A 57,671-nucleotide genomic window follows, 5' to 3' on the forward strand; every position below is an offset into this window, starting at 1 on the left:
CTTGCTGGCGGTGAAGCTGCACAACTTGCTTCCACGTATCGCGGAACTCTGTTACATATTGTTCGGCTTCATCCAAGCTCTCTATGTCATTTTTTGTGTTCGCTTCAATTAAACACTGGTTGATATAGTCATACATAGTCATCATAGACTTAGCAACTTGCACGTTTGTATCAAGGGTAATCATTAATTCTTGAATAATATTTTGTGCTTTTAACAAATTCGTATTTTTTAGCTCAATATTTTTTTCCTGTATGCCTGTTCGTGCAAGTTTGATAAATTTCAAACACCCGTTATACAGCATAAGCGTTAACTCTCCTGGAGAGGCAGTCTGAACAGCTCCCTGCTGATACGCTTGATATGGATTATTTGCTGCCATAAACGTTCACTCCTTCTTAACTAAAATATTGCGATAACTGCGCGTTTTGAGCATTTGCATTTTGAATGGCTTTCTCCATTGCTGTAAACTGACGATAATACCGGTCCTCTACTTGTGTGAGCCTGCTTTCAAAACTAGTAATTTGGCTGTTTACGCTTTTTAAATTCCGCCCAAGCAAAAATTGTTCACTTGTCCATGTTGAACGGCCAGCGCGCTGCTCAACTTTGGATACGGTTTGAGTAATCGTATCTCGTAAACGTCGTACAATCCCTTTTTCACTTGTGGTACTTCCACTTTTCATAAATAAATCCATAACAGACTGCGGGTCTTTTTCAATTGCTTCTTTTAATTTAGTCCCGTCACCTTCAATCACTAGCTTGCCTCGATCACTATAGTTTGCGCTAGTTGAAATACCGATGTCCGTTAGCTGTGAAAATGCTCCGCTCACTCCTGATACAGAGGCATACCAGTTAGAACGCATTTGATTCAGCCCGCTTGATAAAATTGTGTCTCCTTTTAACAAACCGCTTTTTGCTTTATCATCCCACTGCTCAGCTTGTTTGTCCGTTAGCTTTTCTCTTTCTTGATCCGTCAAAGGCTGATAGTTTCGGTCTCTTTCTTCGGTAATCTTTCCATTAATTTTCTCAATCAGCTCATTATATTTAGTCACAAAATCTTTGATTGTATCAAATACTTTTTGCGTATCATTGCTTACGTTAACGCGCACATCTCCTGTGAAATTATTTTGAAGGGTATAGGTAACGCCTCCCGTTGTAAATGTATTAGACTTACGAGTTGTTTCTAGACCGTTTAGCGTAAATTTTGCGTCTGTTCCTTTCGCATTACCGGCAAGTTGTAGAAACCCCGTTGTCAAAAATGCTCCTGAAAAAACCATATTGGATCCATCTGGACTGTCAACAGAAGATAAATTCCCCGTATCTTTACGAGTCATGACAACTTTATTCGTTCCTTCATCAAAAAAAGCTGAAATGCCTACTTTTGAATTACTGATTTGTGTGAGAAGGGTGTTTAATGAGGTGGCACCATCAAATTCAAATGGCGTACTTCCCCCATCTTGAATATTTCCTGTTGCTTTGCCTGTACTATCATAAGTTGTCATAGAAAAGTTCAGCACATTTTGCTGATACGAGAACGCTTCAATTGTACTGCCGCTTGTTAATGTGGTACCAAACGTCATTTCACCTGTGTCTTCGTTAATAAATACTTCATTAGAATTTATAGTTCCCGCCGCTGTTCCTATTCTTACGGTATACGCTTTACTTGTACCATCCGTGGTAACGGATATAGAGTTTAAAGTGCCTGTGTTCTGATTTACAGCAGAAACAGCACCTTTAGCTAATTTCACTGTACTAGTATCCGCACTTAATGTTATGGCGGCTTGTTCCACTGTTTTCTCAGTCCAAACACTTGAATCCATCGACCCGCGTTGAGACCACAAGCTTTTCGTCGGATCCATACTAGAATCAATACTGGTGCTAATAGTCTGAGCAGCAGTCGCCATTGTCACGTTTGAAAGGGTATAAGACGCATTTCCTGCTGAGGAAGTAGCTGCTGCTTTTACTTTTGTTTCATCTGCTGAAGATACCGTTTTGGACGAATAAGAAGACTGCAAGGTCATATTAAAAGCAAGATTATTAAAGTCTGATAACAGCAAATTCATAGAGCGATAATCGTCGCGCTGCCACTCTAACGTTTGCTTTTGTTTTTTCATCTTATCAATAGGCATTCGTTCAGCCTTCATTAAATCACTGACGATTTGATCAATATCCATCCCACTTGCTAATCCACTTACTCTTACCACTTACCATCACCACCGTTTTTTTATTCATCTATCCATCAACTGCTAGCCATAAAATATAAGTATATTTTTTCGAATCTCCCTATTCGTTCATAGGTTCACCACTTCTCTATTTTGTATCGGTAAAACGAACATTTTTTTCATAGGTCAAAGGGTGCAAGATAGAAAAAGCTCACTTATTTTTTTACAATAAGTGAGCTTTTTATTATTGGCCAAACAAGTTCAGTTTCTGGGATAAATTCCTTTGAATATCCTTAGGAATAAGGTATGGTGCTAGATTTATAATATCTCGTAACGAATCAATGGTTACAGAGGCAGATAAATTTATATATTCATCCGTTGTATCTGCTTGCTCAAACGAAATGGAATCTGGCAAATTATTGAGCAGAGTAATTTCATTCATTTCTTTATCGACCGTGACATCAGAAGACTCGTTAATATTTAAGCGATCCCATACAAGAGACCTCGGAATCGGCATTCTTCCTAAATGCACACTATTCACCTTCAAAACAAGCTTTCCATTCTCCGCATTTGGTGTTACATCAACTACAAACTGTGATTCCATAAAAGATACTACATGTTTATTAATATAAAATTTTATATGTTCCGGAAGCAACTCCGCTTCTGCTCCCTCAACCGTTTCATCATTTTCATAAAGGTAGCTGCGCAAATAATCGTTAACATCGCTCTCGCTCAATCGGTAGCCTAAAATAGGGGAGCCTCCGTTCAGTTCTAGCGACGTCGCACGAGCGGACTTTTCTTGTGCTAGTGAAGATAATGAAGCAGTCTGATCAAGCTTTTCAACATTTCTAACTGGACTAACGAAAAAATACAACCCAAATAAAAGGATAATAAATAGAAAAATAACAGCTATAAATTTTCTCAAACACACGCACCCTTTCAAACATTCTTCTTGGAACATAATACCGATTTATCTTTTATCATACAAGATAAATAAGATGTATGTCGAAAACTTGTATAAAATGTACGTATATACTCGACATCCCAAATGGCGAATAAGTCTATAGTGAATAAAACAAGTCTTTTTCGACTTAAAATGCGTCGATTTTAGTAACTTAAAGTCGATTTTTATAGGAATTTGATAATTGGCACACTTCTTGCTTATTATAAAGGTAAGGGGAGGAATTTCTATTTATATTTTCAGAATTTACTTTATTTTCTAATAGTCTTTCGATAATTTTAAAGGAGTGAATACGATGGGAAACAAAACAGAATCACACGGAAAGTTAAAGCAACGTCACGTTTCCATGATTTCCATTGCAGGTATTATCGGGGCCGGCTTGTTTGTAGGAAGCGGATCCGTTATTAACGCAACAGGCCCAGCAGCAGTAGTTTCATATGCAGCAGCCGGACTGTTAGTCGTTCTATTAATGCGTATGCTCGGTGAAATGGCTATGGTAAATCCAGATAAAGGTTCATTCGCGACATATGCTCAGCAAGGAATTGGCCCGTGGGCAGGTTATGCTGTTGGATGGCTTTACTGGTTTTTCTGGCTAATTGTAATTGCAATCGAAGCCACTGCAGGAGGAGCAATTGTTCATGAATGGCTCCCTTCCGTACCAATTTGGCTTTTAAGCTTAATCTTAACCTTTGCATTAACCTTAACAAACTTATTCTCTGTCAAATCATTTGGAGAATTTGAATATTGGTTTGCAATGATTAAAATTGTGGCAATCGTTGCTTTTATGGGAATCGGTTTAGCTATTATTTTCGGATTAATCCCAGGTACATCTTCACCTGGTTTAGCTAATTTAACGGGGCACGGAGGCTTTATGCCAAAAGGTACGAACTCTATCTTTTTAGGAGTTATTACCGTTATTTTCTCTTATTTTGGAGCTGAAATTGCGGCTATTGCAGCTAGTGAATCAGAAAATCCAGCAAAAGCTATTACAACTGCTATTCGCAGTGTCGTATGGCGAATTTTAATTTTCTATATTGGTTCAGTTGCTATTTTAGTAACTCTTTTACCTTGGAACTCAGCTGATTTACTAAAAAGTCCGTACGTAACAATGTTAGAAATGGTCAACATTCCAGCAGCTGCACAAATTATGAATTTAGTCGTATTAGTATCCGTTTTGTCTTGCTTAAACTCTGCTTTATATACGAACTCGCGAATGATTTTATCATTAGCTCAAAAAGGACAAGCTCCTCGTGCTTTAGCAAAGGTAAGCAAATCAGGCGTGCCGGCAAGAGCCGTATGGATTAGCACAGCTGCCGCATATGTATGTGCTATCTTTAGCTTCGTTTCGCCGGATAAACTCTTTTTATTCTTAGTTAACGCATCAGGAGCCATTGCTCTTATTGTGTACTTAGCTATCGCTATTTCGCATTTACGCCTGCGTAAGAAAATGATTCAAGCCAACCAGCCAATTAAAGGAATGAAAATGTGGTTGTTCCCGTATTTAACATACGTAACAATTGCTGTTATTACCGTGATCTTCTTATCAATGGCATTTATTGATTCGATGCGCTCACAGTTTTTCTTAACTCTTGGATTAACCGCTGTTGTTCTTCTTTCATACTCATTCATCAAAAAAACAAATAACAAGCGACCTGACGATCAATTTTCCGAGTCAGAAAATATTGCAAAATAAAAAAAGCCGCATCTGCGGCTTTTTTTATTGTGTTTTTGATTATTTCTCAACCGATATGTCACGATGAAGGTTTCGAAGCGGCTGAGGAGGGCAAATACGTCGCGTTGCGTAAGAAACAATAAAAATAGTTAACAACCCGCCTACCATCGCAAATGTACGAAATGGAAACATGACCACCCCGTCTTCTATCATCGGATACGGAAGCAGCGCTTTTAAATGAAGCAGCGGTTCCCCTCCACCGATTCGAAGAACAAGAGACACAATGAATCCAGCCAAAGATCCGTACCAGTTTGCTCCTTTAAAGAACAAAGCGCAAACCAATTGTGGAAAAAGAATACAATACACTAGGTCCCCTGATAAATACCATAAGGAGTAGACACTCTCAGAGTTTAAAGCAATTAAAGTTGCTCCAGTTCCAATAATAATGATAGAACGTTTAATAACTTTATCTAACTGCGCCTGTGTCGCATTTGGTTTTACAATCGGACGATACACGTTCCAAGCTGCCATTCCCGAAGCTGAAAGTAACGAAGCCGCTACTGCAGCCATGACGGCAGCAGCTAGTCCTCCAAGCGCAATCGCTCCTACTAAATCAGGCGTTAGATATTTAAATACGTATGTTAAAATCATAGACGCGCTCTCAGGGCTTGACGCTCCAAATGAAGACCAGTCCGCACTGTAACCAATCATTCCTATTAAAGTTGGAGGCAAGGCCGCTAGAGCGCAAAAAATGCCGGCTGTAATAGATAGCCACATTGCTGCTTTTTCATTTTTAGCAGATAACACGCGCTGAAAATAAATCTGCCATGGAATACCACCAAAAATAAGTAAAAATGTGCTATCCCACCATTGCCAATATGTATTTCCCCATTTTGGATCTTCCCAGCCTTTTAATGGAGGAAATAAATGAAGAGAACCAGTCATACCTTCTGAATAAGTAGAAAAAACGGCTCCCACCCCTCCCGTATTCGAAAATGCAAAAGGAAGCACCAGAAATAATCCTAAAAACATAATAGAAAGCTGTAAGATATCGGTATGTGCTACTGCCCACAAGCCGCCAATCACGGTGTATGCAATGGCAATAAGTGCGGAAAGAATGATGGAAATTGAAAAACTGAGGCCTAAAATCACACCGAATGTTGTTCCTAAAGCAGTTAAGATAGCTGCGCTCCAAAACAGCTCTCCTAATATAGCTGGAAAATAAAGAACCGTAGCCATTTTCTTACCGAAACGAGATTCTAGAGGATCGAGCATTGTCATAAACTCAAACCTTCTCATCTTTCTAGCAAAAAAGATACCGCCTAAAATTAAGCTGATTGAATAACACCATGGCGCTTGCGTCCAAGTCAGTCCTGAGGAATAAACAGTTTCGGCCGTTCCAGCAATATACCCTCCACCTACCCAAGTAGCGGTCATTGTGAACATTGAAATCCATAGCGGCATAGATCTTCCCGCAACAAGCATATCATCTGATTTTCCTTTTTTACTTGCAGCAGCTCGAGCACCAATAAAGTAAATAACACCATACATAATGAACATTAAAATGAGGCCTGGCCAATAGAGATCTGGATTATAGAGAGAATAGATAAATGCGACAACCATAAAGATGAAAAATCCTATAATAGTTGTCCATAAGGGGGTTAGTAGACGGTTGTTTCTGTTTGATTTCCCTGAAAAGTCAGAAGTCTCATTCGACTTTTCAGGCCTGGCTTGTTGTGTGTCTGAACGAAATGGCTTTTTAGCATTTTGCATCGTCTCACATCCTTTAAATTGATAAAGAAATCTAAAGACATAACTGTCCTCTATTCCTTTTTCCTACCAGCATACAATTAAACCTAAAAATAGATTTTTTTAGAATAAACTATAAATAGTTGGATTATAAATACCAATACGAAGGGGAGAAATTACGTTTATATAATTATATTAAAATAATTTAAATTGACTTATTTTATTATTCAGCTAAAAATTCATAATTATTTTCATCTTCTCTCTAAACTCCTTTCTTAATTTCCACATTCAAAATCCTTTGTTTCTCAAGGTTTGTATGCAAGCAGATATCGTACTATGGTTAATATATCTGAATGTTTAGGATATTGTCAAAAAAGTTTAAGGGTTTTCATATAAAAAAAGAATAATATTCTCATAGCTCATACATAAAAAAACCTTTTGTATCAAGGGACATAGCAATCAGTATTTTTTAATTACTTTTTGTTAAATTTTTTCTTAATATCCGAATAATCAGCTCTTAATAGAGAAGAAAATCAATTTAAATTCAGAACATTTAAAGTTTTTGGATTTGACTAAATTAAATGGCCGATGCTATAATTCAAATTGTTAAGAACGTTAAATATAAATTTAACAAATTCTATTATTTGGAGGTCGATGCTATTGGAACAAACACTTATGCTTGAGAAAATGCACATAAACGGCCAATGGGTTGAAGCACGCGGCGGCGAGAAAAGAGAAATTGTAAACCCCTTTAATCAAGAGGTTATCGCTGTCGTTACAGAAGGAAATCGTGCTGATGCCATAGAAGCCATTGAATCAGCTAGAAAAGCTTTTGATGCAGGTGAATGGTCTAAATTTACAGCGGCCGAAAGAGGTTCTTTGTTATTTAAAGTAGCGGAAGAAATTCGCAATGATCGCGAGGAACTAGCAAAGCTTGAAACCTTAAATACCGGAAAAACCCTCGTTGAAAGCCTAGCAGACATGGATGGAATTGCTGATGTCTTTCAATACTATGCTGGATTAGCAGATAAAGATGGCGGACAGATGATTGAGTCACCTAATCCCGATTCTGTTAGCCGCGTTGTCCGTGAGCCTGTAGGCGTGTGCAGCCAAATTACTCCTTGGAATTACCCGTTATTGCAAGCCTCTTGGAAATTGGCTCCCGCACTTGCTGCTGGGAACACAATTGTTATTAAACCAAGCGAAATCACCCCTTTAACAACTATTCATATGATGAAAATTTTTGAAAGAGTTGGCTTTCCAGCAGGCGTCATTAACATTGTGCTCGGTCCAGGTGCGACCGTTGGACAAGAAATGGCAGAGAGTCACTTAGTAGATTTAGTTTCCTTTACAGGTGGCGGAGTATCTGGACGTAAAGTCATGCAGGCTGCCGCAGGCAACTTTAAAAAAATTGCTCTTGAACTCGGAGGGAAAAATCCGAATATCGTCTTTGCTGACGCTGACTTTGACACTGCGGTTGACTATGCATTAAATGCGGTCTTCTTTCATGCTGGTCAAGTTTGTTCAGCTGGTGCGAGATTACTCGTTCAAGATGATATTCACGATAAATTTGTTTCAGCAGTTATTGAACAAGCCAAAAAAATTAAGCTAGGGGACGGCATGGACGAAGCCACTCAAATGGGACCCGTTATCTCAAAAGAACATCTAGCTAAAGTGGAACATTATATTGAGCTAGGGAAACAAGAAGGTGCTTCTCTTGTTTTAGGAGGCAAGCGTCCAACTCAGGATTCTTTACAAAAAGGATTATTTATCGAACCAACTATTTTTACAAACTGTCATGGAGACATGAAAGTTGTCCAAGAAGAGTCATTTGGTCCGATTATGACAATTGAGCGCTTCAGTACTGAAGAAGAAGCAGTCGCACTTGCTAATGATACGATCTATGGATTAGCTGGAGCTGTTTGGACAAGTGATATGAACCGAGCTGAACGTGTAGTGAAAGCACTCCGTATGGGAACAACTTGGATTAACGATTATCATCCCTACTTCCCGCAAGCTCCTTGGGGAGGTTATAAGCAATCTGGGATTGGAAGAGAGCTTAGCCATATCGGTCTAGAAGAGTATACGGAAATTAAACATATTTATACCAATACAAATCCACAGCCAATGCGCTGGTTTCAATAAAAATTAAGGGGGAATTTAAAGATGTTTATGCGATTTGAAAGAATGGAACGTTTAAAAAGTTTTGAGATGCCAACGGTTGTAAAACATGGAATTGGTGCTGTAAAACATACTGGAGAGGAAGTAAAAAACCTAGGTGTGTCTAAAGTTTTATTAGTAACAGATCCTGGTGTAAAAAAAGTAGGTTTAGCAGATCCCGTAATCGCTAGTTTAAAAGAAGCGGACGTAGACGTTATTCTATTTGACCAAGTAGAAGCCAACCCTTCTATTCACGTAGTAGCAGACGGCACAAAAATGTACAAGGAAAATGGATGCAACGGACTAGTAGCTGTTGGAGGCGGAAGTTCAATGGATACGGCAAAAGCTATTGGTGTAGAAGTAGCTCATAATGCTCCCGTCTTAGATTATGAAGCAGCTGAAGGAAAAAAACCTTTAACAAAACGTATCCCTCCTTTAACAACAATCCCTACAACTGCGGGTACAGGAAGCGAAGTCACACAATGGGCCGTCATTACGGATCCTGTTCGTGAGTTTAAGTTTAATACAGGTGGACCTTTAATTGCTGCTCACTTAACAATTATTGATCCAGAACTGCACGTATCTATGCCTTCACATATTACGGCCGGTACAGGAATTGACGCATTAGCTCATGCAATTGAGTGTTATACATGCCACTTTGCGCAACCAATGACAGACTCTGTTGCTTTATTGGCTATTGAGTACGTTGGAAAATACTTACGACGTGCAGTTGCAAATGGACAGGATATCGAAGCACGCTATGGAATGGCGCATGCAGCTATGCTTGCTGGCCTTTCATATGGAAGTGAATCTGCAGGAGCAGCTCACGCGATGGCTCAAACATTAGGAGGCATTTATCCAATTGCCCATGGCCCTTGCGTAGCAGCAATGCTAGGTCCTGTAATGGAGTATAACTGGATGGGTGAGCCTGAGAAATTTGCGCGCATAGCTCAAGCTCTAGGGGTCAATACACATGAACTAACACTTGAAGAAGCAGCTCAAGCAGCTGTTCGTGAAGTATATCAATTAGTTAAAGATGTACAAATCCCTTCTTTAGAAGAACAAGGTGTTCCAAAAGAAGCGGTTTCTCGCTTAGCGCAAGAAGCATTTAATGATCCTCAAACAGTTGGGAATCCTCGTGATTTAACTGTAAAAAGTTACGAATGGATTTATAACCGCTGTTTTGAAGCTACACCATTAACCGTATAAAAATGATAAAAGGCTGTTGATTTTTCAACAGCCTTTTTTATGTTACTCTTTCGCTAATTCTTCATTTAAAATATCGATGATTCTTCGGTCGTCAAAAACTTTCACTACTTTTTTCAAGAAATGATAATAATGTTTGGACTCTATAATCTGCGCTAAATTACGCTTTGCTTTTACTGCGATCTCCTCAGGTACATCTTCATCATTTAAAAGAATCTGCAGCTTGTTTTCCGCTTCTTCGATTGCCTCTAAATTAACTGAAATTTCTCTTTGCCACTTCTTACAGAAAAATGAAAAAAAGGACTTAGAAAAATCTTTTTCTGCTTCATATAAGTCTTTTCGAACGCCTTTTTTCCACACTTTGTGGACCATGTCAATATTTTGCAGTGAACGAATAGATGTACTCATCGTTGGTTTACTCATACCCAATTCTTCACTCATTTGATCTAATGTAACAGGTTCATCCATAAAATAAAGCATGCCATACAGCCTTCCTACTGAAGGTGTAACACCATATAAATCCATCGTATCAGCTAAAGCACTGACAACCACATCTTCGGCTTCTTTTAATAAATCATGATACTCTTGAACATCACTCATTTACTCTTCTCCTCTTTTGTTAAATTTATTTGAATTATACTTAATAAATTTAATGATACACGATAAAAAGGAAAAAAACAGAAATTCAGTTCAATTTTTTGATAAAAAAGAAGCCTTCTCTTAAAGAGAAAGGCTTAAGACATAGTGGGGAATACTATATGTTTATCTTTCCCGATTTAGATATTATTTATACGGTATATTTTTAATTATTTTCAACCTGATTGTTTTATTTCTTTTTCGGTAATTGTTTCAGCATATCAATAGCATGTAATGTAATTTGAGAAGCACTTTTATTTTCGTTACGTATTTCTTCATAAATCTCTTGTCTATGAATATCTACAGACTTTGGAGCTTGAATTCCTAACTTTACTTGATCACCATTAACTGCAAGGACGGTCACTTCAATTTCATCACCTATTTTGATTGTTTCATGTAACTTTCGTGTTAAAACAAGCATGGACTCACTCCTTATCTATTCCTCTTACTCAAATAACCTGTGCTTCGTTTCGTAAGCTGTATTCATTAAAATCACTTGCTTAGCAAGCTGTTGCTTTGTATTAATAATAACAGGAGCCTGCAAATTAGCCGTTATCTTTTCCACAGAATCTGACATCGTAAGCAATACGTAAACAGCTGCATCTTCCGCTTGTTGTAATTGAAGCTTTTCGATTTCCTGAGGTTCTAGTTGAAAATCATAATCTAAAAAAAACTGAAATGGATCCGTGATAATAAAAGCTAATTCTTTGGTTTGAGTAGACTGCAGAACTTGGAAAGCTTCGGCTTCCGGAAGTGGTAAAATAACAAATTCAGTTTCTTCCAAAAAACCTGGAATCCCTTGATTAAATGTCAGTGTTTGCTGATTATCTATTTCTATATCTCCATGATAGCTTGTGGAAATTTTCATCTCATCACACCTTTGTTAATTAATTTTTTCTTGTTATCTTTTTTCATTATAAAAAAGCTCCTTCTGTGTAGAAGGAGCTTTTTAACGCAAGAAATCTAGCAGCGTAGGCTGAATAATTTGAGCCCCTACTCCCAAAGCAGCACGATGCACGCTTTCTTGTACGGTTAAATCCGTAATGACTTTTTCAATATCTGCATCTTCATTATTTGAAAGCATCTTAGTAGCCGTAATTTCCTGTGAATCAAGGCGGTTTTCGATCAGCTCAAGCCGATTGCTCCTTGCTCCCAATTCAGATCGCTCCGCTAATAGCGTAGACAGCTGCGTGTCTACCTGTGTAGAAAGATCTTTTAGTGAGTTTACATCGTTTTGTTCAAAAGCTGTTTGAACATTGTTCATTAAGTCGAATGCACCTTGTCCAAAGATGTTTTCAGGATGAATATTGACTCTCAGCTGGATACCTTTTGATACCTCAACTGAAAAAGGATCTAGGTTAATAGTTGACTTGATTGTACCACTTGCGTCCTCACTAACAGGTGGCGCTCCTACATTTACACCGTTAAAGATATAGTTTCCTGCCACCTGCGTATTGCCGACTTGCATATAATCCAGCTTTAACTGTTCAATTTCACGTGCAATCGCTTGTCGGTCATCACTTTCATTCGTACCGTTTAACCCTTGCACGACCAGCTCTTTAGTGCGCTGAAGAATGGAATTGACTTGTTCAAGTCCTGATTCTGAACTATCAAACCAAGACTGAGCTTCTGTTAAATTACGTTTATATTGATTTACTTCAGAAAGATTAGACCGATACGCCATTCCTTTCGTAGCTACTACCGGGTCATCGGAAGGACGAGTAATTTTCTTTCCCGTTGATAATTGGTTTTGAAGGGTTTCCAGCTTATTATAGCTATTGCTAATCTGTTTTAACGAATTAGCCGCTAACATTCCTTGTGTGACACGCATCTTTACCTTCCTCCAGTTCCAAGACCGTTTACAATTTTATCAAGCATTTCATCAATCATCGTCACCATACGGGCACTAGCGTTATATGCATGCTGAAACTGAATCATATTGGTCATCTCTTCATCCAATGAAACTGCACTGGTAGACTGGCGCCTTTGCTCCACAGCTCCTTGGAGAGTTTCTGAATTACTTTTTAAGCGGTTGGCTTGTTGGGCATCTACTGACATTTGGCCAATGACAGATTGATAAAATCCATCTAATGAAACAGCTCCGTTTCCGGAATTAATAAGCACCTTTTGACGAAATTGAGACAACAGCTGAGCATTTTGTCCATCTCCTTTGCGGCCAGTTCCATCATCTTCAGAAGAGGCCGAAGAAGCAGCAGCGATATTGTTTGTGTTTTGTTTAATTTTATCAGCAATAACAATTCCAGTTGCAGCTCCTTCTTTTTGAGAAATCTCATTAAAAAAGGACACACCATTCTCACCATCTAGCGTGACACCTTGTTCGTGCTTATCATTAAACCAGTTCACAAATTCATATGCCATTTCATCTAAATCATCAATCATTGAAGCGTAAACACCAGTTCTATTACCACTATTATCTATATATCCAGAAGCCTCAATTAACCCTTTAAGTTTTCCTTGAGGAAATGACTCAGGGTTCCGTATCTCATCCCCTATATGAATGCCCGTCACATAGGAATCTTGATTTGTTGTCAAACTGATGGCATTTATTTGATGAGTTTTCCCATCTAAAAGAGTAATAGGTCCTTGAGACGTTTGAAGCTGAACCGTTACCACTCCTTCTGACGTTGCAGAAGCGTTCCCGCTGCTTTTTGTATACTCTAAAGAAACCGGCATAAATTTAGAAATCTCATCTAGCAGCCGATCTCTTTCATCATACAAATCATTAGGTAAATAGCCATTTGGTTCTACGTTTTGTATTTGTTGGTTCACATTATTTATTTGCTCTAGCAACGAATTTACTTGTGTTACGGCTACGTCACGCTCGTTTTGTAAATCACCTTGAATCGTTTTTAAAGAAGTAGATAAATAAGAGAAAGTATCGCCTACTGCTTCAGCTCGTTCAATCATAACAGACCTGGCTCCTGCTTCTGAAGGGTGTGAAGCTACATCTTGAATGGCCTCAAAGAATTGATTAAAAACAGCTGAAAGTCCATCTTCAGTAGGTTCATTCATAATTTCCTCCATTTTTTCAAGAGCACCAGCGCGTGCATCCCAATACCCCACTTTAATGGTTTCATCTCGATACTGGGTATCTAAAAATGTATCACGTATTCGCTCTACCGTGCTGGCTTCTACTCCCATTCCTATTTGACCCGCAGTCCCAGTCTGATTCATCCCTGGGGCCGGATAAGCTGGGAACGTTTCTAAACTTACTCGCTGACGCGTATAGCCCGGCGTATTTGCATTAGATACGTTATGGCCAATCGTGTAAAGAGCCGCTTGTTGGGCGTCCATTCCTCGTTTAGCCACCTGCAAACCATGAAATGTTGAACTCATTCTGCTTTCCTCCGTTCTTTATGCCTTCGAATTAAAAATAGAGTTGGACTGAAACGATCTATTATTTGTTTTTGTGTAATTGAACGAATCCTCTCGCTTCGATGGAACAAGAAGGTCTAGTTCGGTATGAATCAGCTGTAAAGACTGTGTGAGCAGCTGATTGTTTAAGTCATTTGCATACTTTATATCTTGAATGATATCTATTAGCTGTTTTTGAAAGGGTATCAAGATGGAGTGTTCAGAGAATGAGCCTGCTATTTCTTCAATGGAGCGAGCAGTATGTCCGCTTTTTTCCATTGCTTCTATACGTTTTGTTTCCAGTGCAGAAATAGCAGCTATATGAGATTGCTCTTTTTGCAAAGAAGCCGTCAATGCCTTTACATCTTGTTTAATAATAAAATTCGTTTTCTCTTTAACAATGACAGACAAACTTTTATGAAGCGTTACTTGTTTTTCTAGTATCGTTTGAATTTCTTGCACGTTCAATCAATGTCAGTCCTTTTATTTTTTATAGAAATCTACAATACTTTTAGCAATTTCTTTTCCGTTAATTTCGTATGTTCCGCTGTTAATTTGCTGTTTGAGCTTCTCCAATTTTTCAAGTCTTTCTGGAGATGGTTCATTTCCCTGAAGTTTCTTCGCCTCAGATGAAATATGAATCTGATCTTGTGGATTTTTTTTAGAGACCTGTTCTGTTTTTTCTGATTGTTTTTTGTACGGATTTATTCCAAATAAGTTCGATGGGTTAATCTTCATCTCTCTCACCTCTTTTTATATTTGTATCCGTTATCTCTATTCATTATATCGGAATTTCCACCTAAACCTTTAGCATCCGCAAGGAAGTTGAGACCATTTTCACAGTCCACCTTAAACATAGGTCTATAGATAGAGAGTCTGCAAACATTCAGCACACTTTTACTCTTTTTTCCTTTCGTTAGAACGATAGGTGGGACGCGTGGGCTCTTCATTTGAACGAATCATCTCACGATTATGCTTTTCTAACCCATGTTTAATTTCTTGAGAGCATGAATGGCAAAGTTTCCCTTCCCGAATCTGAGCGTTGCATTGCATGCATGGATAGCTTATATTTGGAAAGTTAGCTAACACTAAGCGACCTTGTCGAATAAATTGATGAATTAACAAATCTGAAACGCCCGTTTCTTTCATCACTTCGTAAGTCGTTGCTGTACGATTTGCTCTTTTCTTCAAGAATGAAGAAACACGTTGAAACAGAGCTTCTTCTTTGTCAAAACATGATTTACATATACTTATTGATCCAATTTTCACAAATAAATGACCGCATTCCCTGCAATTATCTAACGTTCCCATATTCGAAACTCCTCATTTGTTTTTTATTTTACTATCGGTCAAAGTTTTAAATTATACATCTTCATGCACGAATTAAAGTGAGCGAACGAACTGAACGTGCCCCAGCTTCCTGCAAACACTTTGCCGCTTGGCGCACGGTTGCTCCTGTTGTATAAATGTCATCAATCAAGAGAAATTCTTGATTCGTAACCATTGAGGAGTCGACTACTTTAAATTCCAGCCTTTCTGTCAGCCGACTTCGCCTATTTTTCTTTGATTGCTTTGTTCCTGAACAACGAACAAGAGGCATTTCTATGTTGTCACTGATCAGTTCAGCTAGTGCTAAAGATTGGTTAAACCCTCTTTCGTATAATCTCTCCTCCGTTAAAGGTACAGGAACTAGTATAGCTTTTGGGTTACATTCTTTTTTATAGAACTTATACCACTGCTCCTTGAATGCTTGGATAATTTCATAGTCTCCTTGAAATTTAAAACGCTCTATTATGCTTTGCATAAAATCACTGTACGTATAAAGAGAACGGTTAAAAAAAGAAGCATCATTCCATTTCTGACAGTCCTTACATGTGTCTAGCTCATAATGAGAAGGAGCCAGGTCTGCAAGAGAGCGGCCGCATCCCCTGCAAACGCTACTGGTGATGATGGGACATCTTTGCAAGCAAACAGTGCAAATCCTATCCGTTGAAGAAGATTTTAACAATGACCTCCAATCGAAAGAAGAGACAAGAGGTTCAAAACAAATCAGACATATTGTCATCGATCAATCAGCCCTTCCTTATAAGCTAGAGCATTCATATGTTCAATATGTCCTTTTGCTTTTCGCATAGACAGAGATTGTCCATAATGAAAAAAGACCACGTCTCCCGTTGGAAATTGAGCACTCCTCCCCACCCTTCCTGAAATCTGCACAAGAGCACTTTCAGTAAAAATCGTTTCTTCTGCTCCCAATACTGCAACATCTATGTTGGGAACCGTTACGCCTCGCTCCAATATGGTTGTCGTTACTAAAATAATGAGCTGCCCTTCTCTAAATTTCATTACTTTTTCTTTTCGCTGGGAATCTTCAGCATGGACACCGTCTACCTTTTCGGTCAGCTTTCGAATCATGTCTGTGATCGGAGCAATCCACTTAATTTGCGGGACGAAGACAAAGCATTGTTTCCCTTCATCTATTCTTTTTTTTACCCATTCCTCAACATTAGCAGGCAAGGTATCTGTTTTTATTTTTTTCTTCCAATTGCCACACCATTCAAACCGAGGAACAGGAATAAGCATTCGGTGATAGCGGGCTGGAATTTTAACTACTTGTTTTTTTCCTTGCTCAACGTCTTTTTTTAATGATTCACTTGGAGTCGCTGTTAAATAAATCTTTGACGCAACGTGTTTAGCTGCTTTTGCAACAGCATAGTGCAGCATAGGCTCTGTTGAATACGGGAATGCATCTACTTCGTCAATAATCAGCACATCGAATGCTTGATAATAATGCAAAAGTTGATGAGTGGTGGAAATAATAAGAGAGGATTCATGAAAACGGTCTTCGCTGCCTCCATACATAGCCAGCACAGATATATCCGGAAATGCCGATTGAATTCTTGGCTTTAACTCAATAACCACGTCTGTTCTTGGAGTAGCAATACAGACTTTCTTTCCGCTGTTCAACGCGGATTCAATACCTTTAAATAAAATTTCCGTTTTTCCTGCTCCGCAAACAGCCCAAATTAACAGCTCTCCATCCTTTTTTATAGCTTGAATGAGTTCATTTGAAGCACGTTCTTGAGCTTTAGACAGCGTGCCTTTCCAATTCATCACGCTGCTTTTTGGCAGAACATTACTTGCTGGCCCTTCCCAGTTTATAAAGGGTGTGCATTCACTTACTTTGCCCATTACAATACATGCTCGGCAATAGTAGCAGTTCTGGTGACATCTACTGCATGGAAATGAAGCGAAATAAAAAGGGCTATCACTTCCACACCGGTTGCATCTATATCGATTTTCTTTTTGGGTGATTGCTTTTTGATAGGAAATATATCCGTTTAGGTAATGTTCATGAATGAGGGGTAAAGGATAGGGAGTCTGATTGAGTAGCAGCTGCTTTCCGCTTAAAGAGCGCTGAAGATCTAAAGAGTAAGGGTATGAAGGATTTAAAGGTGGAGTTCTCCACATATCGATTTGAGAGAGAGGAAAAGCATCAGGACTAGGCACTTGAACGGGATCTAGCAGTTCTTGTTTAACAGTAAAAAGCATCTCTTCATTCCTTTCCATTTTTATCGTACACATCTATATACGCAAAAAAAGGTGTTTTTTCCTGCAAAAAAACCAAATCAAATGATTTGGTTTTCGATTACTTTTTATACCAGCCTATACCGATGGCGCCTTCACCTAAATGCGTGCCAATGACAGCCCCAAAATAAGAAAGGCTCCATTCAATATGAGGATATTCTTGTTCTAAGTCTCGTTGAATTTCTTTTGCTTCATTTTCACGATTAGAATGAATAACTACAGCTTTCATAGGTACGTTTTCTTTTGCATCTTCATCAAGAAGCTCGGTAATTCGTTTTAATGCTCGCTTACGCGTACGAATTTTTTCAAACGGAACGATTTTTTTAGATTCAAAATGGAGCACGGGCTTTACTTGAAGAAGACTGCCAATAATAGCCTGAGCAGCATTTAGGCGACCTCCGCGCTGTAAGTGAGATAAATCATCTACCATAAAATACGCACGCATTGATAGTTTCATCTCTTCAAAACGCGCAATGATTTCGTCAGGATGTTTATTTAATTGGACCATCTCGGCTCCTTCAATCGCATAAAAGCCCTGAACCATACAGCTGATTTCTGAATCAAATACGTGCACATCAAAGTCTTCTACCATGCTACCTGCCGTCAAAGCACCCTGATACGTTCCGCTAATTCCACTAGATAACGTAATAACGATAGCAGCATCGAACTGATCTCGTTTTAACTGTTCAAACAACTCTACAAATTCTCCAATAGCAGGCTGAGAAGTGGTTGGAAGATTTTTTGCTTCTTTAATTTTTTCAAAATATTGATTTGCAGTCATATCTACTTCTTCACGATATGTTTCTTCACCAAAAATAACGCTTAGCGGTACCATATGTATATGATAGTTTGATCGAATTTCCTCTGATATATAGGCGGTACTATCTGTAATAATTGCTGTTTTCATAAGATAGGGATCCATCCTTTGTTATATAAAATAATTTCACTCTATTCTACAACATTTAGGATCAAAATGCATGTAACGAGAGGTTTACCTATTAGTAAAAGCTCCTTCACGTATACATATTAATTAACAAACCTTGAATTCCCCCTACCTGCTTGAGTAAATTTAAACTGTCTTTTTCTTTTTGAAGGATATCATTTGTCAAGTCAACTAGTTTCGTATCCACTTCTTTCACTAGCTTATATACTTTAGTGGTTCCTCTGTGGTTAAATCCTCTTTCTTCATGCAGTTCAAAACCATTTTTAACGACTTCGTTCATAAACTGCTTCACAAGCGTCTTGTATTTCCGCAAAGAATCAATAGTTTGACTTTTTACTAACTGCTTTCCCTGTTCTTCAATTTTATTTATCACTTGAGTTAAATGTTCATAGGTCAGTTCTTTTTGTTTCTTTACCATTACTCCTGTAAATGAAGCCGAACTACTTACTTCTTTTTCTCTAATGAGATTCACGGAAGAAGAAAGACCGTTAATTCGCTGTAACTCCACTATGTATCTCTCCTTTCTCTGTTAGTATACACTTCATTCAGTTTAGACTTTTAGATGTGCTTGCTTGATTAGCTGAAAAGTTTCGAGAGGCATCTGATGCGTGGATATGATGATTATCCTTTAGCTAAGAGTAATACGTATGTGCTGTTCATAAGAAGACAGCTTGTTTTTGCGGGGCGAAGAGGTAACTTTAGGCGTCTCTTTTAACACTTCATTCCAAGCGTTAGAAAGCTTCTTCATCATTTGTTGAACTTCACATAAAATAAACGTATCTTTTTTTAAATTAGCCATAATTAATCTCTCAGACATATAGTTGTAAAGGGTATCTAACTGCTCTGCAATAATACCTGCTTGATATGTTAAGCCAATTCCTAGACGATATAAAATATCGTTGCACTGTTTAATTTTTTCATTCGCTGTAAAATAATCGCTGTGTTGAATTGCTCTAACAGCTTCATCAATATTTTGAATAAATTTTTCATACATCATAGCTGTTAGCTCTTGAGGAGATTTATGATAGATTAATTCTTCCGTTATAAAATTCAGCTTCATCACCTTCTTGCCTTCTTTAAATCCATTTTCTATGTGTTGCGCTATAACTCTTAAATTTTTAAAGTATACCAGTTGAGGTTTGAATAAATTCTTTTACGACCTCATATGTATCTGAATGTATTGAAGACCTTCCTTTACAAGAGCTTGCATCAAATGGATGGACATTGTTTTGAGGTATGGATGCTTTTGTCGAAAGTTGAAGGACGAGTAAATGCACAGAGGTATCACCCTTCGCCTTCCTAGAAGATATCTTCTTCCCTTAACTTATCGGTTGGTTTCCTCTCTCATTACACATGACTTTTTACCCACAATTTCAAAAAAAGTTATAAAAAGAAAAAAAAAGTCCGATATACCTAGTGGTATATCAGACTTTTGAACTTATCTTACTTCTACCCAACCGTTTTTGATTGCCACAACAACAGCTTGCGTGCGATCATTTACATTCATTTTTTGCAAAATATTACTCACATGGTTTTTAACGGTTTTTTCACTAATATATAATGCTTCTCCGATTCCTCGGTTACTTTTACCATCAGCCAACAATTGTAGCACTTCACACTCACGACGTGTTAACAAATGCAGTGGACGGCGAATCTCAATTGGTTCGTGCGGATAAGAAGACGACTGTCCTTGAGCTGCTAGTCGACGGTACTCTTTTACTAAACTATGTGTTACTTTAGGGTGTAAATATGAACCACCTTCTGCAACTACTTTCACCGCTTCAATTAACGCATCCGCATCCATTTCTTTTAGCAGATAGCCTCGTGCCCCTGTTTGCAAGGCATGAGTTACATATGTCTCATCATCATGAATAGATAAGATAATAACTTTAGCATCCGGATTTACTTCTACAAGCTTTTTCGTAGCTTCTACACCATTCACAGCCGGCATGTTAATATCCATGATTACAACATCAGGTTGATGTTCTTCTACAAGGTCAATAACTTCGCTACCGTCGTCACCTTCTGCAACTACTTCAAAATCTTTTTCGAAATCTAAAATTCTTTTTACTCCTTCACGGAATAATTGGTGATCGTCGATTATGATAATTCTTGTCTGCATGTTTGATTCCTCCCCAAATCGAACAACAAATGTTTTACTCTATATTGACCCCTATTTATATACATATCTCTGCCTTTTTAAGCGGCTATAATCGGTACTTTAATCATAACAAGCGTGCCTTGGTTAATTTTCGAATGAACAGAAATAGTCCCATCTAACAAATCAACACGCTCTTTCATTCCTATTAAGCCGAACGAATTCTCTTTTTTCTCTTCTTGATTAAAACCACAGCCGTCATCTTTGACCAGCAAAATAGCGTGTTCATTGTTGAACTCTATCTTCACCTGGATTTCCGTCGCGTCTGCATGTTTTAATGCGTTCGTTACAGCTTCTTGCACTAGACGAAACAGTGCTACTTCTAATTTTGAAGCAGTTCGCTTCTCTTGTCCAATGGAAATAAACGTAATCCGAGGCTTGCCTTCGTTATAATCTTCGATTGTATCAAGATATTTACGCAGCGTCGGAATTAGACCTAAGTCGTCAAGTGCCATCGGTCTTAAATCATATATAATTCGACGTACTTCGTATAGGGCAGAACGAACCATTTTTCGTAAATCTCGAATTTCCTCCATTGCTTCTTTTGCACTACGTTCCCGGTAAATTCGGTCAATTAATTCTGATCTCATCATAACATTTGCAAGCATTTGAGCTGGGCCGTCATGAATCTCTCTTGACAAACGTTTCCGTTCCTCTTCCTGAGCTTCAATAATCCGAAAGCCAAAATACTCTTTTTGAATAGCATCTTCTACTATTTCCCCTACTTGTTTTAAGTCACTTGTTAAATAATTTAACACAACGGAAATTTGACCTACTAAGTGATCTGCACGTTTAATCGTTTCTTCCAATGTAAGCAAGCGTCTTTCTAGTTCATCTCGACGATTACGCAGCTGATATTCGCTTTGCTGATTCATCAGCAGCTTGGTTTGTAATTCGTGTGCTTTTTCATAAGCGTCTTTTACTTCAGGCTCTGAATAAATTTGAAAATGTCGGCTCACATCAGACAAACGCTTTCGAGCCAACCTTGCCTGAGTTTCTAATTTATCACCTTGCTCTATCGTCTCAAGAACTTTTCCTTTTAACACTTCTAACTCTTCTTTAATTTGCTGATATTCTTGTCTGGCATCTTCAGAAAGGCGATAGACTTCATTTTTACTATCTCCCACTGTGCCAATAATCTTCTCAAAAATTTCATCAAGTGCCTTGCTTGTTAATTTATGTTTCGACATTTACTCACCCCAAACTATACTCACATTCGGAGAAATGTCTATACGTTCATGCTATATATAGTATTCGTATGACCTATCTGAATTGTGAGGATAAGATCCATATTTTCTCCCTATCTGACTTTTTATATCCAAAAAGTAACGGTTGTTTTAGTACCCTCAAACTCGACATCAATCGACGCTTGACTCGCGTTATTTGAATAGATTACCATTTACGCTCACTCTTCAACAGTGACTAACTGCCTGTTTAAATCATTTCATTATTTAGCTATACAAGCCTGCACACTATTTTATTATAACGTATATTCTGTATGGCTTGTTTAAGTGATGTTGAATTTGATTAATTGATGTCTTTTCATAAACATTTTATACTAATAGCAAGTAAACAGTACGTAAATACCCGTTTTTCTTCTATTTATAACGCTAAGGAGGATTTTTTGATTGTTATCACAATATTATACCGTAAAACAAGAAGGTTCACATGAAATCACTATTCAAAAATCTAGATTCATTTGTCATATGAAACGTGTAACAACTGAGGAAGAAGCTCAGCAATTTATTCAAGACATTAAAAAACAGCACTGGAATGCTACTCATAACTGTTCAGCTTACCTAATTGGAGAACGAGATCAATTTCAAAAAGCAAACGATGATGGAGAACCAAGTGGAACAGCAGGCGTACCAATGTTAGAAGTGCTTAAAAAGAGAGGCTTAAAAGATACGGTAGTCGTCGTTACGCGCTATTTCGGAGGTATTAAATTGGGCGCAGGTGGATTGGTGCGCGCGTATGGAAAATCCGTTTCCGAAGCGTTAAATGAATTAGGTACAGTCAAACGAACTCTCATGGCGGTTATGCATACAACCGTCGACTATACATGGCTTGGAAAATTAGAAAATGAGCTTCGCAGTTCCGTTTATCTATTAAAAGAAATCCACTACGCAGACATGGTAGAGATTGAAACATTTGTAGAGGAAGCTCAAACAGAAGCATTTATTGAATGGATGACCGAGCTAACAAACGGCCAAGCAGATATTCGAGCAGGTGAGACGACCTATTTAGAAGAAGATGTAGAATGAATTATTTACTCTTATTAAAAAACATTGTACAATTGATAAATAGCGCAACTATTCTGATGGTTGCGCTACTTGTCAATGAGTAAAAACCTCGTAAAGACGCATAGCTTTGACGAGTTTGATTCATACATTCCAATTTATAACACATACTAAGTGTCACAATAAGTGTTCGAATATACGAATAAAAGGAGAAACCGTATGGCTCAATATAGACGTTTTCAAAAAAGAGTAAACAAACGGAAAAGAAAACGAAGGCTTTTTACATTTTTTCTGTTACCTATCCTTATTTTAGGGCTTTCTGCAACCGCTTATGGCTCTTATTTATTTGTTAAGGCTAAAACAGTAGCTTCTGATTCTTATGAAGGACTTGGAGATCGCGATAACTCTCCTATGCGTGATCGTAAAATCGATCCCAAAAAAGATGATATATCCATTTTATTTATGGGCGTAGATGATAGTGAAACCAGGAAGTTCGGAAAATCAGCCCGTACAGATGCTTTGATTTTGGCGACCTTTAACGAAACAAATAAAACCGTAAAGCTTGTAAGCATACCTCGAGATTCGCGGGTTTATATACCTGAAGTGAACAAAAAAGATAAAATTACGCATGCGCATGCGTACGGAGGTCCAAAAGCAACTGTAGAAACGGTAGAACAGCTGTTTAATGTCCCTGTTGATTACTATGTTAAAGTGAATTTTAAAGCTTTCACAGACATTGTAGACTCACTTGGGGGAATCGATTTTGATGTACCTTATGCGATGAGTGAAAAGGACTCAAAAGATCGTCATAATGCTATTGTCTTAAAACCAGGAAACCAACATTTAAATGGTGAAGAAGCGTTAGCTGTTGCTCGAACACGAAAACAAGACAACGATATTGAGCGAGGAAAAAGACAGCAGCAGTTGATCGAAGCCATGATTAAAAAAGCTGCTTCCATTGGATCACTTAATAAATATGGCAATCTTATCGAAGCTGTTGGCGATAATATGAAAACGAATTTAATGTTCGGTGAAATGCTTTCGTTTTATGATTACGCTTCGAAAAAAGTAGACATCGAAACCATTAACTTAGACGGTAACGATGAAAAAATTAACGGCGTTTACTACTTCAAACTAGACAATGATTCAGTGGAAAAAGTAAGTGAAAAGCTCCGCAAGCATTTAGGCATTGAATCAACTTCAGATACAACAGAATAATTAAAAAGACCTCTTGGATATGCAAGAGGTCTTTTTAATTAATTTTTCAAACGAAGCCCACGAACCATGTTAAGAATTGGCCTATATGTCTTATCAACTAATCCTATTTTTTCAACGATAATTTCAATCGCCACAAGGAGGATAGCTAGTACAAGAAAAGACCCCCACATTGTTTGTACCTTTGAAAAGATAACTGCCGCTAAGCCAAATATCGCACTCATTCCATAAATAATTAAAACCGTTTGTCTATGGCTGTACCCTAAGCGCAACAAGCAATGATGCAAATGAGATTTATCAGGAGCCGATAGCGGTTGATTTTTTACGATTCGGCGAATAATAGCAAAGAACGTATCTGAAATTGGTACCCCTAAAATAATAACTGGAACAATGAAGGAAATAACCGCTACATTTTTAAATCCTAACAGAGACAATACAGAAATCATATAGCCTAAAAATAGTGCTCCTGTATCGCCCATGAAAATCTTAGCGGGGTGAAAGTTGTAAAACAAAAATCCGAGCGTACTTCCCAATACGATGAAACCCATGCTTGTCACAAACACATTACCCATCATAATAGCCATACCAGAGATGGTAATCAATACAATAGAGGAAACGCCGGCAGCTAATCCATCCAATCCATCAATTAAATTAATAGCATTGGTAATTCCTACAATCCATAATACCGTAATTGGAATACTTAACATTCCGAATTCTAATTTTCCGCCAAACGGCAAGTTAATGAAGTCAATTTGGACTCCACCGTATACAACAACAATTAATGTCGCTACTAGCTGACCGCCTAATTTGATTTTAGCGGATAGCTCAATCATATCATCTAAGACACCGGTAATGATGATAATGATGCTTCCGATTAAAATCGGCAGCGCATATTTACTGTCAGGCTGTAAAACGAGGTATCCAATAAGAAAACTAAAAAATATCGCCAAACCTCCAAGGCGAGGCATAATTTTTTGATGAACTTTTCGTTGATTTGGTTTATCCGTTGCACCTATTTTAAACGCCAGCTTCTTAACCAGCGGAGTGATCAGAATAGATGTAATAAAACAAATAAACAAGGTCAAATATAGCATGGAGACCCTCCTCAGGTTTATGTTAACCAAAACCATAAAAAATGTATCCAACTTTATATAATTGGATAGTATTTCAAATTGCGTATAACAATAATTACTTACTTATTCCCAAAATGGATTATATCACAATGATTCTACTACTTAAATAGAAATTTATTCTCAAAAATTAGCACATTTACAAACTATTAATAGAAAGGAACTGTATTTTTTGGTGTATAAACAGCTGATTTACTTTATTCTTATGCGGTTATTTTATGTAGAACATTTTCTTTACTATATTTTATTAAAATATAAGCGAACTCCCCCCTTTTCGTCTAATTTATTCGTCATCTTTAACTCTTTTTCCTTTTTATTAAGCATATTTAAACCTTTATTTTTATTTCACATAGCCCCACTCATTATATGAACAAACTTTTGGCCTATGCATGTCCACTACTTCAAATCACATTCACTGAATCGTTGTCCTTATCTTATATCATTTAAAAGTTAAAATATAGTGAAATGGACAGAGATAAAATTAAACAAAAAAAGGAATTTAATCAAAAATAATGAAACTTTTTTCGATACGGTTCGTAATACATAGTAGAAACAGCGTCAATCATCTTACATAAAGGGGGTGTTGAATGAACTATGCTCGGTCTATCTGTTCAAACAGTGTATTTGTATGGATTAATTATCTGCGGAAGTCTCACATTCTTATACATTTTATTTAGCGATTTGTTAGATGGATTATCTGAAGCGATACCTTTTTTTAACCCCACTCTTCTTTTTTCTTTTTTAACATTCTTTAGTGCCGGTGGATATTTGTTCACCTATACGTCATTGCAAAATTATTGGATTATTTCGATTTCCGCTCTTATTGCCCTTCTACTCGTTATTTTGCTCAACGTTTTCGTATTGATTCCTTTATCATCGGCTGAAGAGTCTCTTGCTTTTACTGAAGATTCGTTAAAAGGAAGACTTGGTACCATTATTACTTCCGTTCCTGCAGATGGTTATGGAGAAGTATTTATCGAAGGGGTTAGCGGCACGATCTCCAAACCCGCTGCCAGCTTTAGAAACACTGCTATACCTTTAGGCAGCAAAGTGCTTGTGGTAGATATACAAAGAGGCAACGCACTCGTTGTGATTTATGAAGAAGTTATGACCAATCAATCATTATAAATAGCATTAGGGGGAGTTTTATGTTTTCAACACCTATATTAGTTGTCGTTGGAATTGTTGTTTTTTTACTAATTGCGCTGATTGCCGTATTTATTACAAAATACCGTACAGCAGGTCCAGATGAAGCGTTAATTGTAACAGGGAGCTATCTGGGAAATAAAAACGTACACGTCGATGAATCCGGAAACCGGATTAAAATTGTTCGCGGCGGCGGTACGTTTGTGCTGCCAGTTTTTCAACAGGCTGAGCCTCTGAGCTTGTTGTCAAGCAAACTGGAAGTATCTACACCTGAAGTATATACAGAACAAGGTGTTCCAGTTATGGCTGATGGGGTATCAATCATCAAAATTGGAGGTTCTATTTCAGAAATCGCAACGGCCGCTGAGCAGTTTTTGGGCAAAGCAAAAGAAGATCGTGAAACCGAAGCTAGAGAAGTCTTAGAAGGTCACCTTCGTTCGATTCTTGGTTCTATGACGGTCGAAGAAATTTATAAAAACCGTGAAAAATTCTCTCAAGAAGTACAGCGCGTAGCTTCACAAGATCTAGCTAAAATGGGATTAATTATTGTATCGTTTACAATTAAAGACGTTCGGGATAAGAACGGCTATCTAGAATCGCTAGGGAAGCCTCGTATTGCTCAAGTTAAGCGAGATGCTGACATTGCAACAGCGGAAGCTGAAAAAGAAACAAGAATCAAGCGTGCCGAGGCTCATAAAGATGCCCAAAAAGCGGAGCTTGAGCGAAATACAGAAATCGCGGAAGCTGAAAAAATGAATCAATTAAAAACCGCTGAATATCGTCGCGAACAAGATATTGCCAAAGCTCGTGCTGACCAAGCGTATGATCTAGAAACAGCTCGCGCGAAACAAGATGTAACAGAACAAGAAATGCAAATCCGCATTATTGAACGTCAGAAACAAATTGAATTAGAAGAAAAAGAAATTCTTCGTCGTGAGCGTCAATACGATTCTGAAGTAAAAAAGAAAGCAGATGCAGATCGTTACTCTGTTGAGCAATCCGCAGAAGCTGAAAAAGCAAAACAGCTTGCGGAAGCTGACGCCAACAAATATCGAATTGAAGCAATGGCTAAAGCTGAAGCTGAACGCGTTCGAATTGATGGTTTAGCAAAAGCTGACGCTCAGCGTGCCCAAGGTGAATCTGAAGCTGAGATTATCCGCTTAAAAGGTTTAGCAGAAGCAGAGGCTAAACAAAAAGTTGCGGAAGCATTCGAGCAGTTTGGTCAAGCGGCTATTTTAGATATGATTATCAAAATGCTTCCTGAATATGCAAAACAAGTTGCAAGTCCTTTAGCAAATATCGATAAAATTACGGTTGTGGATACAGGAAGCAACGGTGAAAACAGCGGAGCTAATAAAGTGACTGGTTATGCAACAAACTTAATGTCTTCTCTTCAAGAATCGCTGAAAGCATCCTCAGGTATAGATGTAAAGGAATTGATTGAGAACTTTTCTGGAAAAGGAAATGTGCGCCAGAGCTTGCACGAACTAACGGATGAAATCAAGCAACAAAACAAGAAAGAAGATATCTAAAAATAAAAAGCATGCGGATATAATCCGCATGCTTTTTTAACCTCTTAACACTCGAAGAAGAAACCTAGGTAATTCTAACTGACGCTTCCATCTCCATGGTTCTTTTAACAGTCGATAAAGCCACTCTAAACCAAACTTTTGAAAAACAGCAGGTGCTCGGTTCAATCGTCCTGAAATAACATCGAACGAGCCCCCTACGCCTTGATAAACAGAAGGATTAAGTTTCTCTTTATGAGCAATAATCCAATTTTCTTGGGCTGGACTGCCTAAAGCCACAAACACAATTTCTGCTCCTGAATCATTAATCGTACGTTCAATGACTTCTTCATTTTTTTCGTAGCCATTTAATGTTCCAACAATTAAAATCCCTGGAAACATCTCTTCCAACTTAGCTTTGGCTTCATCTGCAATGCCAGGCTTGGCTCCGTATAAAAAAATTCTTTTACCGTTATTTGTTGCTTCTTTGCACAGCTTCAGCATCATATCAATACCCGTTACACGCTCACGAATACGTCCCTTTTTGAGCTTTGAAGCTAAAATCACACCGATTCCATCTGGAATTTGATAAGTCGCTTGATTTAACAGTGACTTTAGTTCCTGATCTTCTTGTGCTTTCATAATTTTTTCAGGATTGATTGCTACAATAAATGATTTTCGGCCTTTATCTATATCCTGAAGTAACTTTGCCGCTAGCTCATCGTACGTGTCGCTACAAACGTCTATTCCTAAGATGTTTTCCTTCATTAAATCACCCGTATGTTGATTTTTTAGTTTTTTACAAACGAAAGACAGGCTGTTCAGCCCGTCTTTTTATAAAGTAGAAACTTTTGAATCACCAAGTAACACTACGTCAAAGCCTGCTGCTTTCCATTGATCACGCTGAATGCAGTTTTTCGTATCAAAAATAATCTTTGTACGCATATGATTTTCAACAGCTGATGGAAGAAGCTCTTTGAACTCATTATGATCTGTTAAAATAAGAATCACATCTGCATGTGCAACAGCTTCATCCAAACTTTGCGTCTGACGTTCGATTTTATTCTCTTTGATATGAGGATCAAATGCTGTGTAATCAACACCTAGCTTTTCTAAGTGATGAAGCACATCCGTTGATGGACTTTCACGCATATCATCAATATTTCCTTTAAAAGCTAAACCTAAAACAGCTACACGTCCATGTTGAATGCCCTTTTCATCTAGTAGGCTTTTCGTTTTTAATGCTGTATATTCAGGCATTGAATCATTTGTCTGACGAGAAAGAGAAATAATTTTCGCAAGTTCTGGCTGAAGCTCCGTTAAGAACCAAGGGTCAACAGCAATACAGTGGCCGCCTACACCAGGACCTGGTAAATGGATGTTTACACGTGGATGATAGTTCGCTAACTTAATCGCTTCCCACGCATTTACACCAATTTTTTCACTGATTTTTGCCAGCTCATTTGCAAAGGCAATGTTCACATCACGATATGTGTTTTCAATTACTTTCACCATTTCAGCTGTTGTAGCATCCGTTACGTGAATATTTCCTTTTACAAATGTTTTATAAAGCTCAACAGTCAATCGACTGGACTCTTCGTTAATACCACCGACAATACGGTCATTATTTACTAGTTCCTCAAATACTTTTCCTGGAATAACACGTTCAGGTGAGTGAGAAACAAATAACTCACTGCCTAATTCTAAACCAGTTTCTTTTAGCACAGGTAGCATAACGTCTTCTACTGTACGCGGAGGAACTGTGGATTCTAAAATAACTAAATTTCCTTTACGAACGTAAGGAACAATTGATTTTGTCGCTTCTCGAACATAGTTCAAGTTTGCCGTTTTATCTTCATTAATTGGTGATGGTACAGCAATAATAAAAATATCCGCCTCTTCAGCTGTTGTGCCTACCGTAAAGTGGCCGTTGTCAACTGCTGATTCTAAACGTTCTTGTAAGCCATTTTCTTCTATATGAAGTTGCTTATTTTTAATTAATTCTACTGCTTTTTCATTTACGTCAACACCATGTACATATAAGCCGTGATTGGCAAACATAACAGCTGTCGGTAAACCTATATATCCTAAACCAACTACACACAATTTCTTTGTCATTGCAGAAAATCTCCTTTATATGACATGCTTAATAAATAAAACCTATCTGATATTATATCGAAAAATGTCATTTCATGATAGCATTTATATAAAAACATGAAATAATTTCTTTTACTTATTATTATGTAACATTTTATGAGAATTCATCAATAAACGATATAACCATCTTTTGTACAACGGGCTCTAACCCAAAAGAACTATTGAAAATCTCCATGATTCCCAATAGTTCTCCTAGTAAATCTATTTTTACATATGCCCTTCTTTTTCGACAATTTCTCTAAAATAGCTCACTAACTCTTCTCGCAGCGGTTCTCTTTGTAAGGCTAAATCAATTGTTGCTTTAATGAATCCAAATTTATCTCCAACATCATAACGTTTTCCTTCGAAATAATAAGCAAGAACACGTTGAAATTCATTCAGACGTAAAATAGCATCTGTTAATTGAATTTCTCCACCTGCACCAATCTCTTCTCTGCTTAAGATATCAAAAATTTCCGGTGTTAAAATATAGCGCCCCATAATTGCATAGCCTGAAGGGGCATCTTCTGGATTCGGTTTTTCAACGAGCGTTTCTACGTCTAATAATCCTTTTTCAAGAGGCTCTCCTTTAGGACCTACAATTCCGTACTTTGAGGTTTCTTTCCTAGGCACCTCCTGTACACCAACTACAGCGCATTCATATTTTTCGTATACGTCCATTAACTGTTTCAAACAAGGTGTTTCTGATTGGACTACATCATCCCCTAGCATAACAGCAAACGGTTCATCTCCGATAAAACTTCTTGCACAGTGAATGGCATGACCTAATCCTTTAGGTTCCTTTTGACGAATGTAGTGAACATTAGCCAAATTCGAAATCCCCTGCACTTCTTCAAGCATGTCCCACTTTTCCTTTGCCGCTAATGTTTCTTCTAGCTCATATGATTTATCAAAATGATCCTCGATTGCTCGTTTTCCGCGACCGCTTACAATTAAAATATCTTCAATACCTGATGCTACTGCTTCTTCCACAATGTATTGAATCGTTGGTTTATCTACAATTGGCAGCATTTCTTTAGGCTGTGCTTTTGTAGCCGGCAAAAAGCGTGTCCCTAATCCAGCTGCTGGAATAATAGCTTTACGAATTTTCACTTACTTTTCCTCCTGTCAATGTCAATCGTGCTTATTGGTTATAGTATAGTAAGTCTTCGATTGAGTATGTACACAAAGTCATGTTGAATCCATTTCTTTTTATAAAGAGTCATGTTGGATTCTGCTTTATCATAACAAAAGATTTTGTATAATTCTATTTTTATCATTTATAATGAAAAGAAAATTAATCACTTATAAATATAATTTTATGTTCCACTTATGTATAGAAAGGAATGGGATTATGAGTTCGTTTTCAGATCACTTACAGCACCAATTTATACATCATTTCCCGTACAGTGATGCACGCTATCGTACAAATGCCCAAGCAGGACTAGACCTTTACCGTACCCATTCATTCTTCATTTTGCACAATGATGAACAGATATTAAACGTTAAAATCGATTCGTTTTATGTTGAACTAAACAAACAGCTGCTCCCTGAAAGTACCTGTTCTTGTCAGCATAACGGATTTTGTGAACACTGCTTTGCAGCGTTTTTTTATATGTATTCATTAATAGAACCGCTTTCGCCCCTATTCAAAGAATGGCGAAACCATGAGAAAGAAGCTTTGACTATGCTATCTGCCAAACAAGTGTTAAAAAAACCCAAGGCAACTTTTCAAGAGTGGAGACAAACTTTTGAGGAGCAGTATACGCTTTTTATGCAGGGGCGGAACGAAAATGACCGGTCCATTTATCATGAATATTATCAGTACTATTACCGTTCTTTAGTGAAAAAAGCTCCTGAGCATCCATTGCTTTATGCTTTATTTTGTATCTATGGAGCGGTTCATACATTTTATAAACTATCAGCTCAATTACAGGCACATCAGCTTTCTACTAACATCGAGGAATCATTCGTATATAGTCACGTCTACAAAATAACAAATGAAATTTATGCTACCGCTGATTCATTAAAGCAAACGAAATACGATCGGGATGCATTATCTATTATAGAGGACAGCATCCCATACATCCGAGAATTATTGCATAATGATATGCCTTTACAATATGAGCGTATTGAAATTTATCGCGTTATTTGGCAAAAAGTCTTCACGTTAGAAAAATGGCGAAAAAATGAGGAACGCGAATTAAAAGCCAAGCATGGTTCTTTTATAAATAATACAGCTCTTTCCTATCTTTTATTTCTTCAAGAAAAAGATAGAGAAGCAAAAGAACGTTTGAGCGATGGAACATTACAAATGATTCCCTATCTTATCCCTTGGTTAAATGATTTATTGCACGAAAAAGAAACTGACCGCTTTGCTCAGTGGGGCTCTTATATAATGACCTATATAGGAGATTACGTACGCACCGTTCCAACTACTTATCAAGGAAGCCGAAATATGGTCTCCATGATTGTAAATTTATTTCAGCACTATAAAGACTTAACGAACGAGCAAACTTTGTATACTGAAGCATTGCAGACATTACTTCCCTATAGTTTTATTGAATACAGTGATTTTCTATATGCTTCTAACCAATTAAAAAAATGGGTTGAATTACAGGTGCTTCTTCAATATGACAGCATTAAATATGACGAGCAAACGATAGAGGCCTTAAAACAAAAAGATGAAAAGCTGGTTATTCCTCTTTATCATCAAATGATTTCAAAGCTGATTTATGAAAAAAAGAAAAGCAGTTATCAAGAAGCCTATATCTACTTACAAGAATTAAAAAGACTTTATCTACAAATGAATCGCTCTCTACTATGGGAACATTATATAGAAGAATTAGCGATAAAAACGAAGAAACAGCGCGCATTTCAACAACTATTAGAAAAAGGAGATTTACTGAATGTTTGATTTGTTTCATTTAACACTTGAAGTCGAACCTGTACACGATGACTTTTTTCTCTACTGTGTATCACCTAGCGGCCAAATTTTGCTCCCTGATACATGGAAAGATGCGTTGTTTCTATGGCATGAACAGACCTATTACGGAAGTGAAGCTACACAGGTTGAGATTAATGGAAAAAAAGGAATTCTTCTTTCTGCATGGCAAATGTTCACTTTCATACAATCACCTATTCAACAGCATGTGTTGAAACCGGCTTTGTCCGCTTCAGCGGAAGATTATCAGCAAATTGCAGTCGATATGACAAAGAAGATTATCCAAGGGAAATTTCATTCTCTTCCTTTAAAAAAACAAATGACTGGATCGCTTTCACAAGCTGATGAGCAAGAGTGGCGAGCACAAATTAAAGAGAGCCTATTAAAAAAAGAAGGAAAAGACTTTTTAATAAGCATAGGAGGCGAGAGCTATAATCCTCCCTTTGACCTTTCATTGCGTGTTGTAGAGCCAACGACCGATGGAGATGTATGGACGGCTGAAACATTTGTGATTCCCCACGATGAAGCCAAAGAACCTTTTATACTGGGAAGAACACTTCCTAAAGAGTGGAATCACTACGAATCATATATCGCTTACGAACACGAACGATGGAAAGCATTGGCTCCTACTTTATACCAAAAAGGAGCGTTTATTCAGTCTGTCCTAACAGATGAGGAAGTATGGGAATTTCTAACTCAAGATAGTGCAGCATTGATTGAACAAGGTGTCTCTATCCATTTGCCAAGCTGGTGGGAATCATTAAAAAAAGCCACCATAAAAGTATCTGGCGCTATAGAAAATACTTCATCTGCATTGTTTGGTAAACAAGCTATCAGCAGCTTCCGCTGGTCATTTTCTATTGGCGATCAAACTTTTTCAGAAGAAGAGTTTCGGAAATTAGTCGAACAAAAACGCCGATTATTATCTATTAACGGACAGTGGATTCAACTGGATTCTAGATTAATTAAACAAGCGCAGAAAATTGTTAAAGAAGCTAGTAAAAAAGGCGTCTCAATTCATGAAATTTTAAAAACGAAGCTAACCTACATGGCAGACAGTAAAACTGATGAAGAAGAGGTAAAAGTTGAATTCCAACTCCCCGCTTCCTTTCAATCATTTATTACATCCTTAACGGATTTAGAACGGCTGCCGGAAGTGCTGCCTCCCTCTGAATTTAAAGGGATATTAAGACCTTATCAGCAGCAAGGCTTGAATTGGCTCATGTTTTTGAGAAAGTTTAACTTAGGAGGATGTCTAGCAGATGACATGGGGCTAGGTAAAACCATTCAATTAATTAGTTATTTAACAAACATTCATCAGTTACATAGCTTTCCTTCTCTTATCGTTTGCCCAACTTCTTTAATTGGAAACTGGGAAAAAGAATTACAGAAATTTGCCCCTTCTCTTCGTGTTCATGTTCATTACGGGCCGAAAAGAACCGGCGGAGATGCATTTGAGAAGATATGTGAAAGTACTGACGTGGTGATTACGACTTATCAAGTTGCCCTTTTGGATGTCGAATTGTTGAAAGGGTTTATATGGAACAGCATTTCCTTAGACGAAGCGCAACATGTTAAAAACCCGCAGACTAAACAGGCGAGAGCCATTCGTCAGCTGCAAGGAAGACACAAAATTGCGCTTACTGGAACTCCAATTGAAAACCGTCTGCTGGAACTATGGTCATTATTTGAATTCATCAATCCCGGTTACTTAGGAACAATCAATTCATTTAAAAACCGATTTGTAGCCGGCATTGAAAAAGGCGAGAAACCTGAACGAACTGTTGAGCTTAAAGCACTCATTCAACCTTTCTTATTGAGAAGAACAAAACAAGATAAAAGCATCGCCCGCTCACTGCCTGATAAACAAGAACAAAAAGAATATATCCCGCTGACAGCGGAACAAGCTTCACTTTACCAGGAGCTAGTTCAAGAAATGCTTCAAGAAACAGAGGAAAAAACAGGATTTGAACGAAAAGGCATGATTTTGCAAACACTAAATAAGCTAAAATTATTATGCAATCATCCAGCTTTGTACTTAAAGGAAAGTGCAGCTAAACAAACGGTACGGCGATCTCATAAAAGTGAAAAAATTATTGAACTCGTAGAGAGCATTCGCACACAGCAAGAAAGCTGTTTAATCTTTACTCAGTATATTGAAACAGGACTCATGCTACAACGAACCTTAGAAAAAGAAATCAACGAGCCGGTTTTATTCCTTCACGGAAGCTTGTCAAAAGAGCAAAGAGATGAAATGGTTGCTCAATTTCAAGCAAGGAAAAAAGCCATCTTTATCCTTTCTCTTCGCGCAGGTGGAACTGGATTGAATTTAACAGCTGCAAATCACGTTATTCATTTTGACCGATGGTGGAACCCAGCCGTTGAAAACCAGGCAACCGATCGGGCCCATCGCATTGGTCAGAATAAATTTGTTCATGTTCATAAATTCATTACGAGAGGAACGATTGAAGAAAAAATTGATGAAGTGATCAATCAAAAACAACATCTAAACAATGAACTCATCCAAGGAGATCAATGGGTAACAGAACTTTCGAATAAAGAGCTACAAGAGCTTCTTGCTTACAGAAATGAATAAGAAAAATTATAAAATGTGTTACACCGTTACCGAAAAGAGGACTTTTTTACTTGTCCTCTTTTTTTATTAGATCATTCGACACAAAAAAATAAGTGTAAATCGTTCTTCAACTACTGATAAAGATACAAAAAACGCGATAAATATCGTTTCTTGAATAAAAAGGTATTTTTATAGCGAAAAAGACCCTTTACTTTCTCTTTAAATTCCAGCATATTTATACATATAATATTTTTGTAATTTAATAGACATATTGGAAAAATAAACACGAAACATTTACATAATTAGGGGGATTTATTAATGAAAAAAAGGCAGCTCGCTTTATCTCTAGGCGCCATTGTTGGCGGGACATTCTTATATCAAGCTTCAGCTGAAGCATCTGCTTCAACTGTTCAAGTGAAAGCTGGAGATACACTTTGGTCGTTATCTACTAAATATCATACAACGATAGAAGCTTTAAAAAGCGTAAATAAGTTATCTTCAAATACAATTCACATAGGACAAACGTTATCGATTCCTTCTGCTTCAACCTCTCAACCATCTAATAAGGAAGAAAAGCCTTCAGCTCCTGCTACTGGTTCAACCTATAAAGTTCAAAGCGGCGATACCCTTTGGAAAGTGGCTACTCGTTTTAATATGAGCGTAGAAGAATTAAAACGTTTGAACGCTCTTTCTTCCAACATCATTTATATTAACCAAACGTTAAAAGTAAATGGAAGCAACAGTGCATCGACTCCAACTACGAGTAAACCAGCAGAAACTCCTTCTAAGGATGCAAACGGAACTTACAAAGTTCAGCGTGGAGATAGCCTGTCTAAAATAGCTTCGGCATTTCACATGAGCGTCAGCGAATTAAAACAAATAAATGGATTAACGTCTAATACGATTTATGTAAATCAACAATTAAAGGTATCAAAAAGCGCTCAAACAACTACGCCAACAACAAAACCAAGTACATCAACACCTTCAACTTCTAGCGGAACATTAAATGTATCGCAAATGATTTCAGATGCAAAACGTTATATTGGTGTTCCTTACAAATGGGGTGGCACAACTCCTTCTGGTTTCGACTGCAGCGGATTCATTTATTACGTAATGAAACAACAAATTTCTACAACGCGCTATACGACGGCTGGTTATTGGAGTGTATCAACACCCGTAAGTAATCCACAGCCTGGTGACCTAGTGTTTTTTAATACATATTCTAGCGGCCCTACACATATGGGCATTTACCTTGGTAATCGTCAATTTATTCATGCTGGATCTTCTACCGGTGTAACCATTGCAAGCTTAGATAACAGCTACTGGAGCAAGCGCTACTTAGGTGCAAAAAGGTTTGCTAAATAACTGATAGAAGCTGAGACAAGAGTATGTTAGCTGAAGGAAGATCCGAATGAGTTTGATTCTTGAGGGAGAATCAAACTCGTTCGGATCTTTTCATTAAAAAAACCGTTAAATAATTTAACGGCTGAAATAGAGGAATAATTCGGGGATAGTGAATACTTTAATTTTCTCTCTTGAGAATATAGAAAGAGCCTTGCTCTTAAGGAGGATCTATCTTCTATTATGATAGATAAGGGGAATTCAAACCTTAGCTGAACTAATCACCCCCTTTCATACTAGATCACTTTATTCTTCTTGTTGATTTGAACCAAATGAAGAAGAATCAGATGGCTTTCCACTTAAAAATTTAACCGCATCAGCCACAACGTCGGTCATATATACTCGTTGCTGAAGATTATTTTCAAATGTGCGCGTTTGTACACGCCCTACCACGCCTACAACCGCTCCTTTATCACAGTAAGCAGCTGTATTTTCTGCATTTTTTCTCCACAGAGTAATGTTGACAAAATCAGCATCATATTCACCTTCAACATTTCGAAACGTTCGATTAATTGCTAACGTAATAGTAGATACGGCAATCCCTTCATGGGTATATCGAAGCTCCGGCTTTTTGGTCAGTCTTCCTACAAGAACAATATGGTTAATCATAGTCTACCACTCCAACTGATTGAATAATGGGAATCTTTAAGCTCATTCATGTTATAATATGGATAACCTACTATTTACGTAAAGGAGGAAACATCAATGAAAACATTTAAACTTGTGTCATTTCAATTGGTTGATGATCAAGAAAAGCGTCAGTCTGTCTCACTAACTAATGGCCTTATTATTAATAAAGAAGACGGCGAAAATAACTGGATTTTAGAAGCAGTTATCGATAAGAAATGGTACGATGAATTTCATGTTTTGTTGAAAGATAAACAAAAAGTGACGGTAGAAGCTAAAATTACGAAAGAAACAAATGATCCGGCTACCTTTATAGCTACCGTGGCTTCCATTACTTCAATTGGTGAAAATCGTATTAGTTTGTTGATGAAAGGTGTTTTAAAAGAACGGAGACTTCATTATGCTGAAATGCTCTTAGAGGATTTAATTAACCAAGGGTTATTAGGTCAAGATTTACTTCAACAGTTCAAACTGCAGCTTCGAAACAGACCGGTAAAAAGTACATCTAAAAAATAAGTCAAGTCATCTCAAGGTGTCTGGATTTAAAAGAGAGGATTATTGTTTGAGGTCTTTTTCGTTGGTCCATGAGAAGGGTAAAGAAAAGAGAACTCACTGGAGAGGTACCTTTCTTTTTTTCCTAAAAATAAATGTGCATGACTAGAACGTTTGAAGCGATTATCTCTTATGCGAGCGCCTTGCCTTTTCAAATAAAAATTTGTCATTTTTTCACTCCTTTTTCTTTGTAATTCGTATATTAATGCATTTTTCCCCGTTATTCAACCATTTTTTTCAATATACCGAACAAAAAATAGGATTTTTTTACTATAAAAACCTCTATTTTTGTTCTTTTTTTTATATCCATGCAGAAAAATGAATCTTTTTAGAGAAAAAAAAGAAATAAAAACAGGTTTTATTCCCTCTATTGCAGAAAGTAAAGTGTATATGTTTCATATTGTGCAAATTAAGCATGTTACAAAGAACATGAACTACATTCGAACAATAAGACATATACTTATCTTTACGAAATCAGGTGATGCATATGAAAGATTTTGGAGAAAGAATTAAACATTTCAGACTAAAAGGAGGATTTTCACAAGAAGAATTAGCAAATCAGTTGAATGTTTCTCGTACAACTATTTCAAAATGGGAATGTTCGAAACAAACGCCTTCCATTTTTGATTTTCTATCTCTATGTAATTGTTTTCAAATTACGCTCGACCAACTTGTTGAGCCTTCCTCTTATAAACAAGATTATTTACATGACTTCCAACTTCTTTACTTAACAAGAAAACGTGAATCGGATTCACAGGAAAATACCATTTTAACCCTCATAGATAAACAGCCCTTATTAAAACATGTGCTCTTACAATTTTCATCTCTGTCACCAACTCTTCAAAAAGAGTTACTAACGGATATTATACCTTTATTAAAGAAACTTTTTTCTGCTTTGCAGCGCCAATAAAAAAAGCTGCATCAGCAGCTCTTATGTACTATTCTTTTTTATCGCCTAAAGCAAACATAATATCTGTTTCGCAGACTAACTCTCCATCTACAGTTGCGATACCTTTTCCTTTGCCAATAGATCCACGCGCACGTACAATTTCAACCTCTAAACGCAGTTGATCACCAGGTCTTACTTGCTTTTTAAAACGGCAGTTGTCAATGCCTGCAAAAAATGCTAAACGTCCTTGATTTTCCTCTTTTTTTAGCATAGCTACTGCTCCTACCTGAGCCAAAGCTTCTACAATTAAAACCCCTGGCATCACAGGATAGTCAGGGAAATGCCCGTTAAAAAATTCTTCATTGGCAGATACGTTTTTTAAACCAACTGCTTTCTTTCCCTCTTCCACTTCTAAAATACGATCGACCAATAAAAATGGATATCGGTGTGGAATAATTTCTTTAATTTGTTCAATATCAAGCATAAATAAGTCTCCTTTCAAACCGCATGTAACATACGATACTATTATCAATATACAGAATGCTCAATTGAGAAGCAACTACTTGCTTAAGCTCTGATTCCATTCACCAAGCCCATCATTTGGTCTGCAATTGAAATAGAGCGGGAATTAAACTGATACGCACGTTGAGCAATGGACATATCAGTGAGTTCTTTGCTCAAATCTACATTTGACTGTTCCAATTTCCCTTGATCTACGCCTGCTGTTTCTCGAGCTTTTCCAGTCAGATCTGTAAACATATTCGGTTGGTTCATCCCAGCTGGAAAGGCAAATAGATTTTCTCCTTTAGCTTCTAGCTCCTGCGGCTTTTGAACATTTGTTAACCCAAGGGTAAACTGGTCAACGCCCGTATTCGTAGTAACCGTTATCGTTCCACTTCCATCAATCTGTATATCTTTAAATGCGTTACTGAAAATAATAGCTTGACCATTTTCCCCCAGCACATCCTGGCCAGAACCGTTTACTAATTTAACATTGTTGGGGCCTTCAGGGCTAAGGTGAAATGAACCATCTCGCGTATATTGTACAGGCCGTTCGGAATCGTTTACGGCAACTTGAAAATAAACGTTTGGATTTGATGCAGCTACATCTAATGGTTTGTCTGTATTTTCAAAAGCACCTTGCGTCATATTTAAGCGTGTTTGGTCTAGATAAGCTCCTGAACCTTGTCGAATTCCAGACGGTGTAAGCCGCTTTTCTGTTCCCTGGTCTACTTGATTATTTACTTGTTGATACAGCATATCGTTAAATGAAGCGTCTCTCGATTTATATCCTGTCGTATTTGTATTAGATAAATTGTGACTGATGACATCAAGCTGCTGCTGTAGCTGCCCCATTGTATTAGCCGCTGTTATCATTGTACGGTTCATTCTCCTCATCTCCCCTGTTGCTTTTAGCGCACACGTCCAATTTCATTTGCCGCTTTATCCATGCTTCTATCGTAAGCTTGCATTATTTTTTGATTTGCTTCAAAAGCTCTGTAAGCTGTTAGTAAATCCGTCATACTTTGAGCAGCATCTACATTGGAACGTTCAACAAATCCTTGCTTTAACTGATAAGAAATGCCTGGATTATTTCTTGCTGAAGGCAAGGGCTGATTGTTCAACGTTTCATACAATCCATTCCCTGCCTTTTTAATCGTTTGTAAATCACTAGAATAAGCAATACCGATTTGTGCAATCTGCTGATTATTTTCCGTTACGTTACCCTGTGAATCAACTGTAAAGTTTTCACTTTTCAGTTGAATTGTCTGATTATTTGTATTTAATACATAAGCTCCCGTAGACGTAGTTAAAAACCCTTCTTGATCTAATGTAAAATTACTGTTTCTTGTATATTGAGGCGTATTATTAGGGCTTTGTACCACAAAAAATAGGCCGCCCTCTTTTGTAGGCATATTTTGCTCCATCAATGCAATATCAGTTGATTGAGACGTTTGCTGAAGATCGCCTTGTGTAAAATTTGGAACTGTTTCTTGCATATACACACCCGTATTAATTGTACCTATGTCTTTTTTGTTCTGAACAGAGATGCTACGGTCAGTGGGTAATTCTTCAGATTCCATTCGCTGCAGTAACATATCAGGAAATGCCTTTAACGTACCTTGATCTGCTTTAAATCCTGGCGTATTAGCATTTGCTATGTTATTCGTTAATAAGTCAGTTTGACGCTGCTGAGACAGCATACCCGCTGCTGCCGTGTAAAACCCTTTAAACATACTTCATCCTCCTTACAAGTAAACGTTGTTCGTTATAGCCGGCTGACAGAGTATAATAAATAAAAGAAGAGACTCCTCTGTATGAAACGAGCCAATAGAGGAGTCTTCATTTATTTAAACAATATTGCGACGAGATAGTTTATCAATATTATCAAGCATAATACCTGTTCCAACAGCTACACAACCCATTGGATTTTCTGCAATTAGCACAGGCACCTTTAATTCTTCCGCTAACAGCTGATCCATACCGTGAAGCAATGCTCCACCGCCAGTTAAAATAACGCCTCTGTCTATAATATCGGCAGAAAGTTCGGGAGGTGTACGCTCTAATACACTTTTCGAAGCTTGTACAATGACGCTGACAGACTCTCTAAGTGCCTCCTCTACTTCCTCAGAATAAACAGTAACCGTACGAGGTAAGCCTGAAACCATGTCTCGCCCTCGAATGTCCAGCTCTTCATTACGAGCTTTAGGAAACACTGTGCCAATTTTCACTTTAATTTCTTCTGCTGTACGCTCTCCAATTAAGAGCTTATATTTTTGCTTAATGTACTGCAAAATTTCCGCATCAAAACGATCACCAGCCATCTTAATAGAAGCTGCTGTTACAATATCGCCCATTGAAAGGACAGCCACATCGGTTGTACCTCCACCAATATCTACGACCATGTTTCCGCTCGGCTGAAAGATATCCATTCCAGCGCCAATAGCCGCGACTTTTGGTTCTTCTTCCAAATAAATGGTTTTTCCACCGCTTTTTTCAGCAGCTTCGCGAATTGCTTTTTGTTCGACAGAGGTAATATTTGTTGGACAACAAATTAAAATACGAGGCTTGGATAAAAAACCTTTTACATTTAATTTATTAATAAAGTGTTTGAGCATAGACTCGGTAATTTCGAAGTCAGCGATAACGCCATCTTTTAATGGACGAATGGCAATAATATTACTGGGCGTTCTTCCTACCATACGTCTCGCTTCTTCCCCTACTGCTAGCACTCTATTTGTATTTTTATCAATCGCCACAACAGACGGTTCATTTAACACAATTCCTTTGCCTTTAACGTGAATTAAGACGTTAGCTGTACCTAAATCGATACCAATGTCTTTTGCTAACATACCTTAAATCCTCCTTCTATTTACATATCTTTGCATGATAACCATTCTTTTTTCCTAATTTACTATTTTATCACAATTTGTATATGTATGTTGTTATTAGCAAAAATATTTATTATATACCTATTTTATCCAAAAATTAAAATGCCCTATACTACCTCTATAAAAAAGGCAATATCGGGCATTCTTTTACTTTACAGTTTCTTCTTCTTTTTTGTACTTTAATTTTGTTGCTTCTCCTCCACGCAAATGCCGAATAGATTTATGGTAATCAAGAATTTCTTTTACTTCATTTGCTAACTCAGGATTTATTTCTGGTAGACGCTCTGTTAAATCTTTATGGACAGTACTTTTCGAAACGCCAAATTCTTTCGCAATTACACGAACTGTTTTCTTTGTTTCTACAATATACTTTCCAATCTTGATAGTTCTCTCTTTGATGTAATCGTGCACACTACTCGCCCTCCCCAAATTGGATATGAGAAGTATCCAAGGGAATGTATATATTATCCCTTTTCTAACATTCTCTTTATAGGTTTGTAACAGTTTATTAGCTTGTGTGCAGATATATGCTAGAAAAGTCAGTAAGGACAAGTGATTTCTTATATTTTTTTGAAAATTTAGTGTTTTTTATTTACTTTTTTAACATAATGCATCTCATTTTAGAAAAATTCATAAAAAAAGAAGCTCGGTTTTATCCAGCTTCTTTTCATATTTATGGTCTTGCTTTATGCATTTGGTTTAGACGTATCTGTTGAAGGTTGTTTTGAATCTTTATCTTCTTTAGTCTTTTCATCAGATGATTTTTCGCTATCCTTTGATTCTTCAGAAGAAGAGTCGTCTTTTGGTTCTGTCACTTCAGCTGCTTTGACTTCTTTGATAGAACTAACCGATTTTCCAAAATAACTGCTTGGATTAATTGCTACACCATCTTTACGAACTTCAAAGTGCACATGTGTTTTTGCTTCTTGATTATATAAGCTTTTTCCAGCTTTTGCGATCGTTTGGCCTTGTTTAACAATATCTCCTACTTCTACATCAGCTTTCTCAAGAGATTGATACTGTGTTACTAAACCATCTTTGTGATCAATTTCTACTACATAACCTAGTAAAGGATCTTTTGTTGCTTTTGTTACTGTACCGCTAGCTGCTGCTACAACATCAAATGATTTATCTCCCTTAACAGCTAAATCAACACCTGTGTTTGGATGATACGTATTGTTGTAGAAAACTAGTGCTTCTTCTTGTTGTTTTTCAGATGCTTGATCGTCGTAGAAAGGCTTTTTCACGATAGCTGATGCTTCACTAGCAACTGGCATTTTTAAATTTTCAAGCGAAGCATTTACCTCTACAGCGTCGTCTCGATAAGCCGTACCGTCTTGGCTATAGCCGCTTTTGTCTTCTTTGCTAATATCATTTCCATTAGCTTGAAACCAAAGGACTGCTGTAAGAATAATTGCTGCACTCGCTAAATAGATAGCCGGGAACACCCAACGCTTTCTAACTAATTTTTGAACTTTCGATTTTGGAGAAGTACGTTTCTTTTCTTCCTCTCTCATATATCATCACCTCAGCAATCAGTCTGAACACAATTGAATGAATATATACACATCGATAAAAAATTTTTTTCGATTATTTTTCAACAGATGAATCTAAAATATACATTTTATTTAAAAAAAGTGAAAAACATAAAAAAGACCCTGCTATAAGGGTCGTTGAATTAGCGTTTAGCTGTCAATTGTGCAACAAACTGATCGTTAGGAGTAATCGCAACACCTGTATAATAATGAGTAACAATATCTTTATACGTTTTTCCTTCCAGTGCCATACCATTTGCTCCGTACTGACTCATCCCAATACCATGTCCATATCCTTTTGTGTTGATGATAATTTCATTCCCTTTTTTTGTCCAATGAAAGTCGGCTGACGATAAATCCAGTTTTTCCCGAACATCTTTTCCCGACAGTTCTTTACCGTTTATCTTTACGTAATCTACGCGCTGCCCCGGCGTTCTAGAGACGATTTCACCTACTGATCCACTGTTTGTTAATTTCACTCCAAGCCTCTGTTCAAAGCTAGCAACAGACATTACTTTCTGATTTGTAAATTCAGGAGACTTTTTATCCCATGGACTAGCTACACTTTTTAGATAAGGAATGGAATTCTTCCAATACGCTTCTGAATTTTCAGTGTAACCATTGCTGGTAGAAAAGAACGTAGCATTAATTGGCTTATTTTTATACGTAAGAATTTGACCTTGGGTGTCCTTCACTGCTTCTTGAATTTTTTTGATTTTCCAATCATAGTCTTTGTTCCATCGGCTTCTTAGCTCATCTTTATTTAAATATACTTGGTACTCTACGGTATCAGTCACATCCGCTCCTTGGGGAAGATGACTATTTCCATTCATCATAGTTTGCACAATATAGGTTCTGGCTGCCAAACTTTGAGCCTTAAGTGCTTCAAGTTCAAAAGTAGCAGGCATTTCAGCTGCTACTACCCCTACAAGATAGTCTTCGAGCGGCAGTTTTTCTACTTTTTTCGTTTCCGTACGATAAACACTGACATCAAGAGGAGACGCTGTCACTTTTTGTAGTTTTTCGGTTTTTGGGGTCTGTTTGACATTTTCATGTAGCTTTCCATCTGTCTTTTCAGTAAAAGGAACAACGAGAAGTGTTGGGATGAGTAACACAACGAAAAAAAAGATGACTCCTAGTACGACGATTGGCTTTGCTTGTTTCATGAACGCCTAGCCTCCATATCTATTATTTTGACAAGGAACACCTATATCCCTATATTCCATATGTATGGAGGTGGACAACCTTTTATGACAGCAAACCGGCCATAAGGGTCGTCCAACGACAAAAAAAGCATCTCGCTATGAGATGCTTTTTTATGACATATTTACTTGACGTCTGAAGCCTGTTGAGTTTGTTCTACCTGCTTTGTTTCGTCATTTACACGTTCAATATCAGCGCCTAAAGCGGCTAATTTATTGTGGAAATTTACATAACCACGATCAAGGTGTTTTAATTCCGTTACACGCGTATAACCGTCTGCTACAAGTCCTGCTAATGTTAACGCTGCTGCTGCACGAAGATCTGTTGCTGCTACTTCAGCGCCTTGTAGTTGAGAAGGTCCGTTAATAATAACAGAGCGTCCTTCAATTTTAATATCAGCGTTCATGCGGCGAAACTCTTCTACGTGCATAAAGCGGTTTTCAAAAACTGTTTCTGTAATCATACTTGTGCCTTCTGCTGCTAATAATAATGCCATCATTTGAGATTGCATATCCGTAGGGAACCCTGGATGAGGCATTGTTTTAATATCTACTGATTTTAGCTTTTCAGGTCCTACAACACGTAAGCCGTCGCCTTCTTCAGTAATTTCAACACCCATTTCTTCCATTTTAGCAACAAGTGAACTGATGTGCTCTGCTACTGCACCGCGTACAAGTACGTTTCCACCTGTAATAGCTGCTGCTACCATGAATGTTCCAGCTTCGATACGATCTGGAATAATTGCATGTTCTGCACCATATAATTTATTAACACCTTCAATACGGATCGTACCAGTTCCTGCACCGCGAACTTTAGCGCCCATTGCGTTTAAGAAGTTTGCTAAGTCGACAATTTCAGGTTCTTTTGCTACGTTTTCCATAATTGTAGTGCCTTCCGCTAATGCTGCTGCCATCATAATATTTTCTGTGGCACCTACACTTGGGAAGTCTAAATAAATTTTAGCACCTTTTAGTCTTCCTTCAACTTTTGCATCAATAAAACCATTTCCTACTTGAACTTTAGCACCCATTGCTTCAAATCCTTTAAGGTGCTGATCAATCGGTCTTGATCCAATCGCACATCCACCAGGTAAAGCTACACGAGCCTCACCCATACGCGCCAATAAAGGACCCATTACAAGTACTGAAGCGCGCATTTTTCTTACATATTCAAAAGGTGCATCTGTTTTTAACTCTCTTGATGCATCTACAACTACACGATTTGTTTCAAAATCTACTTCTGCATTCAGATGTCTTAAAACTTCGCCAATCGTAAATACATCGGAGAGAGCTGGTACATCATTTAGAATTGTTTTTCCTTCACTAGCTAATAAGGTTGCAGTGATAATAGGTAAAACGGCGTTTTTTGCTCCTTCAACTTTAACTGTACCGCTTAATCTATTTCCACCGCGGACGATGATTTTTTCCAAGGTATTCCCCTCCGCGTCCATTTTCTCTATATTAATATTCAGACGTAATGATAGGTGTGCCAACAACTATGGTTGTTTGACCGCCCATTCTTGTCTTGCGTAATGCAATTTGTAAGTTCATTTCCTGCTTTTTCGTTTGAAGAGCTTCTTTCCACAGTCCAGTATATGCTGAAACAGAGGTAAATGACTCTTCCACTAGAGATTCCACTGGTTTAGCATTGAAAGCTCGTAATAGGTCTTGAATTTCAACAGACAAAACACTTTCCATCTTATCATTGATTTCCCCTGTTGCACAAGAGAAAATTATGGGTTCTGACAGGAAAATTTTTTCATAATTTGTCTGAAATACATTTTGAAAATGGGTCATATTTTTTTCTTTTAAACCTTGTCCCGTTACATGATACGATATGTACGCATTGCTGTGTTCATCGATCGCATAAGTTAACAGAATGACTTCGTTCACATCTTCACTTTTGCGTGTACCTATTGCTTTCCATAGGTCTCTTTCCCTCTTCACTTCCCATTTAAAACCTCTAAAATTACTTTTAATACTTTCAGCTTGCGAATAAAAGGTTTTTTGGTCAGTAACAGCTTTTACTTCTTCTCTTGCATACAACGATACTTCAGTTAACGAAACATGCTGCTTATTTAAGGTGTGAACAATCTTCTCAATAGTAGTTTCATTGTTTTGGGCATTGCTCACATAACTTCCATGATATACGAATAAGCCAGTAATGAAAATAGCCAAAAAGACACTAATTTTTTTAAACATTTCGCCACTCCCTCTCCGTACTCATCAGTCTTTCCAGAAGGCGATGATACATACATGAAAAGGGTCGTCATATTTAGACATAGCGACATACATTAGCGTATAAATTCGTATATCTTCAACGAATGAACGTCTATTTTATCATAGACTCATAGCCTGCCAATCATTGAAAAAATGAGGGAATGCGCTGTGACCAAAATAAATAATCCAAAAAGAAATTACTTACTGTTGATGAAATAGTAATGGTCAATAAAATAAGCATTAATTTTGCTTGAAACACATGATTAGGTTTCATCAGCTTTTCAATTTGAAAGCCTTGCAAAGCATACCAAGTAATCACAATAAAAATCAAATGTGAAATCATGGTTAGTAACGTTTGCTGCTCAATTCCTCCAAACAATAAAAGCACTCCTTTTAAACACCATATGAAAAGAAGAGACGATCATCGTCTCTTCTTTTCATATTAAAGCACACTTATGCAAATTCGTAAACGGTAACATGAAAAACATTTATTTTATTCCCTATTTTAAGATCCTTTTCCATTATTAAGAAAAATAAAGAAGACGGATACGCTTAGTTAAATGGAATATATAATCATAGACGAATGCTATTTGCTCTTCCTCTTTTATATAATAGAGCAAAAAAGCCCTCTCATTCGTTTGAGAGGGCTTTTTTTAGAACTTACGTTGACTAATATCTAAACGATTGACTGCCCGTTTTAAGGCAATTTCAGCACGCTTAACATCAACGTCGTCTTGTTTGCTATCAAGGCGCATTTCAGCGCGCTTTTTCGCTTCTTCTGCACGAGCTACGTCAATCGCTTCAGCTGTTTCAGCAGCCTGTGCAAGAATTGTTACTTTGTCAGGTCTTACTTCAAGAAATCCTCCGCTAACAGCCACAAGTTCTGTACTGCTTGCTTTCTTCAAGCGGACGGCTCCAATTTGTAAAGGAGCAACCATCGGAATATGGCCATGTAAAATACCAAGCTCACCGCTCTGTGCTCGGGTACTTACCATTTCCACTTCTGATTCGTAAACTGGGCCATCAGGAGTCACTACACTGACATGGATTGTCTTCATTTAAAAAACCTCCTATGTCCCTTAAATTAAACTTCTACTCCCATACGTTTCGCATTTTCAATAACTTCTTCAATGCGACCAACTAAACGGAACGCATCTTCAGGTAAATGATCGTATTTACCTTCCAAGATCTCTTTAAATCCTTTAACAGTTTCTTTTACAGGAACATAAGAACCTTTTTGACCTGTAAATTGTTCTGCTACGTGGAAGTTTTGAGACAAGAAGAATTGAACGCGACGAGCACGTTGTACAACGAGTTTATCTTCATCAGATAACTCATCCATACCTAGGATTGCAATGATATCTTGTAACTCTTTATAACGCTGTAACGTTTGTTGAACTTGACGCGCAATTGCATAGTGCTCTTCTCCAACAATTTCAGGAGATAAAGCGCGAGATGTAGATGCTAATGGATCTACCGCAGGGTAAATACCCATCTCTGATAATTTACGCTCTAAGTTTGTTGTTGCATCTAAGTGAGCAAATGTTGTCGCTGGAGCTGGATCCGTATAGTCATCGGCTGGTACGTAAATCGCTTGAATCGATGTTACAGAACCTACGCTTGTTGACGTGATACGCTCTTGAAGCTGACCCATTTCTGTCGCTAATGTTGGCTGATAACCTACTGCTGATGGCATACGGCCAAGTAATGCTGATACTTCTGAACCCGCTTGTGTGAAACGGAAGATATTATCGATAAAGAATAATACGTCTTGACCTTGTTCGTCACGGAAGTATTCTGCCATTGTTAATCCTGTTAATGCAACACGCTGACGTGCACCAGGCGGCTCATTCATTTGTCCAAATACCATAGCCGTCTTCTTAATAACACCAGAGTCTGTCATTTCATGGTATAAGTCATTACCTTCACGCGTACGCTCACCTACACCAGCGAATACCGAAATACCGCCGTGCTCTTGAGCAATGTTATTGATTAACTCTTGAATTAATACTGTTTTACCTACACCGGCACCACCGAATAGACCGATTTTTCCACCTTTAATGTAAGGAGCTAATAAGTCTACTACTTTAATACCTGTTTCAAGAATTTCAGCTTGTGTAGATAGATTTTCGAACTTTGGTGCTTGACGGTGGATCGGATCACGACGTGCACCTGCATCGATTGGGGCGTCTAAGTCGATTTTTTCACCTAATACGTTAAATACACGACCTAACGTAACGTCACCAACTGGTACTGAGATTGCTGCACCTGTATCTTCTACTTCTAATCCACGAACTAAGCCGTCAGTGGATGACATTGCTACTGTACGAACTGTGTTATCACCTAAGTGAATCGCAACTTCTAATGTTAATTCGATTGCAACTTCACTTGCACTGCTCGGTTTATGTGAAATTTTAAGGGCGTTATAAATTGCCGGAAGGTGTCCGTTGTCAAACTTTACGTCTACAACTGGACCCATGATTTGAGTAACGCGTCCTTTTGTCATCGTGTTCCCTCCTAACTTGCTTTTCCATTAAACTTTCTATTCTAACGCTGCCGCTCCGCCAACAATTTCCGTAATTTCCTGGGTAATTGCCGCTTGACGTGCACGGTTATATGACAATGTAAGATTATTGATAAGATCTTTTGCATTGTCTGTTGCACTTTTCATCGCTGTCATACGAGCAGCATGCTCACTTGCTTTTCCATCAAGCAGGCCGCCGTAAATTAAACTCTCTGCATACTGAGGAAGTAATACTTCTAAAATCTCTTCTTGTGATGGTTCAAATTCATAACCAACAAGTTTACCAGAAGGTTGAAGATCTGTTAGAGGCAATAGCTTCTTCTCCGTCACTTCTTGTGAAATCGTATTGATAAAGTGATTATAGTATAAGTAAAGTTCATCAAACGTACCGTCCGCAAACATTTGAACTGTTTGTGAAGCAATTCCTTGAATGTCAGCAAAAGCTGGCTGATCTGCTAAGCCTGTGATTTCAAGCAAAACCGGAATACCGCGTTTTACGAAGAAATCTCTCCCTACTCGTCCAATTGCAATCACACCGTATTCATCAGGTGATTGATGGCGTTCTTCAATAGCTTGAGATACTTTTCGCAAAATATTACTGTTATATGCTCCTGCTAGACCGCGATCTGAAGTGATTACGATATAACCAGTCTTCTTCACGCTGCGCGCAGTTAACATTGGATGTGAAGCGCCTCTGCTGCCTAGGGCTACACTTGAGACTACCTCTTGAATTTTTTCCATATATGGAACAAACGATTTTGCATTTTGTTCCGCTCTATTCAGCTTTGCAGCTGAAACCATTTCCATTGCTTTCGTAATCTGGCTCGTTTTTTTCGTCGATGTGATTCGAGTTTGTATATCACGTAATGATGCCAAAGGTTTCACCACCTTGTTTTAGAAGATCACGTGGTATGAAAGGTGAACAAATGTTCACCTTCACCTTATTGAAAGATTGTCTTAACATACCATGCTGACAATATATTATTCAGATGCAATAAATGTTTTCTTGAATTCTTCAAGTGCTGATTCGAATACGCCAGCTTCAGGAAGGCCACCAGTTGTACGGATTGATTCAAGTACTTCTTTACGGTTTGATTCTAACCATGTTAAGTACTCGTCTTCAAAGCGTGTAATATCTGATACTGGAACATCATCTAAGAAGCCTTTTGTTAATGCGTAAAGCACAGCTACTTGTTTTTCTACGCGAAGCGGTTTGTGTAAACCTTGTTTTAAGATTTCAACTGTACGCGCTCCTCGATTTAATTTTGCTTGAGTTGCTTGGTCAAGATCAGAACCGAACTGAGCAAACGATTCAAGCTCACGATAAGATGCAAGGTCTAGACGCAGTGTACCTGCTACCTTTTTCATCGCTTTAATTTGTGCAGATCCCCCTACACGTGATACAGAAAGACCAGCATTAATCGCAGGACGTACGCCTGAGAAGAATAGATCTGACTGTAAGAAAATTTGTCCGTCTGTAATCGAAATTACGTTCGTTGGGATATAAGCAGATACGTCTCCTGCTTGCGTTTCAATAAATGGAAGAGCTGTTAATGAACCTCCACCTTTTGCGTCCGATAACTTTGCCGCACGCTCTAATAAACGAGAGTGCAGATAGAATACATCCCCTGGATATGCTTCACGACCTGGAGGACGGCGTAATAGTAATGAAAGTTCACGATAAGCTGATGCTTGTTTTGTTAAGTCATCGTAAATAACAAGTACGTGCTTACCGTTATACATAAACTCTTCACCCATTGTTACTCCAGCGTATGGTGCTAAGAATAATAGTGGAGCTGGTTGTGAAGCTGATGCTGTTACAACGATTGTGTAATCTAGAGCACCGTGTTTACGTAATGTCTCTACTACGTTACGAACTGTTGATTCTTTTTGGCCAATCGCTACATAGATACATACCATATCTTGATCTTTTTGGTTTAAGATTGTATCGATTGCTACCGATGTTTTACCCGTTTGACGGTCACCGATAATTAACTCACGCTGTCCACGGCCGATCGGCACAAGTGCGTCAATCGCCTTGATACCTGTTTGAAGCGGCTCATGTACTGATTTACGATCCATAACGCCAGGTGCAGCACCTTCAATTGGACGTGTTTTTGTTGTTTCTACCGGGCCTAAGCCGTCTACTGGCTGACCTAATGAGTTAACAACACGACCGATTAACTGCTCTCCTACTGGAACTTCCATGATGCGTCCTGTACGGCGAACTTCGTCACCTTCACGAATTTCGGTATATGGTCCTAAAATAATGATACCTACATTGTTTTCTTCTAAGTTTTGTGCCATTCCCATGACACCATTTGAAAATTCAACCAGTTCTCCAGCCATGACATTGTCGAGGCCATGAGCACGTGCGATACCATCCCCAACTTGGATAACAGTACCTACATCACTCACTTTAATCTCAGACTGATAGTTTTCAATTTGCTGCTTGATCAGCGCACTAATTTCTTCAGCTTTGATGCTCATGAATTTCACCCCTATCTACGATCTGTGTGCAAGAAGTCCTCGGTGGATCGTTTCTAATTTGCTGCTAATGCTGCCATCATAGATACGATTACCAATGCGAAGCTTCACGCCGCCGATTAGGCTTTTATCTACTACATTTGAAATATTTAACGTATGTTTTCCAACTTTTGAAGCAAATGATTGCGAGATTGCTCGTTTCTCATCTGCGCTTAAAGGTTTGACAGAATAAACAGTTGCGTCTGCCACGCCACGTACTTCGTTCGCTAGGAAACGATACTCTTGCACCATTTGGCTAACAATTTGAATGCGGTGACGCTCTAATAATAGAAGAACCGTATGTTGAACAGTTGGTGAAAGTTCAGCAAATGCCTCACTTACAAACTGTTTTTTTCGCTCAATTGTAATTTTTGGATGAGTTAATACATCCATTAATTCAGGTGTTTTAGCAAACACCTCTTCAACGATTTGTAGCTGGTCTTGCATTTCATCGATCATCTGTTTTTCTGTTGCTAATTGAAAAAGAGCTAGTGCATAGCGCTTGGCTACAGCTGGTTGACTCATCGTACATCCCCTACTTCTTGGATATATTCATGAATTAACTTCTCTTGATCTTGTTCAGAAAGTTCTTTTTCAATAACTTTCGACGCAATTAAAACAGATAATGAAGCAACTTGCTCACGTAACGCAGCAACTGCTTGATCTTTTTGCTGTTCGATTTCTTGTTTTGCTGCAGCTTTTAGACGCTCAGACTCTTCGCGTGCTGCTGCAATGATTTCTTCTTTTTTATCTTCTGCAGACTTTCTAGCGTTTTCCATCATTACTTGCACTTCTTGACGAGATTGCTTTAAGATTTCACGCTGCTCTTCAACAAGCTTCTTCGCTTCCTCATTTTGCTTTTCTGCTTCATCAATCTCACCGGCAATATGCTCTTCACGTTTTTTCATGATTCCCATTACAGGACCAAACGCGAATTTTTGAAGTAACGCAAGTAGGATAAGGAACATCACTAATTGGAAAAGAATATCTCCACCATTAATGCCTGCTGCTCCTAACACAAACATGTTCGACACGGCCATGTTCACTCCCTTCAGAGACTCCACATATATAATTTACTTCTTAAAGACATAAAGTAATGGCGAAGGTTCTTTTGAATGATCTTCGCCACATGTAACACATTATTATTTACCTTGTACCATGAATGCAATAACTACGGCGATAATTGGAAGCGCCTCAACTAAGGCAACCCCAACGAACATCATTGAAGTTAATGTACCACGTGCTTCTGGTTGGCGAGCTGTGCCTTCAATCGTCTTAGAAACGATAAGACCGTTACCAATACCAGCACCTAGTGCCGCTAAACCAATCGCAATTGCAGATGCTATTAAACCCATTTTATAAAGTCCTCCCTTAATATATATGATTTTGTTTAACTAAGTTTTGTTTTGTCCAAATTGGGTATTACTTGAACAAAGCTTTATAAATTAATGGTCGCTACTCACTTTGTGAGATAAATAAACCATCGTTAACATTGTGAAAATGAAGGCCTGAATTGCGCCTACAAAAATACTGAATCCTTGCCATAAAAGCATTGGGATAGCAGCTCCAATTGTACCTAGGAAGCCTGTTGTTGCTAAACCAGCTAGCAAGCTTAACAAAATTTCCCCAGCATAAATATTACCGTAAAGACGAAGGCCAAGCGTTAACGTATTGGCAAACTCCTCGATAATCTTAAGCGGGAATAAAAATGCCATTGGCTTGAAGTAATCTTTCGTGTATGCAGAGAAACCTCGCATTTTAATACCATAATAATGTGATAGTACAACTACCATAACGGCTAACGTCAGCGTAATTGCTGGATCAGCGGTTGGCGATTTCCACCATAAGTTATGGTCAATCACGATGGCGAATGGAAGACCCAACATATTTGACACAAAAATGTACATAAGTAAAGTTACACCTAGCGTCAAAAAGCGGCCACCTGTTTTCCAATCCATATTGCTATTAACGAGTCCTTTAACAAAATCTAAGACCCATTCAATAAAGTTTTGTGCACCGCTTGGCTTCATAGCAAGAGTACGAGTACATAAAACTGCAATTAAGAATACAATAACAGAAGCTACGGTAACCATAAGCAAGTTACTTTGACTAAAAGTAAGGCCTAGAAACTCTATAGTTGGTGATTCATGACCCAACTGTGTTCACCTCTCTTTCTATCTTCTACGCATATTTTGAACAACTAAATCTATGATAATGACAACATAATACGTCATTAATCCCACAACTACACTAATAATATGAAAGGTTTTTGGATAAGAGATGGTAATCACAACTGCGAGAGCAGCTGTTGCAAATCTTACAACAGTCCCAATTGAACGGGGCTTTTTCCCCTCATCCAACGCCTGTCCAAACTGCTCAAACTTTCTTACTAAGTTCCACAAATTATACAAACTCAGGGCGGTTCCTAAAATTAAACCTGCAAAAACAGCCTTATAACTTGTAAATCCCCAGCCGAGAACGTATAATGCTAACAAATACAATATGTATGAACGAAGTCTTGGAAAAACGTGCTGCAAATCCTGCATGAATTATTAATCTCCTGAAAAAAAATGGTGGACTGTCCGCAGCATCATAAAAACACCTGCTGCTAGCCCTGAAAGAAGGCCTAAAATCAAAAATAGTGGTTCGGTGTCAAGCCATTGATCAGCCCATCTTCCAGAGAATAAGCCAATTAAGACTGAACCTGCTAACTGTGATAGAATGATTGACACTAATGCCATCGCTTGCAAAGGATGACGGTTGCGATCTTTCATAAGCTCATACCCCTTTTGCAAAATTTTCTTTTTTCCGAATTCTCTATCGTTTTCATAGCTCAATATATGATAGAAAGGCAAAAAAAATTGCTAAAAAAGGTAAAAACAGCTAATAAAATACGCAGAAATATCAACGGTTTTCACAGGTTGAAAACCTTATCATTTATATTCCCTGTAAGCATACAATAGCGTATATTTAATGTCAATGTGTTTAAGCTAAAAACTTCACAATCTCTTCTTATTGTTCACATTTCTGCCACACATAAAACCTCTTCAAATGAAAACATTTAAAGAGGTTCATTCAATCGTTATTGTACTGTGTACAACCTGCTCTTGTCTATGCTTTTTCACAAATGCAAATATTTGGTACACTCCTGGTACAAGCGATTCATCAATCGCTATTTTTCGTTTTCTCATGCCTCTTTCTACATCCACGTCAACATCTAAATACGATACAAACTGTAAAGACTGCTTATCAAAAAGAGCGACGCCTAACTGATCTGCTCCTTCAGGCAAAAACAGTTCATAGCTATACGTATTTTTCTCTTTTTCCGCTGCTACTTGCAATCCCATGACACGAGGATAATCTGGAATGCTAATCATGTACATATAGGGAAGCGAAAATGTTTCACGTGAATCATTTATTTCCAAATATCCGTCATATATACCTTTATTTTTAAAACGGGGCTGCACCGATAAAGTGACAGCTATCTCTTTTGTCTGACGGGGTGGCACCGTGACGGGTAATGGAACATCCCAGTTCACTCCTTCATCCCTTTTTGGAACGTTTAAGCGATACGTTTTTGCTTTATCAGACTGGTTATCAATTTTAAAAGATAAAACTTTCTTTGATGGACGCGTAAAAATACCAAAAGATAAAGAAGATGGATAAAACAAAGATTCTGCTGTGACGGCTTTTGCTATTTGAATTCTTCCCGCTCCTTGTTCATATACGCGATACGTTTGACCGTTTAGCTGCTGCATTACTTTACTGGTGTTCATCAATGAAGCTTTGACTTGTTCAGGAGACCAGTTCGGGTGAGCTTGTAAAATCAGCGCACACGCTCCAGCTACATGGGGCGCAGCCATACTTGTGCCATGCATGCGTTCATATCCTCCAGGAACTGTACTATTAATGAAGTAACCTGGTGCGACGACGTCTGGTTTGATTCCCCAAGTAGTCGTTACAGGCCCTCTTGAACTGAAAGATGTGAGCAAGTCTTGCACCACCTGCTGGCCAGTGCGTAAGTACGGTTGTTGAGACTGAATGTGTTGGCTAATGGTGTCACCGCTTTTTTTACTTACCCATATCACGGGAATATTTACTGACTCTTTTAGTTTACTGACTATGCTTTTTTCTGTCGGGCTATATAAAATAACCGCTTTTGCTCCCGCCTGTTCAGCTTGTTTAATCTTTTTTTGAACCGCATTTCCTTCTGCTTTTAGCAAAATGACGTTACCCGACGCATGCTTTTGCTCTTTGGAATCTTCTTCATTTATTACACGCAGCGTTTGATTAAACGTCCATGGACGAGACCCTTCTACTGGCGCCATCATAATTTTTTCTTTGTTAAATCCAATTGTTAGAAATTGAACTGTTGTCGGAGAAACAGAAGCGCCAACGGAAATAGCTTTTCCCGCTGTACCCGGAGAGCCCACCGTCCATAAACCTGGACCTGAATTGCCGCTAGATGTAACCGTTACAATTCCTTTTTCAACAGCTCGATCTAACGCTAAGCTTGTTGGTAAATCAGGGCCATTCACATCATTTCCTAATGATAAATTAATAATATCTACATCATCTTGAATTGCTTTTTCAATAGCTAGAATAACACTTTCAGACGTTCCAGCTCCTCCAGGTCCAAGAGCTCGGTATGCATAGATTTCCGCTTGAGGTGCTACGCCTTTAATATTCCCATTCGCTGCAATAATACCAGCTACATGAGTACCGTGCAGAGTCGGTTCTCCTTGCTCACGAGTGGTTTCCATCGGCTCATAATCTTCATCTATTACATCGTAACCCCCTCTGTAGGTTTGTTTTAAATCAGGGTGAGAATAATCAACCCCCGTATCGATAACGCCTACTTTGATCCCTTTTCCTGTTAAACGCTGATTGTGAGTATCAAACAAGCCTCTTACCTGTTCTGAGCCAATGAACGTTACGCTATTTTCTTCTGTAACCTGATAGTTTTTAATAGAATGTGAACTAATAATAGATGGATTCTGAGATAGTTTTTCCAAATCCGAGATGGAGCCGTTTAGTGAAAGTCCTGTAAACACCGTGTGAAATTCGCTCTTAATCTTTATATTAGGATAATTTTTTTGTAGCTGACTTTTAAATTTCGTGAATTTTTCTTTTTTAATCATCACAATGATTGATTTTTCCTGATGATTCATTTCTTGTTTTATAGAAGGAAATGTCGGATTGAGCGACATTTGCCCTCCCCCACTTCCCAATATAAAGCTAATCATTAACCATTTAATCCACATAAAAAAACACCTCTCACACTATCGTGTCTCAAAGAGACGCT

Annotated in this window: 57 protein-coding genes (1 of these 57 cut by a window edge); 12 read left to right on the forward strand and 45 right to left on the reverse strand. The window is 38.0% G+C overall.

Features of this window, described 5'->3' with window-relative positions; all coding sequences use genetic code 11:
• The 3 genes from fliS (ACH6EI_RS22265) to ACH6EI_RS22275 form a co-directional block, all read right to left on the reverse strand.
• Window positions 1–376, reverse strand: partial view of a flagellar export chaperone FliS gene (gene fliS, locus ACH6EI_RS22265; protein ID WP_028412023.1) — the 5' portion only. It extends 26 nt beyond the left edge of the window; the window shows 376 of its 402 coding nt (coding positions 1–376); it begins with the start codon at window positions 374–376; its stop codon lies beyond the left edge, outside the window.
• 16 nt (window positions 377–392) lie between these two features.
• A complete protein-coding gene (fliD, locus tag ACH6EI_RS22270) occupies window positions 393–2,198 on the reverse strand; it encodes a flagellar filament capping protein FliD (protein ID WP_099331334.1) in 1,806 nt (601 codons plus the stop codon).
• A gap of 202 nt (window positions 2,199–2,400) precedes the next feature.
• Entirely contained in the window at window positions 2,401–3,081 is a 681-nt protein-coding gene (locus ACH6EI_RS22275; RefSeq protein WP_028412021.1) for a hypothetical protein, read from the reverse strand.
• A gap of 331 nt (window positions 3,082–3,412) precedes the next feature.
• Here ACH6EI_RS22275 and ACH6EI_RS22280 point away from each other — a divergent pair, with 331 nt between their 5' ends.
• A complete protein-coding gene (locus ACH6EI_RS22280; RefSeq protein WP_028412020.1) occupies window positions 3,413–4,810 on the forward strand; it encodes an amino acid permease in 1,398 nt (465 codons plus the stop codon).
• Between the two features lie 39 nt (window positions 4,811–4,849).
• Here the strand turns inward: ACH6EI_RS22280 and ACH6EI_RS22285 are convergent, their stop codons facing one another.
• The gene (locus ACH6EI_RS22285) at window positions 4,850–6,562 is read right to left on the reverse strand and encodes a high affinity choline transporter 1 (protein WP_028412019.1); all 1,713 of its coding nucleotides are present in this window, start codon (window positions 6,560–6,562) and stop codon (window positions 4,850–4,852) included.
• Window positions 6,563–7,192: 630 nt separating this feature from the next.
• On the opposite strand from ACH6EI_RS22285, the gene betB reads away from it, so the two are divergent.
• A complete protein-coding gene (gene betB / locus ACH6EI_RS22290) occupies window positions 7,193–8,683 on the forward strand; it encodes a betaine-aldehyde dehydrogenase (protein ID WP_189643484.1) in 1,491 nt (496 codons plus the stop codon).
• Window positions 8,684–8,704: 21 nt separating this feature from the next.
• Complete coding sequence (gene gbsB / locus ACH6EI_RS22295; protein WP_016765895.1) at window positions 8,705–9,907, forward strand: choline dehydrogenase; 1,203 nt, start codon at window positions 8,705–8,707, stop codon at window positions 9,905–9,907.
• 42 nt (window positions 9,908–9,949) lie between these two features.
• On the opposite strand, the gene cudC is transcribed toward gbsB, so the two are convergent.
• From cudC to ACH6EI_RS22370, 15 genes are all read right to left on the reverse strand, one after another.
• Window positions 9,950–10,504 carry a choline uptake/conversion transcriptional regulator CudC gene (gene cudC / locus ACH6EI_RS22300; RefSeq protein WP_028409671.1) on the reverse strand — a complete coding sequence of 185 codons (555 nt, stop codon included), beginning with the start codon at window positions 10,502–10,504 and terminating at the stop codon, window positions 9,950–9,952.
• Window positions 10,505–10,730: 226 nt separating this feature from the next.
• Complete coding sequence (gene csrA / locus ACH6EI_RS22305; RefSeq protein WP_029714345.1) at window positions 10,731–10,961, reverse strand: carbon storage regulator CsrA; 231 nt, start codon at window positions 10,959–10,961, stop codon at window positions 10,731–10,733.
• Between the two features lie 24 nt (window positions 10,962–10,985).
• On the reverse strand, window positions 10,986–11,408 hold the full coding sequence (fliW, locus tag ACH6EI_RS22310; protein WP_028412016.1) for a flagellar assembly protein FliW: 423 nt from the start codon (window positions 11,406–11,408) through the stop codon (window positions 10,986–10,988).
• 81 nt (window positions 11,409–11,489) lie between these two features.
• Window positions 11,490–12,371, reverse strand: a complete 882-nt coding sequence (gene flgL / locus ACH6EI_RS22315; protein ID WP_034264317.1) for a flagellar hook-associated protein FlgL — start codon at window positions 12,369–12,371, stop codon at window positions 11,490–11,492.
• Between the two features lie 2 nt (window positions 12,372–12,373).
• A complete protein-coding gene (gene flgK, locus ACH6EI_RS22320) occupies window positions 12,374–13,897 on the reverse strand; it encodes a flagellar hook-associated protein FlgK (RefSeq protein WP_028412014.1) in 1,524 nt (507 codons plus the stop codon).
• A gap of 18 nt (window positions 13,898–13,915) precedes the next feature.
• Window positions 13,916–14,377 (reverse strand): flagellar protein FlgN, encoded by a 462-nt coding sequence (locus ACH6EI_RS22325; RefSeq protein WP_226313316.1) that lies wholly within the window; start codon window positions 14,375–14,377, stop codon window positions 13,916–13,918.
• A gap of 21 nt (window positions 14,378–14,398) precedes the next feature.
• Complete coding sequence (gene flgM / locus ACH6EI_RS22330; RefSeq protein WP_014457790.1) at window positions 14,399–14,653, reverse strand: flagellar biosynthesis anti-sigma factor FlgM; 255 nt, start codon at window positions 14,651–14,653, stop codon at window positions 14,399–14,401.
• Between the two features lie 159 nt (window positions 14,654–14,812).
• Complete coding sequence (locus ACH6EI_RS22335) at window positions 14,813–15,226, reverse strand: TIGR03826 family flagellar region protein (RefSeq protein ID WP_028412012.1); 414 nt, start codon at window positions 15,224–15,226, stop codon at window positions 14,813–14,815.
• Window positions 15,227–15,287: 61 nt separating this feature from the next.
• Entirely contained in the window at window positions 15,288–15,881 is a 594-nt protein-coding gene (locus ACH6EI_RS22340; RefSeq protein ID WP_224980623.1) for a ComF family protein, read from the reverse strand.
• A gap of 95 nt (window positions 15,882–15,976) precedes the next feature.
• A complete protein-coding gene (locus ACH6EI_RS22345) occupies window positions 15,977–17,467 on the reverse strand; it encodes an ATP-dependent helicase ComFA (RefSeq protein WP_272816221.1) in 1,491 nt (496 codons plus the stop codon).
• A gap of 97 nt (window positions 17,468–17,564) precedes the next feature.
• The gene (locus ACH6EI_RS22350) at window positions 17,565–18,410 is read right to left on the reverse strand and encodes a DegV family protein (protein ID WP_098112242.1); all 846 of its coding nucleotides are present in this window, start codon (window positions 18,408–18,410) and stop codon (window positions 17,565–17,567) included.
• A gap of 106 nt (window positions 18,411–18,516) precedes the next feature.
• On the reverse strand, window positions 18,517–18,954 hold the full coding sequence (locus ACH6EI_RS22355) for a YaaR family protein (RefSeq protein ID WP_099331338.1): 438 nt from the start codon (window positions 18,952–18,954) through the stop codon (window positions 18,517–18,519).
• Window positions 18,955–19,074: 120 nt separating this feature from the next.
• A complete protein-coding gene (gene fliS / locus ACH6EI_RS22360; RefSeq protein WP_081732844.1) occupies window positions 19,075–19,506 on the reverse strand; it encodes a flagellar export chaperone FliS in 432 nt (143 codons plus the stop codon).
• A gap of 378 nt (window positions 19,507–19,884) precedes the next feature.
• On the reverse strand, window positions 19,885–20,568 hold the full coding sequence (locus ACH6EI_RS22365; protein WP_013059772.1) for a response regulator: 684 nt from the start codon (window positions 20,566–20,568) through the stop codon (window positions 19,885–19,887).
• A 77-nt stretch (window positions 20,569–20,645) separates the two neighbouring features.
• Window positions 20,646–21,794, reverse strand: a complete 1,149-nt coding sequence (locus ACH6EI_RS22370; protein WP_013059773.1) for a sensor histidine kinase — start codon at window positions 21,792–21,794, stop codon at window positions 20,646–20,648.
• Between the two features lie 438 nt (window positions 21,795–22,232).
• Between ACH6EI_RS22370 and ACH6EI_RS22375 the strand changes: the two genes are divergently transcribed.
• Window positions 22,233–22,868, forward strand: coding sequence for a YigZ family protein (locus ACH6EI_RS22375; protein ID WP_028412006.1), 636 nt, complete (start codon window positions 22,233–22,235; stop codon window positions 22,866–22,868).
• Between the two features lie 195 nt (window positions 22,869–23,063).
• Window positions 23,064–24,062 carry an LCP family protein gene (locus ACH6EI_RS22380; RefSeq protein WP_397378100.1) on the forward strand — a complete coding sequence of 333 codons (999 nt, stop codon included), beginning with the start codon at window positions 23,064–23,066 and terminating at the stop codon, window positions 24,060–24,062.
• A 38-nt stretch (window positions 24,063–24,100) separates the two neighbouring features.
• On the opposite strand, the gene ACH6EI_RS22385 is transcribed toward ACH6EI_RS22380, so the two are convergent.
• Window positions 24,101–25,153, reverse strand: a complete 1,053-nt coding sequence (locus ACH6EI_RS22385; RefSeq protein WP_013059776.1) for a glycosyltransferase family 4 protein — start codon at window positions 25,151–25,153, stop codon at window positions 24,101–24,103.
• 630 nt (window positions 25,154–25,783) lie between these two features.
• Between ACH6EI_RS22385 and ACH6EI_RS22390 the strand changes: the two genes are divergently transcribed.
• Together ACH6EI_RS22390 and ACH6EI_RS22395 are read left to right on the forward strand one after the other, a co-directional pair.
• Complete coding sequence (locus ACH6EI_RS22390; protein WP_099331339.1) at window positions 25,784–26,317, forward strand: NfeD family membrane protein; 534 nt, start codon at window positions 25,784–25,786, stop codon at window positions 26,315–26,317.
• Between the two features lie 20 nt (window positions 26,318–26,337).
• Complete coding sequence (locus ACH6EI_RS22395) at window positions 26,338–27,867, forward strand: flotillin lipid rafts scaffold protein FloT (RefSeq protein ID WP_028412004.1); 1,530 nt, start codon at window positions 26,338–26,340, stop codon at window positions 27,865–27,867.
• Window positions 27,868–27,903: 36 nt separating this feature from the next.
• Here ACH6EI_RS22395 and ACH6EI_RS22400 read toward each other — a convergent pair whose 3' ends face one another.
• The 3 genes from ACH6EI_RS22400 to galU form a co-directional block, all read right to left on the reverse strand.
• A complete protein-coding gene (locus ACH6EI_RS22400) occupies window positions 27,904–28,611 on the reverse strand; it encodes a WecB/TagA/CpsF family glycosyltransferase (protein ID WP_028412003.1) in 708 nt (235 codons plus the stop codon).
• A gap of 66 nt (window positions 28,612–28,677) precedes the next feature.
• Window positions 28,678–29,961: a nucleotide sugar dehydrogenase gene (locus tag ACH6EI_RS22405; protein ID WP_028412002.1), complete on the reverse strand. Its 1,284-nt coding sequence runs from the start codon at window positions 29,959–29,961 to the stop codon at window positions 28,678–28,680.
• Between the two features lie 246 nt (window positions 29,962–30,207).
• Window positions 30,208–31,092, reverse strand: a complete 885-nt coding sequence (galU, locus tag ACH6EI_RS22410; RefSeq protein ID WP_028412001.1) for a UTP--glucose-1-phosphate uridylyltransferase GalU — start codon at window positions 31,090–31,092, stop codon at window positions 30,208–30,210.
• Window positions 31,093–31,333: 241 nt separating this feature from the next.
• Here galU and ACH6EI_RS22415 point away from each other — a divergent pair, with 241 nt between their 5' ends.
• The 3 genes from ACH6EI_RS22415 (at window position 31,334) to ACH6EI_RS22425 (ending at window position 36,863) form a co-directional block, all read left to right on the forward strand.
• Window positions 31,334–32,896: a replication initiation protein gene (locus tag ACH6EI_RS22415; RefSeq protein ID WP_099331340.1), complete on the forward strand. Its 1,563-nt coding sequence runs from the start codon at window positions 31,334–31,336 to the stop codon at window positions 32,894–32,896.
• Window positions 32,889–35,519 carry a DEAD/DEAH box helicase gene (locus tag ACH6EI_RS22420; RefSeq protein ID WP_049166295.1) on the forward strand — a complete coding sequence of 877 codons (2,631 nt, stop codon included), beginning with the start codon at window positions 32,889–32,891 and terminating at the stop codon, window positions 35,517–35,519. The genes ACH6EI_RS22415 and ACH6EI_RS22420 overlap by 8 nt, the downstream gene beginning before the upstream one ends.
• A 297-nt stretch (window positions 35,520–35,816) precedes the next feature.
• A complete protein-coding gene (locus tag ACH6EI_RS22425) occupies window positions 35,817–36,863 on the forward strand; it encodes a C40 family peptidase (RefSeq protein ID WP_099331341.1) in 1,047 nt (348 codons plus the stop codon).
• A 282-nt stretch (window positions 36,864–37,145) separates the two neighbouring features.
• Here ACH6EI_RS22425 and ssb read toward each other — a convergent pair whose 3' ends face one another.
• Window positions 37,146–37,508 (reverse strand): single-stranded DNA-binding protein, encoded by a 363-nt coding sequence (ssb, locus tag ACH6EI_RS22430; protein ID WP_028411997.1) that lies wholly within the window; start codon window positions 37,506–37,508, stop codon window positions 37,146–37,148.
• A 96-nt stretch (window positions 37,509–37,604) separates the two neighbouring features.
• On the opposite strand from ssb, the gene ACH6EI_RS22435 reads away from it, so the two are divergent.
• Together ACH6EI_RS22435 and ACH6EI_RS22440 are read left to right on the forward strand one after the other, a co-directional pair.
• Window positions 37,605–38,042 (forward strand): YwpF family protein, encoded by a 438-nt coding sequence (locus ACH6EI_RS22435; protein ID WP_099331342.1) that lies wholly within the window; start codon window positions 37,605–37,607, stop codon window positions 38,040–38,042.
• Window positions 38,043–38,565: 523 nt separating this feature from the next.
• Entirely contained in the window at window positions 38,566–38,988 is a 423-nt protein-coding gene (locus ACH6EI_RS22440) for a helix-turn-helix domain-containing protein (protein WP_099331343.1), read from the forward strand.
• A 28-nt stretch (window positions 38,989–39,016) separates the two neighbouring features.
• On the opposite strand, the gene fabZ is transcribed toward ACH6EI_RS22440, so the two are convergent.
• The 21 genes from fabZ to ACH6EI_RS22545 all read right to left on the reverse strand — a co-directional run bounded on the left by fabZ (window position 39,017) and on the right by ACH6EI_RS22545 (window position 57,630).
• A complete protein-coding gene (gene fabZ, locus ACH6EI_RS22445; RefSeq protein ID WP_013059788.1) occupies window positions 39,017–39,451 on the reverse strand; it encodes a 3-hydroxyacyl-ACP dehydratase FabZ in 435 nt (144 codons plus the stop codon).
• Window positions 39,452–39,534: 83 nt separating this feature from the next.
• Complete coding sequence (locus tag ACH6EI_RS22450; RefSeq protein ID WP_099331344.1) at window positions 39,535–40,356, reverse strand: flagellar hook-basal body protein; 822 nt, start codon at window positions 40,354–40,356, stop codon at window positions 39,535–39,537.
• A gap of 23 nt (window positions 40,357–40,379) precedes the next feature.
• On the reverse strand, window positions 40,380–41,204 hold the full coding sequence (locus ACH6EI_RS22455) for a flagellar hook-basal body protein (protein ID WP_099331345.1): 825 nt from the start codon (window positions 41,202–41,204) through the stop codon (window positions 40,380–40,382).
• A gap of 114 nt (window positions 41,205–41,318) precedes the next feature.
• Window positions 41,319–42,320, reverse strand: a complete 1,002-nt coding sequence (gene mreB / locus ACH6EI_RS22460) for a rod shape-determining protein (protein WP_013059791.1) — start codon at window positions 42,318–42,320, stop codon at window positions 41,319–41,321.
• 186 nt (window positions 42,321–42,506) lie between these two features.
• Window positions 42,507–42,770 (reverse strand): sporulation transcriptional regulator SpoIIID, encoded by a 264-nt coding sequence (gene spoIIID, locus ACH6EI_RS22465; RefSeq protein WP_013059792.1) that lies wholly within the window; start codon window positions 42,768–42,770, stop codon window positions 42,507–42,509.
• 275 nt (window positions 42,771–43,045) lie between these two features.
• Window positions 43,046–43,876, reverse strand: a complete 831-nt coding sequence (gene spoIIQ / locus ACH6EI_RS22470) for a stage II sporulation protein SpoIIQ (RefSeq protein ID WP_028409695.1) — start codon at window positions 43,874–43,876, stop codon at window positions 43,046–43,048.
• Window positions 43,877–44,037: 161 nt separating this feature from the next.
• Complete coding sequence (gene spoIID / locus ACH6EI_RS22475) at window positions 44,038–45,060, reverse strand: stage II sporulation protein D (protein WP_028411991.1); 1,023 nt, start codon at window positions 45,058–45,060, stop codon at window positions 44,038–44,040.
• A 161-nt stretch (window positions 45,061–45,221) separates the two neighbouring features.
• Window positions 45,222–46,526, reverse strand: a complete 1,305-nt coding sequence (gene murA, locus ACH6EI_RS22480) for a UDP-N-acetylglucosamine 1-carboxyvinyltransferase (protein WP_028411990.1) — start codon at window positions 46,524–46,526, stop codon at window positions 45,222–45,224.
• A gap of 31 nt (window positions 46,527–46,557) precedes the next feature.
• Window positions 46,558–47,298 carry a YwmB family TATA-box binding protein gene (locus ACH6EI_RS22485; RefSeq protein WP_028411989.1) on the reverse strand — a complete coding sequence of 247 codons (741 nt, stop codon included), beginning with the start codon at window positions 47,296–47,298 and terminating at the stop codon, window positions 46,558–46,560.
• A 160-nt stretch (window positions 47,299–47,458) separates the two neighbouring features.
• Window positions 47,459–47,695 carry a DUF1146 family protein gene (locus ACH6EI_RS22490; protein ID WP_013059797.1) on the reverse strand — a complete coding sequence of 79 codons (237 nt, stop codon included), beginning with the start codon at window positions 47,693–47,695 and terminating at the stop codon, window positions 47,459–47,461.
• Window positions 47,696–47,969: 274 nt separating this feature from the next.
• A complete protein-coding gene (locus tag ACH6EI_RS22495; RefSeq protein WP_028411988.1) occupies window positions 47,970–48,374 on the reverse strand; it encodes a F0F1 ATP synthase subunit epsilon in 405 nt (134 codons plus the stop codon).
• Window positions 48,375–48,400: 26 nt separating this feature from the next.
• A complete protein-coding gene (gene atpD, locus ACH6EI_RS22500) occupies window positions 48,401–49,822 on the reverse strand; it encodes a F0F1 ATP synthase subunit beta (RefSeq protein WP_013059799.1) in 1,422 nt (473 codons plus the stop codon).
• A 36-nt stretch (window positions 49,823–49,858) separates the two neighbouring features.
• Window positions 49,859–50,716 (reverse strand): F0F1 ATP synthase subunit gamma, encoded by an 858-nt coding sequence (locus ACH6EI_RS22505; protein ID WP_013059800.1) that lies wholly within the window; start codon window positions 50,714–50,716, stop codon window positions 49,859–49,861.
• Window positions 50,717–50,821: 105 nt separating this feature from the next.
• The gene (gene atpA / locus ACH6EI_RS22510; RefSeq protein WP_013085461.1) at window positions 50,822–52,330 is read right to left on the reverse strand and encodes a F0F1 ATP synthase subunit alpha; all 1,509 of its coding nucleotides are present in this window, start codon (window positions 52,328–52,330) and stop codon (window positions 50,822–50,824) included.
• Window positions 52,331–52,345: 15 nt separating this feature from the next.
• Window positions 52,346–52,891, reverse strand: coding sequence for a F0F1 ATP synthase subunit delta (locus ACH6EI_RS22515; RefSeq protein ID WP_028411987.1), 546 nt, complete (start codon window positions 52,889–52,891; stop codon window positions 52,346–52,348).
• Window positions 52,888–53,406: a F0F1 ATP synthase subunit B gene (locus ACH6EI_RS22520; protein ID WP_013085463.1), complete on the reverse strand. Its 519-nt coding sequence runs from the start codon at window positions 53,404–53,406 to the stop codon at window positions 52,888–52,890. The genes ACH6EI_RS22515 and ACH6EI_RS22520 overlap by 4 nt, the downstream gene beginning before the upstream one ends.
• A gap of 102 nt (window positions 53,407–53,508) precedes the next feature.
• Window positions 53,509–53,721, reverse strand: a complete 213-nt coding sequence (gene atpE, locus ACH6EI_RS22525) for a F0F1 ATP synthase subunit C (RefSeq protein WP_013059804.1) — start codon at window positions 53,719–53,721, stop codon at window positions 53,509–53,511.
• Between the two features lie 90 nt (window positions 53,722–53,811).
• A complete protein-coding gene (atpB, locus tag ACH6EI_RS22530; RefSeq protein WP_013059805.1) occupies window positions 53,812–54,522 on the reverse strand; it encodes a F0F1 ATP synthase subunit A in 711 nt (236 codons plus the stop codon).
• Window positions 54,523–54,540: 18 nt separating this feature from the next.
• Entirely contained in the window at window positions 54,541–54,912 is a 372-nt protein-coding gene (locus tag ACH6EI_RS22535; protein WP_013059806.1) for an ATP synthase subunit I, read from the reverse strand.
• A 6-nt stretch (window positions 54,913–54,918) separates the two neighbouring features.
• Window positions 54,919–55,140 carry an AtpZ/AtpI family protein gene (locus ACH6EI_RS22540; protein ID WP_013085464.1) on the reverse strand — a complete coding sequence of 74 codons (222 nt, stop codon included), beginning with the start codon at window positions 55,138–55,140 and terminating at the stop codon, window positions 54,919–54,921.
• 297 nt (window positions 55,141–55,437) lie between these two features.
• Window positions 55,438–57,630 carry a S8 family serine peptidase gene (locus tag ACH6EI_RS22545; RefSeq protein WP_099331346.1) on the reverse strand — a complete coding sequence of 731 codons (2,193 nt, stop codon included), beginning with the start codon at window positions 57,628–57,630 and terminating at the stop codon, window positions 55,438–55,440.
• Between the last annotated feature and the right edge of the window lie 41 nt (window positions 57,631–57,671).

This window comes from Priestia sp. JSM ZJ58 (assembly GCF_044383985.1).
In the GTDB taxonomy this organism is placed as follows: Bacteria; Bacillota; Bacilli; order Bacillales; family Bacillaceae_H; genus Priestia; species Priestia zanthoxyli.

Excerpts from the sequence above, each read along its gene's own strand:
- ACH6EI_RS22350 (WP_098112242.1), bottom strand. The coding sequence starts at position 18,410 with ATGAAAACAGCAATTATTACAGATAGTACCGCCTATATATCAGAGGAA.
- ACH6EI_RS22515 (WP_028411987.1), bottom strand. The coding sequence starts at position 52,891 with ATGAGTCAACCAGCTGTAGCCAAGCGCTATGCACTAGCTCTTTTTCAA.
- ACH6EI_RS22400 (WP_028412003.1), bottom strand. The coding sequence starts at position 28,611 with ATGAAGGAAAACATCTTAGGAATAGACGTTTGTAGCGACACGTACGAT.
- mreB (WP_013059791.1), bottom strand. The coding sequence starts at position 42,320 with ATGTTAGCAAAAGACATTGGTATCGATTTAGGTACAGCTAACGTCTTA.
- ACH6EI_RS22420 (WP_049166295.1), top strand. The coding sequence starts at position 32,889 with ATGTTTGATTTGTTTCATTTAACACTTGAAGTCGAACCTGTACACGAT.
- ACH6EI_RS22395 (WP_028412004.1), top strand. The coding sequence starts at position 26,338 with ATGTTTTCAACACCTATATTAGTTGTCGTTGGAATTGTTGTTTTTTTA.
- atpE (WP_013059804.1), bottom strand. The coding sequence starts at position 53,721 with ATGGGTTTAATAGCATCTGCAATTGCGATTGGTTTAGCGGCACTAGGT.
- ACH6EI_RS22280 (WP_028412020.1), top strand. The coding sequence starts at position 3,413 with ATGGGAAACAAAACAGAATCACACGGAAAGTTAAAGCAACGTCACGTT.
- ACH6EI_RS22495 (WP_028411988.1), bottom strand. The coding sequence starts at position 48,374 with ATGAAGACAATCCATGTCAGTGTAGTGACTCCTGATGGCCCAGTTTAC.
- atpA (WP_013085461.1), bottom strand. The coding sequence starts at position 52,330 with ATGAGCATCAAAGCTGAAGAAATTAGTGCGCTGATCAAGCAGCAAATT.
- flgK (WP_028412014.1), bottom strand. The coding sequence starts at position 13,897 with ATGAGTTCAACATTTCATGGTTTGCAGGTGGCTAAACGAGGAATGGAC.
- ACH6EI_RS22370 (WP_013059773.1), bottom strand. The coding sequence starts at position 21,794 with ATGTCGAAACATAAATTAACAAGCAAGGCACTTGATGAAATTTTTGAG.
- ACH6EI_RS22540 (WP_013085464.1), bottom strand. The coding sequence starts at position 55,140 with ATGAAAGATCGCAACCGTCATCCTTTGCAAGCGATGGCATTAGTGTCA.
- ACH6EI_RS22405 (WP_028412002.1), bottom strand. The coding sequence starts at position 29,961 with ATGACAAAGAAATTGTGTGTAGTTGGTTTAGGATATATAGGTTTACCG.
- fliW (WP_028412016.1), bottom strand. The coding sequence starts at position 11,408 with ATGAAAATTTCCACAAGCTATCATGGAGATATAGAAATAGATAATCAG.
- ACH6EI_RS22335 (WP_028412012.1), bottom strand. The coding sequence starts at position 15,226 with ATGGGAACGTTAGATAATTGCAGGGAATGCGGTCATTTATTTGTGAAA.
- ACH6EI_RS22380 (WP_397378100.1), top strand. The coding sequence starts at position 23,064 with ATGGCTCAATATAGACGTTTTCAAAAAAGAGTAAACAAACGGAAAAGA.
- ACH6EI_RS22365 (WP_013059772.1), bottom strand. The coding sequence starts at position 20,568 with ATGCAGACAAGAATTATCATAATCGACGATCACCAATTATTCCGTGAA.
- atpD (WP_013059799.1), bottom strand. The coding sequence starts at position 49,822 with ATGACAAAAGGACGCGTTACTCAAATCATGGGTCCAGTTGTAGACGTA.
- ACH6EI_RS22440 (WP_099331343.1), top strand. The coding sequence starts at position 38,566 with ATGAAAGATTTTGGAGAAAGAATTAAACATTTCAGACTAAAAGGAGGA.
- betB (WP_189643484.1), top strand. The coding sequence starts at position 7,193 with ATGCTATTGGAACAAACACTTATGCTTGAGAAAATGCACATAAACGGC.
- fliS (WP_081732844.1), bottom strand. The coding sequence starts at position 19,506 with ATGAAGCTGAATTTTATAACGGAAGAATTAATCTATCATAAATCTCCT.
- cudC (WP_028409671.1), bottom strand. The coding sequence starts at position 10,504 with ATGAGTGATGTTCAAGAGTATCATGATTTATTAAAAGAAGCCGAAGAT.
- spoIIQ (WP_028409695.1), bottom strand. The coding sequence starts at position 43,876 with ATGAGAGAGGAAGAAAAGAAACGTACTTCTCCAAAATCGAAAGTTCAA.
- ACH6EI_RS22485 (WP_028411989.1), bottom strand. The coding sequence starts at position 47,298 with ATGTTTAAAAAAATTAGTGTCTTTTTGGCTATTTTCATTACTGGCTTA.
- ACH6EI_RS22545 (WP_099331346.1), bottom strand. The coding sequence starts at position 57,630 with ATGTGGATTAAATGGTTAATGATTAGCTTTATATTGGGAAGTGGGGGA.
- flgM (WP_014457790.1), bottom strand. The coding sequence starts at position 14,653 with ATGAAGATTAACCCATCGAACTTATTTGGAATAAATCCGTACAAAAAA.
- gbsB (WP_016765895.1), top strand. The coding sequence starts at position 8,705 with ATGTTTATGCGATTTGAAAGAATGGAACGTTTAAAAAGTTTTGAGATG.
- ACH6EI_RS22535 (WP_013059806.1), bottom strand. The coding sequence starts at position 54,912 with ATGCAGGATTTGCAGCACGTTTTTCCAAGACTTCGTTCATACATATTG.
- ACH6EI_RS22345 (WP_272816221.1), bottom strand. The coding sequence starts at position 17,467 with ATGCTTTTTACTGTTAAACAAGAACTGCTAGATCCCGTTCAAGTGCCT.
- fabZ (WP_013059788.1), bottom strand. The coding sequence starts at position 39,451 with ATGCTTGATATTGAACAAATTAAAGAAATTATTCCACACCGATATCCA.
- ACH6EI_RS22520 (WP_013085463.1), bottom strand. The coding sequence starts at position 53,406 with ATGGCCGTGTCGAACATGTTTGTGTTAGGAGCAGCAGGCATTAATGGT.
- flgL (WP_034264317.1), bottom strand. The coding sequence starts at position 12,371 with ATGCGTGTCACACAAGGAATGTTAGCGGCTAATTCGTTAAAACAGATT.
- ACH6EI_RS22425 (WP_099331341.1), top strand. The coding sequence starts at position 35,817 with ATGAAAAAAAGGCAGCTCGCTTTATCTCTAGGCGCCATTGTTGGCGGG.
- ACH6EI_RS22285 (WP_028412019.1), bottom strand. The coding sequence starts at position 6,562 with ATGCAAAATGCTAAAAAGCCATTTCGTTCAGACACACAACAAGCCAGG.
- ssb (WP_028411997.1), bottom strand. The coding sequence starts at position 37,508 with ATGATTAACCATATTGTTCTTGTAGGAAGACTGACCAAAAAGCCGGAG.
- ACH6EI_RS22450 (WP_099331344.1), bottom strand. The coding sequence starts at position 40,356 with ATGAACCGTACAATGATAACAGCGGCTAATACAATGGGGCAGCTACAG.
- csrA (WP_029714345.1), bottom strand. The coding sequence starts at position 10,961 with ATGCTTGTTTTAACACGAAAGTTACATGAAACAATCAAAATAGGTGAT.
- ACH6EI_RS22390 (WP_099331339.1), top strand. The coding sequence starts at position 25,784 with ATGCTCGGTCTATCTGTTCAAACAGTGTATTTGTATGGATTAATTATC.
- ACH6EI_RS22455 (WP_099331345.1), bottom strand. The coding sequence starts at position 41,204 with ATGTTTAAAGGGTTTTACACGGCAGCAGCGGGTATGCTGTCTCAGCAG.
- ACH6EI_RS22385 (WP_013059776.1), bottom strand. The coding sequence starts at position 25,153 with ATGCTATATTTGACCTTGTTTATTTGTTTTATTACATCTATTCTGATC.
- ACH6EI_RS22435 (WP_099331342.1), top strand. The coding sequence starts at position 37,605 with ATGAAAACATTTAAACTTGTGTCATTTCAATTGGTTGATGATCAAGAA.
- ACH6EI_RS22415 (WP_099331340.1), top strand. The coding sequence starts at position 31,334 with ATGAGTTCGTTTTCAGATCACTTACAGCACCAATTTATACATCATTTC.
- spoIID (WP_028411991.1), bottom strand. The coding sequence starts at position 45,060 with ATGAAACAAGCAAAGCCAATCGTCGTACTAGGAGTCATCTTTTTTTTC.